Below are 56,690 nucleotides of genomic sequence, written 5' to 3' on the forward strand. Positions count from 1 at the left end.
GGGGGGGGTGTTCCGCCTCCACCCCGCGGCCGCCCCCCCCGCGGGGGGGCGGCGGCACGGGGGACCGCCTGGGTGACACCGGTGGCTATGAGTGCCCCGGCCACGGCTGTGGCCAGGGCGAGCCCCTTCCGGTTCTTGACGCGCACGAACATGTCCTGCCGTTCGGTCCAGTCGGTGAGGATGACGGCCACCGCGGTGAAGAGGATCACCCGAGTTGGCCATGTGGCTGTGAGCACGGGCGATGGCGAGGGCAGTCCGCGGTGGCCTTGGCCCTGCGGGGGTGGTGGCGGGACCCGCAGGATGACGTATCGTCAGCTCTGGCGGGTCAGCCTGCCGCGCTTGAGCTGCAACACCTCGTCCGCGGCGTCCGCGACCTCCTTGGAGTGGGTGACGACGATGACGCACTTGCCGTCGTCGTGGGCCAGTTTCCGGAACACCTCGATGATGTCGCCGGCCGTCTCCTGGTCGAGACTGCCGGTCGGCTCGTCGGCGAAGAGGATGTCGACCTCGCAGGCGAGGGCTCGGGCGATGGCCACCCGCTGCTGCTGCCCGCCGGAGAGCTGGAGGGTGCGCCGGTTGTGGTCCGCCGCCTCGATACCGAGCAGGGTGAGCAGTTCGGCGGCGCGCCGCTTTCTGCGGCTTCCCTTGACTCCGGTGATCTCCATGGCGGAGGTGATGTTCTGCGTCGGGGTCAGATAGGTGAGCAGGTTCAGGGACTGGAATACGGTCGCCGCGTGCCGGTTGCGGTAGCGGCCGAGACCGAGCTCGGCGACGTCCTGGCCCTGGAAGCGGATGGTGCCCGAGGTGGGCGAGTCCAGGCCGCTGGCCAGGGAGAGCAGGGTCGTCTTACCGGAGCCGGAGGGGCCCACGACCGCGTACATCCGGCCCGTTTCGAAGGTGTAGGAGACGGATTTGAGGACCACGCGTCGGCGGTTGCCGCTCTGGTAGGTGCGAGTGATGTCGGTCAGTTCCAGGAGGGGTGCGCTCATGTCACTCGCCCTTCGTGAGGATCTCGCGGGGGTGCAGGCGCAGCACACGGCTGCCGGGGACGAGGGTGGCCAGGGCCGCGATGCCGAGTCCGGTGGCGCCGACCTTGGCGATGTCGGAGGGGCCGAGCCGGACGGACATGGAGTCGATCGGTTCGACCTCGGACTCGGGCTCCGGTGCCATACCGCCCATGGGCAGGGTTCCGTTGTCGCCTGATGGCTGGTTCTTGGCCTCGTCCTTGGCCGAGGAGACTTCGCTGGCGAGGAGTTGGTCGCCGATGGCCTGCGACAGGAACCCGCTGCACGCGGAGGCGAGTCCCACGGCGAGGACGGCGCATGCGACGACTTCCGTGAGGTGCTGGCCGAGCAGCCGGGGCTTGCGCTCGCCGAGCGCGAGCAGGATGCCCAGTTCGGTGCGGCGTTCGCGCAGTGCGGAGGCGACGATCAGCGCGAGGATGACGGTGCCGGCGACGGCGACGAGCCATACGGTGACGGTGGCGAAGTCGGCGGTCTTGGTGATGGGTCCGACGAGGGTCCGGTACTGCTTGTCGTTGACGATCAGCGGGAAGATCTCCAGATCCGCGCCCGCGGCCTTGGCGTCCTTCTTCAAGGGCGCCAGATCGGCCGGGTTGGACAAGGTGAAGGTCGCCTCGCTGACGATGCCCTTGTTGGCCCTCTCACCGCTGACGCGGAGCTTGGTGGCACCGTCCGCGGTGACATACACACGGTTCGCGGCGTGCAGGCCCGAGGGCATGTTCGGTCCGGGGGCGGGTTCGTCGCTCTTGAAGATCCCGATGATCTTGAAGTTGTGGACCGTGTATTTGGGCTCCTCGCCGGGCAGCGGCGGTGGGCTCGCCCTCAGGCGCAGCGTGTCGCCGACCTTCACGCCGTTCAGTTTCGCCAGCCGCTGCTCGATGACGACCGCGTTGCCTTTGCTGTTGGGGCGGATACCGCTTCCGGCGGTCACCTTGGCGTCGCCGTTGCGGAATACCGAGACCCCTTCCTGGTCACGAATGCCTTCCACCGTGAAGTAATCGGAGTTTTCATCGATGGGGCCCGCGCCCGGCTGCCGGTAGTTCTTCGTAGTGCTCTCCGAGGGGAATGCGGCGGCTTCCGTCTTGTAGTTGCACCTCACCACCACGGACGACTCGCAGATCTTGTCGGCCACGGCACGGGGCAGATCGCCGGCGGGGCCGATTACTCCCGCTTGGTTGCCGTCGGGCCCGCTCCCCATTTTCCCGGAACGGGACAGGGCCTCCGGGTCCAACCGCATGGTCGCCACGGCGCCCACACGCTGCTTGGCGTCCTCGGCCGCCCGCGCCGCCGCGGACTGGATCAGGAATCCGGACAGGACCAAGGTGCAGATGACGAAGAAGACACCGACGAGCATCGCCGTCTTCCCCAGGTAGCCGGTCAGGCGCCACCACGCCCGTTTGAAGAAGTTCATGGGCGAAGACGCTAGTCAGTACGGCCTTTTGGCCGCGTTTCCCCGGCTGGGGCGAGGATCCGGTTCTCATACACGGTTCACATACGGCATCTGATATACGTGGCGGAACGAAATGACGGGAATACGGTGCAACTCCGCGAGGGCGCGCCGTGCGATGTCCGGAAATTCACAGCGGGCCGGAAAGGGCGGGTGCGCGTGCGCGTACTGGTGGTCGAGGACGAGCAGTACATGGCGCGGGTCCTGGCGATGGGCCTGCGCCGTGAGGCCATAGCGGTCGATGTCGTGCACGACGGTGAGCAGGCGCTGGAGCGGCTCGCCGTGTACGACTACGACGCGGTGGTCCTCGACCGTGACCTGCCGGGTGTGCACGGCGACGAGGTCTGCCGTCGCGTCGTCGCCGAGGGACTCGACTGCCGCATCCTGATGCTGACGGCCGCGGGCCGCCTCGGCGACAAGGTGGAGGGTCTTGGTCTGGGGGCCGACGACTATCTGGCCAAGCCCTTCGACTTCCCCGAACTGGTGGCCCGGCTGCGGGCGTTGTACCGCCGCAGTCCCATGGCCCACTCCCCGGTCCTCACCTTCGCCGACGTCACCTTCGACACCCACCGGCGACGGGTCACACGCGGCGGCGCCGAGATCCGGCTCACACCGAAGGAACTGGCGGTACTGGAGCTGCTGATGCGTGCCGACGGCGGGGTGCTCAGCGCCGAGTACCTGCTCGACAAGGCATGGGACGCCCACGCCGACCCGCTCACCAACGCCGTACGCCTCGTCGTGCACACCCTGCGCAGGAAACTCGGCGAACCGCGGCTGGTGCACACCGCGATCAGCGCGGGCTACTACCTGGGGACCGAGTGAGACTGCCCGCCCGGCGGGGGGCGCGGGCGCGGTCCCGCAGACTCAGTATCCATCTGCGCCTCTTTCTCGGCTTCGGCTCGGCGCTCGCGGTGTGCGCGGCGCTGATGGTGGCGATCATCTATGTCGGTATCCGCTACGTGCCGGAGTACGACCTCGCCACGGCCATACCGGGGCCCACCCCGAGGGATGGGGACGTGGGCGAGACGCACCCGACGTACGCCCTGGAGGATGTCCGGGGGCTCGACGAAAGCGGGTTGATCCGTACCAAGGAGGACGTCTGGTCCGCCGTGCTCGCCGTGTCCGTCACCGGGGTGCTGCTGGTGACGGCGGTCGGGCTCGCCGGAGGCTGGCTGGTCTCCCGGCGCCTGCTCGCCCCCCTGCACGCGATCAACCGGGCCGCCGCGAAGGCGGGTGAGGGAGTCCTGTCGTACCGGATCAACGCCGCGGGTCCGCAGGACGAGTTGAAGGAACTGGCCGACACCTTCGACACCACGCTGGCCCGCCTTGAGGAGTCCTTCGACGCACACCAGAGGTTCGCGGCCAACGCCTCGCACGAACTGCTCACCCCCCTGGCCACGACCCGGGCCATCCTGCAGATGGCCGCCGCCGACGCCTCGAAGGAGGAACTGGCGGAGCTGGTCCCGATGCTGGTGGAGACCAACGAGCGCAATATCCGGATCGTCGAGGAACTGCTGCGGCTGGCCGGCGTCGAGCAGGTGGAGTACGACCCCGAACCGGTGACCCTGGCCGGGCTCGTCGAGGAGGAGGCCGGGGAGCGGGAAGGGGGGAGTGTGCGCCTGGCCGCGGTGGCCGAAGGGGATGGCGAGGTCCGGGGAAACCTCGCGCTGCTGCGGCAGATGGTGCGCAACCTCCTGGACAACGCGGTACGGCACAACGTGGCGGACGGCACGGTGCGGGTGCGTGTGGCGGAAGCGGGGGAGCGGGTGGTTCTGGAGGTGGACAACACCGGGCCCGTGGTGGACCCGGATGTCGTGGACCGGCTCTTCGAACCGTTCTACCGTGCTCAGCCGCGTGTCGGCAGCGAACGCGGACACGGCCTCGGACTCGCGATCGTACGGGCGGTCGTCCGCGCACATGGGGGGACGGTCACGGCGATGGCCAAGCCCGAGGGCGGCCTCACCGTACGGGTCACGCTGCCGGCGGCGTACGGCTGTTGACGTCGCGGAGCCCGGCCGCCGCCCCGGTGTACGGGACGGCGGCCGGGCGCGCGGACGGCGGCGCGGTCGACCGTCACCGCCGGCCGGGCCACCAGGCGGACATCTCACGCAGGGTGTTCGTCCCGCAGTGCACCTCGCCGAAATTCCAGTGGTAGCTGTAGTAGTTGTCGATGTACATCGTCTTGAATCCGGCCTTGCGGTAGGCCGTGGTGACGGCGTGGGTGAAGATGTCCTTGCCGTTGATCACCGGTCCCCACTGCTTGGGTGCGAGGTAGTGCTTCGGGCTCAGCACGACACCGTTGACCGCCCCGGGGATGTAGGAGGCAGTCCAGGGGAGGTTCGGTATCGGCGGTGTCTGGCGCTGTCCCTGGGACTGCTTCTTCCCTTCGTAGCGCCGGCTGATGGGTCCTGTCATATCCGGGCCCATCCGCACGAGCCCGCGGCTGTTGGTCCTCGGTCCGCTCGGCACGTCGAGTAGGCCCAGCTTGGCGTACAGGCTGGGTACCCGGACGATCTCGGAGTCGGTGATGCCCGTCTCGCGCTTGATGATGTCCAGGTTCGCCTTGATGCGGTCGGCGGCGAGCTTGTTGTCGGCCGCGAACCTGCTGGAGGCCAGCACCTCGTCGATGGTCTCCTTCGGGGCCGGGATGTCTCCGGAGCCGCCCACGGAGAACATCTTGGTGCCGCCGTGTCCTTCGCGCTGGGCCTTGCGCAGCAGTTCCATGCCCGCCTGCGGGTCGGCCACTCCGACCCGCCAGCCGCGCGGGGTGTTCGCGGGCAGGAACTGGATGAACTCGTCGACATGGCCCACGTGCAGCCATGAGGTGTCGAGGAGCAGCGGTGACTGCATTCCCTGGGCCGAGAGGAAGTCACTCATCGCCTTCGCGGGCTTGTCGCCGATGTCCGGCTGGTGGCCCATGATGATCCGGCCCACGGGGTAGTTCTTGCCTTTGTGCGTGTGGGGAGGGATGGTCTCCAGGTTGCCCATGGAGTCCAGCGTCCCGCCCTCGATGTCGCGCACCCCGTCGACCTGCATGACGCCCACGCCGGGGCCGCGCACCTTCTCGTACAGCTCCCGGCCCGAGTCCCGTCCCGGCTGCGCCGAGCGGATCATCACCCGGATGGCCCGGGGCTTACCGTCCGGGCCCGGCATGGTCGCGTAGCCCGGCTCGAAGAAGTCCTGCACCCACACGTCGACCCCATCCTTGGTGAACTTCTTGAGGGGCTTGCCGATCCCGGCCGCCTTGACCTGCTTGGCCAGATCCTTGACGAACTTGCGCTGGACCTCGGCGTACCGGTCGGTGCCGGACAGCTCCTTGACCATCACCTGTTGTACCTGCTGGAGGTGGTGGTGGGTGAGGACGGGGGCGACGCGCATCGTCACGTCGTCGGACGCGGACGATCCGCTGTGGGAGACGGTGAAGCGGATGGTGACCCGTCCGTCCCAGGCGGCGGCGTTGCGGCGTACGTCCTTGGCCTCGATGCCCAGTTCCACACCGGCCCGCAGTTCGGACCGGGACAGCTTGTCGGTGGGCTTCAGGTGGACCCAGCGGCCGTCGCGCTTGACGAACAGCCGCGCCTTGGACGCACCCGGGCCCACGGACTTGACGGTGCCGGTGGCACCCTTCGGGGTGCCCGGGCGCGGGACGCTGCGCAGTCGGGCCAGGTCGTGGGCGTCCTGGGCGCCGTTGACGATGTCGTCCGAGGCGTCGTGGCAGGCCGCGAGCTCGGCATCCGTCAACGGCTTGCCTTTGGCGTCCGTGAAGGGACAGCGCTTGGTGTCGTCGTCGACGTTGGGCAGCAGGATCGCCCCGCGCGCCGTCGTCCAGGTGTCCTCCCCGGCCGTGTCCGAGTCGCCTCGCACGTCGACCCGGCCGTCGCGGTTGACGTCCGCCCTCAGATCGGGCCCCGAGGGTGGCGTCGCCACCGCCTGGGTGACCCCCGTGGCTATCAACGCCCCGGCCACCGCGATGGCGAGAACGCTCCCCTTCCGGTTCATGACGCCCATGAACTGTCCCTTCCTTGCTGATCGGTCGAACGCGGACGCTAGCCAACGGGGCATTTGGACAGCGTTTGATCACCGGGAACGAGAACCGGATCGCGGAGCCGCCGCCTCATACCCGGCCCTGCGACCACACGGGTACGGCGAGCACTGTGCGTCGTCCACGGATCCGGAGAGCACCGTGTGTTGTCCACGGGTACGGCGATCAGCGCCCTGTCGTCGTCGGGTACGCGGTCCACGCTTGCGCGCACCGGGACGGGGCGTCGTCTGCGTCGGTGTCGCCGGTGCCCGCACTCCGCGACCGGGTCGCGGCATCGGCGGTACGAACTCCGGTCTCAGACCGTCGGGCGGGCCCCGGTCTCAGACCGTCGGGCGGAAGGGCGCGGTGGCGTACGGCGCGGGGGAGATGATGTGGTGGTTGCCGTCCTGGACCTGGTACACGAGGTGCGCCTGCGCGATGGACGGGTCGGTCGTCTGATCCGGGTAGACCAGGTTGGTCTGGTCGCGGGAGCCGAAGTGGTAGGAGCCGTTGACCCCGCGATGGACGATGCGGCGCAGTACGCGGTTGACCTCTTCGGTGTCATGCGGTGAATCGCATTGCGACCACGCGGCGGCCAGCAGGTGGATCATGTCGTAGCGAATTCCCGCGCTGGAGAATCCGGATGTGCTCCCGAAGCGCTGAAGGAACCGTCGCTCGAATTCATGGCCGAAAGCATCGGCGTACAGCCCGCTGACGGTCGCCCAGAGCATCCCCTCGGCGCGGCCGTCGGCCTGGTCGAGGAATTGGGGAATCGAGGGCGAGTACAGGGCGTACAGCAGGGCGTCCGACGGATCGCGCCGGAATTCGCGTACGAAGGCCACCAGTTGGGCCGTGGCGAATTGGGCGATCATGACGGCGGCGGGGTCCAGATCGCGGATCTTCCCGATGGCGGTGGTCCAGTCCGGCGAGAAGGAGCTGATGTGTTCGACGGCCGGCCGCCATCCGGCTCGCTCGGCCGCCGCCATCGCGGACGGGGTGAACGTCGTCATATCGGTGTCGTCGGTGTCGAAGACCAGAAGGCGGTTCGAAGCCGGGCGCCACGCGCCGGAGTCGCGCAATGCGGTCAGCGTACGGACGAAGCCGATGCCGTACACGCTCTCCCGGCCGCACACCTGGAAGACGTTGCTGAACGTGCCGGACTCGTCGGCGATGAGATCGGCGGCGCTCGCCGACGTCGAATGGTGCAGGAGCGGCGAGCCCGCCGAGGCCGCGGGGAGGAACTGGGCACTGAGCGAATCGCGGGACCGCTGGAGCGTGTATCCGGTGGTGATCGCGTCGACGTCCTCGCCGACGAGCCGTTCGATCGCGTGCTGTATCGCCCGGCCGTCCTGGATGTCGACCCGGAGCGGAATGTGCTCGATCCGGCGGCCGGCGACACCGCCGCGTTCGTTGATCTCGTCCACGGCGAGTCTGGCGCCCTGTTCCATCTGGCGGCCGTCACCGAACCAGTCCCCGGCGGAGGGGTAGACGGCGCCGATCACCAAGGGGCGCGAGGTCGTGATTCGGCGTCGTGGAGGGGCGGGGGCGGACGGGCTCCCGGAGGCGTCGCGTACCGCCGCCTCCAGCCTCAGCGGGCCGATCGTCGGGAAGCCCGCCAGCTCGCCCCGTACCGGGAGGGTGAACAGGTCCCGGTCCAGCGCGATCGCCGTCGCCGCGGCGCGGCTGGTGACTCCCAGCTTGTGCAGAAGCCGCTCGACGTGGGTGGCGGCCGTACGCCGGGAGACCGCCAGGCGGGCGGCGATGGCGGGGTTCGTCAGTCCGCAGGCGATCAGGGTCAGGACCTGTAGTTCACGTCCGGTGAGTCCGGAACGTTCCTCCGGTGAGAACGGCCGGATCTCGACATGGCAGCCGCCGGACGGCCGCCCGGCGGGTTCGATACGGACGCGCAGGATCCGGGGACGGTCCGCATCGGGCTCTCCGGGGAGGGCCGCCGGGTCGGGACCGGTGTCCCAGGCGAAACGCACGGGTGCGGACAGTTCGATGCGTGCCGCTGTGCGCAGATAGCGGGAAAGGCCGGCGGGCACGGTGATTTCGCCGCGATGACGCTCCCGGATCTCGCCCGTGCGAGAAACCACGGCGATCACCTCGGACAAACGAGGCGGATACGTGCTCACCAGGCCATCGTAACCGCGGACCGATTTGCCGCCTTGTCGGTCATCCGACCGACGAATCCGGACGATTTCGCTGACAGCATGCGGGCACCGACCGGACTCCAAGGAGAGGCTCGATGCCCAGAATCGCCAGCTGTACTTCAGCGTTCCGTGAAGTCGCGGATTTCGAGGAATTTGCCGCACACCTTCGGGAACTGCTCGACCAGGCGGCCGGCGCCGATCTCGTCGTGCTGCCCGAACTGGTCACCTTCGAACTCATGACGGCCGTTTCCGGCTGGCGTGACGCCGTGGATCTGGAGCCCCTGGTCGAGACCGTACGGTTCGCCGACCGCTACCGCGAACTCATGGCCCGCGAGGCCGCGGAGCGCGGGCAGCACATCCTCGCCGGTTCGCACCTGGTCCGCACCGGGGACGGCGGGCTGCTCAATGTCGCCCCTCTTTTCGGGCCGGACGGAGCGCTGCTGCACGAGCACGCCAAAACCCATCTCTTCCCGCTCGAATTCTCCCTCGACATCGGCGAGGGAGACGACATGGCGGTCGTGGAACTTCCCTTCGGCGTCGTCGGCGTGAACATCTGCTACGAGTCCGAGATCCCGGAATGCTCGGCGTCACTCACCGAGCAGGGTGCGCAGATCGTCCTCGTCCCCTCGCTCACCCTCACCGAGGCCGGTTTCTGGCGCGTCCGTCACTGCGCCGCCGCCCGCGCCATCGAGAACCAGATCTACACCGTGCACTCCGGCGTCGCCGGCCCCGCACGCGGGCCCTGGCCCGGAGCCTGGGCGCGCAGCGCGGTCCTGGGCCCGTGCGACGCGGGCTGGCCCGACAACGGGGTGCTCGCCGAGACCACCGCCAACGTCGACGCGGTCGCCGTCGCCGACGTCGATCTCCAGCGGCTCGCCGAGAACCGGAAGACGGGCGCCGCGACGACCTTCGCGGACCGCCGCCGACGCGCGGAGCGCTACCGGGCCTGGCCCTCCCACTGAGCCCGCCCCGGCCACCCACCGACCATCCCGATCGACCGGCCACCCACCATCCCGATCAAGGAGACGAGCAGCCATGACCAAGCCGACCGTATGCCTGACCTTCGACTTCGACGCCATCTCCGTCTGGCTGGGCACCATGGGCCTGTCCACGCCGACGTACGTCTCACGCGGCGAGTTCGCGGCGAACGTCGCGACCCCGCGCATCCTCGATCTGCTGGAGCGCGAAGGAGTCACGTCCACCTGGTACATCCCCGGCCTGGACGTCGACACCTACCCGGACGTGTGCAAGCGCATCCGCGACGCGGGCCATGAGATCGGCCACCACGGTTACGCCCACGAAGGGCCGACCAGCCTGGACGAAGCCGCCGAGTCCGAGGTGTTGGAGCGCGGACTCGAAGCCCTCGACCGGGTGCTCGGAGTCCGCCCGTCCGGTTACCGGTCGCCCGCGTTCGATCTCTCCCCGAACTCCACACGGCTGTTGACCGACTTCGGGTTCACCTACGACAGCAGCATGATGGGACACGACTTCGAGCTGTACCGCTGCCGTACCGGCGACGTCATCCACCGTGACCGGGCCGTGGAGTTCGGACGAGAGCTGGATCTGGTCGAGGTCCCCGTCTCCTGGACCCTCGACGACTTCCCCTTCATGGAGTTCGCCCTCGCTCCGCCGATGCTGATGCCCGCGTCCACCGACGTCGAAGGGCTGACCAACCGCTGGCTGGGCGATCTGGACTTCATGGCGGAGGAGGTTCCGCACGGGGTGTACACCCACACCTTCCACCCCCAGTCCATCGGCCGCGCCGGGCGCATCCGCATCCTGGAACGGATCATCCGCCGGGCCAAGGAGCACGGTGCGCGGTTCTCCACCGTGAACCAGGCGGTCAGCGACTGGACCGGGCGGTCCGCCACCGCCCCGGCCACCGGCACTGGCACCGCCGCCGGAAGTCGCTGACCCGACCGGCACCGGAGGCGCTGACTCCACCGCGCACGCCGGCCGGCGACAGAAGGGGCAGCCGGCCGTCGGCCGTCGGCGACCGAAGGGCCCACCAGCCCTGCCGGCCGTGGAACTTCGATGGGCGCGAAGGCGTTACCACAGAGAACGTGCGGGACGCGCGCGGACGGACGAACGGGCAGCCGAGGGGCACGGATGGCGATGTGGGACCGGATCAAGGACCAGGCCAAGGGTCTGCAGCAGGCACAGGGTGCGCGGAGTTCCAGCGGCCACGGACAGCCGGGGGCCAGGACCGGCGGGGGATCGAAGGCGCAGCTCGTCGGCCTGCTCAAGTCCCAGCTCGGCTCCCTCAAGACCGAGCTGAAGAGCGGCTCGTACCGGGACGCCAGCATGGCCATGTGCGCCTTGGTGGCCGCCGCTGACGGGTCGGTCGACCCGGCCGAGCGGCAGCATGTGGAGTCACTGATCCTGCAGAACGACGTCTTGCGGAACTTCCCGCCCGAGCAGCTGCGGCAGCGGTTCAACAAGCACGTCGACCAGTTGACGTTCAACTTCCAGCAGGGCAAGGCCGAGGTGCTGCGGGAGATCGCCAAGGCGGCGAAGAAGCCGGTGGAGGCCAAGGCGGTCGTGCAGACCGGTTTCGTCGTCGCCGGAGCGGACGGCTACATCGCTCCCGCAGAGGAGCAGGTCCTGCGGGAAGCGTGCGCGGCGCTCGGCGTGTCCCCGCAGGAGTTCGGCCTCTGAATCAGGGCGCGGGCCCGGCACGACGGCCCCCGCGCCTCAGCTTCGAGGCATCGTCGCCCAGGGTTTCCGCGAACTGTTCGACGGCCGGTCCTCAGCGGCGTGGTGAGACGCGGGACTTCACTCGCCCTCGCCTATGTCTGTGCCGGAGCCCCGCCCACGTATCTGATCCTCATAGGGGATTGCGTGTGCGGGGCGCCTCCGCGGGACGCTCGTCGGCTCCCGGGTGGGGAGGTGCCTGAGCGCTGTCGTGTCGGCCCGCGCGCCTGGTCTGGCCCAGGAAGACTCCGGCCAAGACCAGGACCAGTCCGCACAGTTGCTGCACGGTCAGCGTCTCTCCGGCGGCGGCCGTGCCGAGCAGTACGCCTGTGACGGGATTGAGCAGCCCGATCAGTCCGACGGTTCCTGCCGGCAGGTGCCGCAGTCCGGTGAACCAGGCGCTGAAGGCCAGCGCGGTGGCGACAAGGGTGACGTAGCCGAACGCGAGGAGCGTCGGCGTGGAGAGCGCGGGCGGAGGGCCCTCCAGGGCTGCGGCGACCGGGAGCAGGAACAGGCCTCCGGCGGTGAGCTGCCAGGCGGTCGAGGCGAGAACGTCGGTGTCGGCGCTCCACCGTTTGGCCAGGATGTGCCCGAAGGACGACACCAGCAGGGCGGCGGCCGAGGCGAGGACTCCTGGCACGTTCACCCCCTCCGTTCCCGTGAGCAGCATGAGGCAGACCCCGGCGAGTCCGATCGCGGCGCAGGCCAGGTGGCCGGGCCGGGGCCGTTCGGACACCAGGGGCCAGGCGATGAGCATCATCGTCAGCGGGGACACCGCCATGACGGTCGAGGCGACGCTCGTCGGAAGCAGTTGGGAGGCGGTGTAGACGAGGACGAAGAACACGCTCATGTTGAGCAGCCCGAGCACCGCGGACCGCCACCACCACGCGCCGCGCGGTCGCCGTCCGCGCAGGGCGAGTAGGGCCAGACCGGCGGGCAGGGCCCGCAGGGCGGCCCCGTAGAGCGGGCGGTCGGCAGGCAGGAACTCGTGTGTGACGAAGTAGGTGGTTCCCCAGGCCACCGGCGCGACCGCGGTCAGTGCCGCCCAGTGCATATTAGCTTCCATGGAAGCTAATATAACTTCCCAGGAAGCTATTATGGGTGCATGGAGCACGGTGAACCCATGGACCGCGTCGCCCGCATCCAGGCGGAGTGGCGGCGCGAGCGCCCCGACGTCGACATCACCCCGCAAGGAGTGATCGGACGGCTGCACCGCCTGGCCGGCCGACTCGCCGGGGAACTCGGCCTCGTCTACGGCCACTACGGCCTCAGCGAGGGCGAGTTCGACGTCCTGTGCGCGCTGCGCCGCGCCGGGGATCCTCACGAGCGGGCACCCGGTGAACTCGCCGCGCACACCATGGTCACCACGGGCGCGATGACGAAGAGAATCGACCGCCTGGAGCGGGCCGGACTCGTCACCCGCCGCCGTTCCGGCGACGACCAACGCGGCCGGATCGTCGCCCTGACCGGACCTGGACGTGAACTGATCGACCGGGCGTTCACCGACCACATGCGCAATGAACGCCGCCTGCTGGATCTGCTGACGCCCGCCGAGGCCGAGTCACTCGAAACGCTGCTCACGACCTGGCTCTCCCGTATGGAGCATCCGGGTCCTTCCCGCGGCGAGTGACCCACTCCTTTGGGCCGTGACCAGTGCCTTGGGGGGCTTGGGCGGAAGTCCTCAGGAGCGGAGCGGGACCGGTTTACGCAGGAGGCCAAAGGCGGCGCGGTCGTCGATGACCTTGGTCGTTGATGTCAGGTAGATGTCAAAGGTCCCGGGCCGTGATCGGTCCGGGGTCTTTGCGTTGGTGCCCCCGGCAGGATTCGAACCTGCGACACCCGCTTTAGGGGGTTTTCGGGCGGGGCTGTGGCCTGCGGAAATACCAGCCACAGTGTGCCTGACCAGGGAAACGCTCCTCCGTGATTCTCGTGTGTTCACGGTGCTTCCCGTCCCAGTGTGGGTTGAGTACGTGCCAGTGGTTGCTGTCCGACGAGGGCCCGGGATGCTCAGGGAAGCCGGAGAGTGGTCGCAGTGAGGTACGGGCGGAGTGTCGTCAGACCTTCTCAATTCGAACGGAGTGTCCTGAGAGGAGTCGATCCATGTCGTCGGTGTCGGAGGTGAAGACGGTCGCCTGAACTCCCCGCACGGCTTCCCGCACGGCCACAGCCGCCAGAACGGCGTCGATGGCGTACTTGTGCCCGTGCAGGCCCGCTGCTTTCAGCATGTCGCGCGCCATGGTGATCACCTGGTCGTCCGTGTGCACGATGCGGATCCGGGACAGCGTCCAGTTCCACAGCGCCTGTCTCGACGTTACGCGAGGGTCCCACGCCTCCAAGGTCGTGAGCGCCGAGGTGACGATCGGGATGTCCAGCCGCGGAGCCGTCTTGACCAGCGCGGTCATCTCCCGATCGCCCTCAACCGCCTTGGAGAGCGCCTCGGAGTCGAACACGAAGACGCGCTGTCGTGGCGGGTGCAGCTTCGCTCGGGCGGTGCGGCTCACGCGACCTCGTCCAAACCCGCTCGCCGCTCGTCATGCCATCCGTCGATGGCGGCGATACGGTCCAGCACTGCTTGCTGCTCGTCGTCCGTGACGGTGCCGTGCTCTTCTTCGAGACGTTCGGCCAACTCGCGCAATCGGTCCATGGCGTCCTGATGGGCGGCGGCGGCGGCGATGTAGCCGGATACCCCGCGCGCGTCAACGCGTTCCTTGATCGATTCCACCAGCTCTTCCGGCACGGTGATGGTGATCTTCCGAGTGGCCATACTTTAAGTATGCCATGCGCTGTGCGGTGCGGCCCTGACTTCCTCCGGGCCCTCATCTGCACGGGCTGCCCTCGCGACGGACGCCGCGCGGGTCTGCGAGGGGTGTGTCTGGGGGACGCGTGGTCCCACGGGCAGAGCCGCGATTGTTGGGCAAGTGGGCGACCGCGCCAGATCCGGCACTAGCCTCCGATGAAGTACTTGATCGACGAGGAGGTTCGCGATACCGAGGAGTCTGGCCTGGAGTCCGTACCGAACAGGGCCGATCCGTCGGGTGACGTTCGGGAGATCAGCTCCCTGTCCGCTCACGCAAACGGCCTCGGACGAAAGTCCGAGGCCGAATAGGACCCCTCCCCGGGGAGAAGCTCCAGGTTGGAGTGGTGATGCGTTGTGCCCCCGGCAGGATTCGAACCTGCGACACCCGCTTTAGGAGAGCGGTGCTCTATCCCCTGAGCTACGAAGGCGGGGCCTCGCGTATGACGTTGGCGGACGCTCTGCGTGAGCATTCACCCGCGCTGCGGCAAGGGTGGGACCGCCGGTGAGGGAGGCCCCTCACAGGGTAGCGGATCAGCGTGGGGTGGTGGGGCGAGGCTGAGGTGTCGGTCCGGGTTCGTGATCGTGAGGGGTGTTATGGGTTGTTTTTGAGGGTTGTAGCTTCTGTGCCGGTGTGGGTGGCGTCTTTCTCGGTGGCAGGCTGCGCTGGTGGCGTTCTGGGCGAGGAGATAGCCGTCGGCTGCGTCGAGGATGGTGCAGGCCAGGCCGAGGGGGGTGGCGGCTTCTCCGCCGGGCGGTCGTGGGGGACGTGGCGACGAGACGTCCGTCGGCGAGGGAAGCCAGTGGGCCGACGTCGGAGAGCAGGGACGTCCCATGAGGGCGATGGGCCGTGTCCCTTGTCTGGGTGTTGCCGGTCATCCGGCGGTCGTGCTGGCGGTGTTGGGGGAGCGCGGGGGCGGCTTCGGGGCGCTCGGCGGGGGCCGTGCCCAGGCGGGAAGCCCGGTTCGGGGGCCGGGGCCTCCGGCGTTCAGGATCGGGCCACCCCGTGGTGCGCTGGGGCCATGTGGTCGGTGAACCAGTCACGGGCGAGGCTGGTGACCTGCTCCAGGGTGCCGGGTTCCTCGAAGAGGTGGGTGGCGCCTGGGACGACCGCGAGTTCGTTCTCGCACCGCAGCCGGGACTGTGCGTCGCGGTTGAGACCGAGTACGAGTCGGTCGTGGCCGCCGACGATGAGCAGGGTGGGGGCGGTCACGGCCGCCAGTCGTGGTCCGGCGAGGTCGGGCCTGCCGCCGCGGGAGACGACCGCGGCGATCCGCGTGTCAGGGTCGGCGGCTGCCCAGAGCGCGGCGGCAGCGCCGGTGCTGGCGCCGAAGTATCCGATGGCCAGACCCTGAGCCTCGGGCTGCTCACGCAGCCAGCCGGTGGCGTCCGTGAGCCGTCGGGCGAGGAGATCCGTGTCGAAGACAGCGGCCCTGTCCGTCCCCTCTTCCTCGGTGAGCAGGTCGAACAGCAGGGTGCCCAGCCCGGCCCGGTTCAGGCCGGCCGCGACGGACCGGTTGCGCGGGCTGTGCCGACTGCTGCCGCTGCCGTGCGCGAACACCACGATCCCGAGCGCGTCCTCGGGCACCGTCAGCTGTCCCCGCAGCACCAGCGGACCCGCGCGCACATCCGCCTCCCGGTCCTCGGGTGCGGCCTGCCCCGGCGGAGCCCGGCGGGCGCTCACCGGGCGAGCGAGCGCCTCCTCCAGACAGGCGACGACCTCGTCGTCGTCGGTCTGGGAGAAGTCGGCGTAGAACTGCCCGATGGCATCGAAGCTCCACGGTGTGTGCGGGCACACCAGTTCGTCGGCGTCCGCACCCAGTCGCTTGGTCCAGTCGTGCGGTGCCACGGGAGCCGCCAGTACGACCCGTGCGGCCCCGCGAGCACGGGCGATCTGACAGGCCGCACGCGCCGTCGAACCGGTGGCGACCCCGTCGTCGACGATCAGGACCGTGCGGCCCGCCAGGTCTGCCGGTTCCCGTCTGCCCCGGTAGCGCCGTGCGCGGCTTTCGAGCACCTCCAGCTCGCGTGCCTGGACCGCGGCCAGCTCGTGCGGGGTGACACGCGCGTCGCGCACCACCGCGTCGTTGATCACGCGGACGCCGCCTTCACCGATGGCCCCCATGCCCAGCTCCGGCTGGAACGGCACACCCAGTTTGCGTACCAGGCAGATGTCCAGCGGCGCGCCCAGCGCCTCGGCGACCTCCGCGGCGACCGGGACGCCTCCGCGAGGCAGCCCCAGCACCACGATGTCGGAACCCTTGAACTGCTGCAGCCGGGCCGCCAGCCGTCGGCCGGCATCTCGACGATCCAGGAAGTACACGATCCGGCCTCCTCGCCCTGGGGACATGGCTACGCCGTGTGCATGCGCTCCGTACTCCCGGTGGGGGCTGCCGGTGCAGGGGCGTACGGCAGGTCCTGCAAGCCACCCTCGTGCCCCCGCTGGCCACCCTCGTGGTCGCGCGGGTGCGGATGGAGGGTCGGAGCGTCCGCACCCGTCGTGCTTTCAGAGGTGGTGGATCAACCCTCGATCTCGATGTGATGGGGCTTGACCGCCTGAGCCTTGGGGACGGCGACGGTGAGGATGCCGTCGGCAAGGGTGGCGTGCACGTCCTCGGCCTTCACGGCGGAGGGCAGCAGCGCCCGGTACTCGAATCGCCCGGTGCGGCGCGTGGCGCGGCGCAGGACGCCTTCCGGTTCGCGTTCCTTCAGCTCTCCGGTGATGTGCAGTTCCCGTCCGCTGACCTCGACGTCGATGTCCTCGCGGTTGATGCCGGGCAGTTCGCACTCGACCTTGTACGCCGCGTCGGTCTCGCTCAGGTCGGCCAACGGCGCCCAGGCCATGGGCTCCCTCCAGGGCGGTGCGGCGGACTCCAGGAACCGGCTCATCCGATCGAAGAGTTCGTCGAACTCGGCGGCCATCGGCGGGTAGGCCCGCTCCAGCAGGCGGCCGTGCGGGTGTCGTGCGGGCAGAGTCATGAGGCTCACCTCCGCGGATGTGAACTCGAAAGGCCATGTGACTCTTTCCCTCTCCATCATGCGCCGGGGGCCGCCCGGTCTGCGACTCGCACCGGCACGGCACGGATGCCGCGGGAGGGCGTGCTTCGACGGCCGACGATCAGTGCGGCGACGCTCGGGTGGAAGGGCCGTTGACAGGGGCCGTCGCGATCGACTTCTCATCTCCTCGGGGCACCCATCAGCCAGGTCACCATACGGTTGATGTCCGACAGCGACAGGATTCCGACGATTCCGCTCTGGTCCATCACCAGGACGTGGTGTTCGGCGCCGGGCTCCACGCGGGGCAGGAGATCCGCCAGTGAGTCGTCCGGACCGGCGACGGTGGTCCGCGACAGCGGCACCATCACCTCACCCACCGTCACCGTCCCGGTCTGCGCAGGCGGCACCTGCCTGGCGCCGTCGAGCGTCACCAGCCCGACCGGTGCCCCGTCCGCGCCGGTCACCGGAAACGCGGAGTGCCGGTACCGATACCGCGGGTCGGCCAGCAGATCCGCGACCGTCAGGTCCGCGGGCACCGTCAGGGGATCCCTCGTCATGGCGTCACGCACCGGAACTCCGGCGAGCGCACCGCGCACCCGCGCCTGGCGTCCCTCAGCGGTGGCGGCCGCGATGAGGAACCAGCCGATCAGGGTCAGCCAGAGCCCGCCGAGCCCGCCGCCTCTCATGAACACCACAAGTCCCAGCGCTATGAGCAGCCAGCCGAGGACCCGTCCCGCCGCGGTGGCCCCGGCGGTCGCCCGTAGCCGGTCTCCCGTACGCCACCACAGGAAGGCGCGCAGCAGCCGCCCGCCGTCGAGCGGGGCGGCGGGAAGGGCGTTGAAAACGGCGAGCAGCAGGTTGATGCCCGCGAGCCAGGCCGCGACCGCGACCAGGAGTCCGGGCGCGGACACCAGGGCGAGCAGCCACGTTCCCAGGACGAAGAGCCCGCCCAGCAGGAGACTGACCAGTGGGCCCACACCCGCGATCCGCAGTTCCGCCGCCGGGCTCGACGCCTCCGACTTCAGCCGGGCCACACCGCCCAGCAGCCACAGCACGATGTCGTCCACGACGACCCCGTTGCGCCGCGCCACCACCGCGTGCGCCAGTTCGTGGGCGAGCAGTGACACGAAGAAGACCACGGCGGTCCCGAGGCCCGCCGCCCAGTACACCAGCGGGGCATGGCCCGGATACACACCGGGGAACTGGTCCTGTGCGAGACCGAACGCGATGATGCCGAAGATGAGCAGCACGCTCCAGTGGACCCCGATCCGGACCCCCGCGATCCGCCCCAGAGTCATGGTCGCCCGCACAGCGTCTCCCTGCTCGAACTCGCCCCAGGACCTACTGGTGGTGGCCGTTCCCGAGCCGACGCCGAGGGCGTCGGCTGCGATGCCCTGGGATTTCGTGTGAGGGGTGCGAGCCCGCGGACAAGCACCTGCCACATGGGAGAGACGGAAACGACACCCTTCGATCACCCGGCGACGTCGTCGCTTCGTCCATTCTCGTCCAAGAAAGCCTGATGTGGGTGCCGGTGTGGTGTCGGACAGGTGCCACTGGGGCCATCCGGCCCCGGCTCACCGTCCGTGTGCTGCGTCGGGGCCCCCGACTCCGCTTTTCCGCCCTGGCCCGCTCCCTGCCCCGTGGGGCGTGTTCTCAATGATCATGCGGTCGCACGGGCCGCGGGGCGAGCGTGCCGTCGGGCCCGCCGTCGACGCGGGTGCCGAAGGCTCGGCTGTGCCTGTCGAGGACGGCGCGCAGCCATTCGGCGTCCTCGGCCGAGGTGTGTTCCAGCCGCATCCTGCGCGCCTGCAGCGGCACCATCCGCGCGTCGACGAGTCGGCCGGTGTCCGCCTCCACCGAGACCAGGTACAGCACCCGCAGGTCGTCCCGGTAGCTCTCGTAGCCGCGGATGCCCTCGTAGTCGTCGACGAGGTCGCCGCAGCCGTAGAGGATGATCCTGTCCCGGTACACCTCCAGCGGGCGCGGGTGGTGCGAGGAGTGTCCGTGCACGACGTCCACGCCCGCGTCGAGGAGCGCGTGGGCGAAGCGGACCTCGGAACGGGAGACGTCGTAGCCCCAGTTGGGGCCCCAGTGGACCGAGGCGACCGTGATGTCCCCCTGCCGTCTGACCTGCCGCAGACGGTCGGCGAACGCGGACGCGGCGGCCGCCGAAGGCTCCGCGACGACGTCGACACCGGCCCGCTGCCCGGTGGAGGCCCAGTCCTTCGGGATCCCGCTGGACGGCATCCCGAAGGAGAAGACCAGCACCCGCCCGCCGGCACCCAGGGGTACGATCGCCGGCCGCCTCGCACGCACCTCGTCCCGGCCGGCCCCCGCCGTCCGCGGCCCCGCCTCCGCCAGGACGTCGAGCGTCTCGTGGAGGCCGCGCGGGCCGAAGTCGAGCACATGGTTGTTGGCCAGTGCGCAGACGTCCAGCCGGGCTGCGTCCAGGCACGGCAGATTGGCCGGGCTCATCCGGTAGTGGACGCCCTTGCCGGGCGCGAAGTCCCCGTCACCGGTGACGGAGGTCTCCAGATTGACCAGCCGCACGTCCGGCGCCGCCTCGTCCAGGACCGGCAGCGCCTCGCCCCACGGCCAGCGGAAGCCGACCGGCCGGGGGATCGGTCCGTTCGCCGCCTCGGCCAGTTCGACGTAGGTCCGGGCGTCGCGTATGTACGCCTCCCGAAGCGCCGGGTCACCGGGGTGCGGGAGGATCTGATCGACGCCCCGGCCGAGCATCACGTCCCCGCCGAGGAACAGAGTGACTATGCCCTCGTGCACCCTCCCAAGCTAGGACCTTCGCGGGCGACGATGTCGTTTCCGCAGGTCAGGGTGGTCGAGGTGTCAGAGGAGGGGCGGGTAGTCCGTGTAGCCGCGGTCGTCGCCGCCGTAGAACGTGGCGCGGTCCGGGGGGTTGAAGGGGCCGCCGGTCGCGAGGCGGTGGGGGAGGTCGGGGTTGGCGAGGAAGAGGGCGCCGAGGGAGAGGACGTCCGTCGTGCCGTCCTCGACCAGGTGGAGTTCCTCCGGGCCGGTGCAGCGGTCGGCCGGGGTGGACGGGTTGAGGATGAAGGTGCCCGGGAAGCGCTTGCGGAGGTCCAGGGTGAGGTCGCGGGCGTCCGCGGGTTCCACCAGGTGGAGGTAGGCCGGGGCGATGGGGGCGAGCGCGTCGACCAGGGCCCGGTAGGTGAGGTGGGGGGCGTCCTCGGCGATGTCGTTGAACGGGTTCGCGGGGGACAGGCGCAGGCCCGTGCGGGCGGCGCCCACCGTGGCGGCGACCGCCGTCACGACCTCGACCGCGAAGCGGATACGGGCCGTCACCGAGCCGCCCCAGGCGTCGATGCGCCGGTTGGCGTTGGTGGAGAGGAACTGGTGGATCAGATAGCCGTTGCCACCGTGGATCTCGACGCCGTCGAAGCCCGCCTCGACGGCGTTGCGGGCGGCCCGCGCGTAGTCGGCGATCGTCGCGTGGATGCCCTGCTCGTCCAGGGCGAGGGGAGTCACGAAGTCCTTGCGGCCCTCCGTGGTGAGGACCTGGCCGCTGGCGGCGACCGCCGACGGGCCGACCGGGGCCAGGCCGGGCGGCAGCATGCAGGGGTGGCCGATCCGGCCGGTGTGGGTGAGCTGGGCGAAGATCCGTCCGCCCGCCGCGTGGACCGCGTCCGTCACCGGTCGCCAGGCCGCGATCTGGGCGTCGCTGTGCAGGCCGGGCGTGTTGATGTAGCCCTGGCCCACCACCGACGGGTGACAGCCCTCCGTGATGATCAGCCCCGCCGTCGCCCGCTGTGCGTAGTACCGGGCCGTCGACGGGGTCGGCGTCGCGCCGGGGCCGTAGGCGCGGCTGCGGGTCATGGGCGCCATCGCGATGCGGTTGGACAGCCACACGCCGCACAGATCGATGGGGTCGAAGGCAGTCGTCATCACGTTCTCGCTTAGGGGAGGGAGGGCGGTCGTCATGCGTAGTAGCGGTGGACCGACTCCGCCACGCACGCGGGCTTCTCGGAGCCTTCGAGTTCGACCGTGAGGGCGTACGTCACCTGTACTCCTCCTCCGCCGACCCGTTCCGTCTCCGCGATGCGGCCCGCCAGCCGGATACGTGAACCGACGCGGACGGGCGCGGTGAAGCGGACCCTGTTCAGGCCGTAGTTGACGGCCATCGAGATGTCCCGCCGCTCCAGCAGACCGGTGAAGAGGCCGCTGATGAGGGAGAGCGTGAGATAGCCGTGTGCGATGGTCGCGCCGAAGGGGCCGGTGGCGGCGCGGGCGGGGTCGGTGTGGATCCACTGGTGGTCGCCGGTGGCCTCGGCGAAGGCGTCCACCCGGTCCTGGGTGATCTCCAGCCAGGGGGAGTGGCCGAGGTCGGCGTCCGCCGCCGCCTCCAGTTCGGTGAGTCCCGTGATCGTCAGGGGCATCGGTTCGTTCTCCGTGTGTCAGTCGGTGGGCGCGGGGCGGTACGGGTCCAGGGCCCGGCTCGCCGCGCTGTCCAGGTACTCGTCGAGCCGTACGATCCGGTCGTCCCGCACCGTTGCCACCAGGCAGGCGCGGACCTCGATCGACGAGCCGTCCGGGACCGTGCCGCGCAGGACGTGCTGCTGGACGAAGCCGTCGGCGGTCTCGTGCCGGCGCTCCTCCTCGTACCGCATGTCCGTGAGCAGGCCGGACAGCCAGCGCAGCACCCGGTAGTTGTCCTCGGGGCCGATCTCGCGGTTGGTGGTGTTGTGCCAGATGACCGTGTCGGGGGTGTAGACCGTGTTCCGTACGGTCTCGACGTCCCCCCTCTCGACCGCGCGCAGGAACCGGTCGGCCAGGGCGTCGACGGCGGTGGGCACGGAGGTCTCCCTATGCGTCGGGGTGCTCATGTGGCGGGGACCTTCCCGGTACGCGGCTTCGCCGCCCGCGTGTCGCTCCCGGAGCCGGAACCGTCGGTGGAGTGGCGCGGGCCCGCGTCCGTGGGGCCGGTGATCCGCGTCAGCAGGGAGTTCAGCCCGCCGGGCGCGAACATGATCACCAGGATCAGGAGGGCCGCGTACAGCATCGTCGCGAACACCGAGCCGTCGATCCCGCCGCCCCCGCTGGTGCCGCTCAGGAACGGCAGGCTGTCCGCGTGGCGTGAGAGCAGGAGCGGCAGCGCGGAGACGAAGGCCGCTCCGGCGACCGCGCCGCGTACGCTGCCCAGCCCGCCGATGATGACCATGGCGAGGTAGTCGACGGAGGCGAGATAACCGAAGGAGTTCGGCACGATCCACTGGGAGGCGAGGGCGAGCATCACGCCCGCCGTGCTCCCGTACACCGCGGCCAGGACGAACGAACTCGCCTTCGCGCGGGGCACCTTGATGCCCATCGCCGCCGCGCCGATCTCGCTCTCGCGCATCATGTGCAGGGCGAGGCCGGGGCGGCCGTTGACGATACGGCGGGCCGCGACGTATCCGATGGCGACGATCACGAGCCCGAGGAACCACAGCTTCTCCAGGCCCCCGAACGGCACCCCCAGCACCATCGTCTCGGAGGCGTCGGAGAACTCGAAGCCGCCGATGTTCAGCGGAGGCACGGCGCGGCCGGCCGGGCCGCCGGAGAGGGGGATGACCTTGGTCAGCAGATGCTGACCGAGGAAGACCAGACCGATCGAGGCCACCGCCAGATACAGGCCGCGCACCCGGCCGGCCATGGGACTGAACGCCGCGCCCAGCGCGCCGGAGAGGACGATCGCGCCCACGGCGGCCAGGGCGGTCGGCCAGCCGAGGCCGCCCAGCTTTCCGTCCGGGCTGCCCGCCAGGAACGCGTACAGATACGCGCCGCTGCCGAGGAAGAGCGCGTGGGCGAGCGAGAACTGTCCGGCCACCCCGACCTGGATCGTCAGACCGATCGCGCCGATCGCGGCGGCGAGCGTGAACACGCCCAGCTGCATCCAGAATTCGTCGAGGTAGAACGGCACCGCGATGAGGACCAGGACCAGGATCGCCGTGATCGCTCGGGGGCGTGAGACGAGCCGGCGGAGATCGCGCCGGTGGTGGTCGGACGTCTTGCGGTCGGACGTCTTGTGGCTGGGTGTGGTGTGGTCGGGTGTGGTGCGGTCGGGTGTGGTGCGGTCGGACGTGTTGCGGCTGGGGGTGCCGTCGGGTGTGGTGCGGTGGTCCGGACGGCGGGCGTCGGAGCGCTGGGCTCGGGAGCGGCTGGAGTCAGACACGGGCCACCGCCTTCTTGCCGAAGAAACCGTCCGGGCGGACCAGCAGTACGGCGAAGAGCACGAGGTAGGCGACGATGCCCGACAGCCCGTGGCCGAAGGAGCCGAGCCCGGATTCGTACGTCGCCGTGAGCGACTCGGCCAGCCCGAGGGCGAGCCCGCCCACCAGCGCGCCGCCGACGGAGTCGAGGCCGCCGATGACCGCGGCGGGGAAGGCCCGCATCGCGCTGTTGGAGAGTCCGGGATCCACACCGGGACTGGGGAACGACGCCAGGAAGAGACCTGCCAGCGTCGCCATCACACCGCCGATGATCCAGCTCGTCGCGGAGACGCGGGACAGCCGTACGCCCATCAGCGCGGCGGTCTCGTTGTCGGCGGCGCTGACCCTCAGCTTCAGGCCCCAGCGCGTGTAGCGGAACGCGGCCAGGAAGCCGATGATGACGACGGCCGCGAGGCCGAGGGCCACCATGCGCACCTGGGGCACCGTGATCGGGCCGATGTGCATCTCCGCCGAACCCCACGGCTCGGTCATCGGGATGGTGCGGTCGCCGATCCGCCGCGTGACCTCGGTGATGGCGAGGATGTTGATGCCCAGCGTCATCACGGTCAGGCTGATGTGGCTGCGGTCCCGCGAGAAGCGCATGAACACGCTGTGCGTCACCCAGCCCACCGCCGCGCCCGCGGCGAGACCCGCGGTCAGACCGAGCGGGAAGCCGTGTTCGGCGCCCACCTCGGCCGTCACATAGGTGCCCACCAGCAGGAACGCGCCATGGGCGAAGTTCAGTACGCCCGTCGCCCGGTAGATGATCACAAAGCCGAGTGCGATGAGCGAGTACAGCGCCCCGAGCGATACGCCATTGACTATGGCCTCAAGTAGCGTGATCACGGCTCTCTCCGAGGGGGTTCGGTGTCGGGGGCGGTGGTGGTGTCGGTGTCGGTGTTCGTGCCAGGGTCGGGATCGGGATCGGTGCCGGTGCCGGTGCCGGTGCCGGTGGCGCGTCCGGGTCCTGGTCCGGGTCCGGAACCGGGTTCGGTGGCGGGGGACGCTTCCGTGTCGGCGTCCGTCTCGTTACCGAGGTACGCGGCGATCACCAGCGGATCGTCCTGGATCTGCCGGGGCGTCCCGTCGGCGATGACCCGGCCGGACTGAAGGACCGTCACATGGTCGCTGAGGCCCATCACGAACGGCATGCTGTGCTCGACCAGCAGCACGGTCAGCCCGCGCTCCTCCCGGACCCGCAGCACCGTCTCGGCCATGGCGTCCGACTCGGCGTCGTTGATGCCCGCCACCGGCTCGTCCAGCAGCAGCAGCGTCGGCTCGGAGCAGAGCGCGCGGGCGAACTCGACCTTCTTGCGCGTGCCGTAGGGCAGATTGCCCACCTGGTGGTGGAGGAGGTGGCCGATGCCGGTGGCGTTCGCCGCCTCGCGTACGCGAAGGTCGTCCGCCCGGCGCTCGCGGCGGGCCACGGGCAGTCCGAAACCGGTCGCGAACAGCCCTGCCTTGGTGCGGTAGTGGCGGGCGACGCGCAGACAGTCGTAGACGCTCAGCTCCGGCGGCAGCACCAGATTCTGGAAGGTACGGGCCACGCCCCGGGAGGCGATGGCCGCCGGGCGGAGCGCGTCGATCCGCTCTCCGCGGTGGCGTACGGTCCCCGCGGCGGCGCGGTACACCCCCGTGATCGCGTTGAAACAGCTGGACTTTCCTGCGCCGTTGGGGCCGATGAGCGCGTGCACCGTGCCGGGGCGTACGGAGAAGGAGGCTTCGGCGACGGCGGTGACCCCGCCGAAGCGGACGGTCACCCCGTCCACTTCGATCTCCGGGGGCGTCCCCGTGGCGCCTGGCGGCACGCGTTCCGCGGTCGCCGTGCGGGTGTCAGTCATGGGTCGTCGTACCTCCTTGTGCCGACGGGGGGCGCTCTCCGACGCCGGTGGTGTGGCTGTTGGCGGCGGTTGCGGTGCTGGTGTTCGTGCTGGTGCCGCGTCCGCGTCCGCGTCCGGGTCCGGTGGCGGCGCCGACAGCCGTGCCGCCGCCCAGACTCAGCCGGCGCAGCATCTCCGAGTCCGTGAAGTCCGACGCCGGGCCCTGCGCGGCCACGAGCCCGCCGTCGACCGCGTACACCTGGTCGGCGATGCCCAGGGCGAGCCGGGTGTTCTGCTCGACCAGCAGCACCGCCACCCCGGAGTCGGCGATCGTCCTGACCGTGGCGGCGATCTCCTTGGCGACCATCGGCGCGATGCCGAGGGACGGTTCGTCCAGCAGCAGGACCTTCGGCGCGCTCATCAGGGCCCGCCCGATGGCCAGCATCTGCTGCTCGCCGCCGGAGAGCAGTCCCGCGCTCTGCGCCGACCGTTCCTTGAGGATGGGGAACATCTCCAGGACCCGGTCGAAGCTGCGCTCGGTGTCCTTGCGGGACTTCACCGAGAGCCCTCCGGCGTGCAGGTTCTCCGCCACGCTGAGCGAGGCGAAGACCCTGCGGCCCTCCGGGACTTGGGCCAGTCCGGCCCTGACGATCCGGTCGGGCGAGGTCCGCAGCAGATCGTGGTCCCCCAGCCGAGCGCCGCCGCTGACGGCCTGGCCGCCGTGCAGGGAGATCGTGCCGGACAGGGTGCGCAGCAGGGTGGTCTTGCCCGCTCCGTTGTTGCCGAGCAGGGCGGTGACCCGGCCGGGATCCACGGTCAGCGAGATCCCGTTGATGGCGTCGGCCGTTCCGTACCGGACGACCAGCGATTCGACGTTGAGCATGGGCTACGCTCCGGCGGCAGGCGATGCGGGCACAGGTGTCTCAGTGGTTTCTGTTCAGCTCGCGGGCTGGTACTTCAGCGCGAACGGGCTTGCCTTCGGCTCCTCGACGATCGACACGCCGTCCACGGCCTTGGGGTCGGGCTTGACGATGAAGGACTCGCGGGAGGCGGGCTTGCCGGGTTCGGAGAAGTCCAGGGCGACCTGCATTCCGCCGGAGTCCACGTTGGTGACCTCGGTCAGCGCCTTGGCCACACCGTCGCGGGTGAGGTCCTTGTTCTGGCAGGCCCTCTCCAGGATCGTGTGGTAGGTCAGGGCGAAGACATAGCCCGCGCCGACCGGGGCGGTGATCTCGGTGCCCGGGTACTTCTTGGCGTAGGCGTCCCGGATCTTCTTGACCATCTCGGTGTCGGCGGAGAACGGCGAGGTGTTGCTGGTGAGGACCAGCCGCTCGGTCAGCGCCTTCTGGGCCGGTCCCTTGACGGAGGCGGCCGAGATCAGGTTGCTCGCCAGCACGGTCGCGTCATAGCCGCTGGAGTGCACCAGCGAGGTGACGGCGACGGTCTGCCCGCCCGCCGTGCCCATGACGATGACCTTGGCTCCGGCCTTCTTCATCGCCGCCACCTGCGCGGTGAGGTCGGTGCTGGTCGGGTCGATCTCGACGGCGGTCAGCTTGAGTTTGAACTCGTCGGCGGCGGCCTTGACCCCGGCGAGGGTGTTGGTGCCGATGCCGCCGGGGTAGTGGATGACGCCGATGGCGTCGCCCTCGGCGAGCTTCTTCTGCTCCATCAGATAGCTGATGCCGTTGATCGCCTCGATCTCGTACGGCGATCCGACGAGCGGGGCGGTAGGGATCTTCAGCAGGGCGCCGTCGTAGGAGCTGGGCAGGACGACCATCTTGTCGGCGTTGATCTGCTGCTGTACGGCGAGTACGTCGGGGCCGCCCGCGAAGTTCGCGATGCCGACGACCTCGTTGCGCAGGGCCGCGTAGTGGACCACGGACTTCTGCACGTTGTACTGGTTGTCCTTGGCGATCGTCTGAACCTTGCGGCCGCAGACCCCGCCCTTGGCGTTCTGCTCCTCCCAGTAGAGGTCGTTGCCGGCGAGCCCCGCCTTGCCGAGTGGGCCGATGGGGCCCGAGAGGTCGGTGAGCACACCCAGTTTGATGGTGTCGTCCGTGATGCCGACACCCGTCTTGACGTCGTCCTTGCCGCTGCCGGATGAGGACGAGGAGTCGCTGCTGCCCTTGCTGGAGCAGGCGGTGGCCAGCAGTGTCAGGGACACGGCCGCGATGGCGGTACGCAGTGTTCTTTGCATGAGGGTGGTCCGTCCAGGAGAGGGAAGTCGGTGCGGCGGGCGGGCGCTGAGGCCGCCTCGGGGCATGGCGGGCCGACCCGGTGGCGGCGGGAGGCCGCTCTCCCGGTGGGGCCGGATGAGGTGCGGGTGGTGCGCGAGGTGGTCAGGGTGGTGCGGGTGCGGGTGCGGGTGCGGGTGCGGGTGCTCAGGGTGCTCAGGGTGCTGCGGGCACGGAGGGCGTCGGCCGGTCCGGACGCTGGGGCCCCAGGGCGGGGATGGTGCCGAGGGCGGATCCGGGGTCAGGGGGTCCGGGTTCCCGTGTCGGGGTGTAGGGCCCGTACCGGTGCGTCGTGCTGGTGTGCCGTACGGGCCGGGGTGCGGTTCGTGGCGCGGGGCCGGGGTGCGGCTCGCGGTACGGGTGCGGCGTGCGGGCCGGGATGCGGTGGCCGGGTGACGGCGTCGGGCGGTGTGACCTCGCGGGCCGGGCCACCGGTCGGCGTACGAGTTCGGTGTACGGGTTCGGCGTACGTTCGGGGGTGCGGCGAGCCGGGGTGCCGCGAGCCGAGGGGCCGGCCCGCGCGGGTCGCTCAGACGCGTCCGGCCGCCCGGTCGGCGAGCCAGCCGTCGTACAGGACCTGGGCCTCGTCCGCGTCCTTCTCGTTCAGCGGCCGGGTCTGGTGGGTGATCTCCAGATGCACGCCGCTGGGGTCGAAGCAGTACACGGAGTGCCAGACCCCGTCGTGGTCGACCGGTCCGCGGACCTCGACGCCGTGGTCCTTGAGCTGCTGCGTCATCGCTGTCAGCTCCTCATCCGACGACACCGACAGGGCGACGTGCTTGGCCCACCACTCCAGGCCGTCGTCCTTGGCCTCGTAGTCGCCCGACACATCGAAGAACGCGATGCACTCGCCGCTCTTCAGCTCGTAGAACACATGCAGGAACGGGTTCATCGACTCGCCGCCGCTGGTCGTGGCCCGGTCCTGGCGGACGGCTCCGACCAGCTTCGCCCCCACGGCCTCCGTCCAGAAGGCGTGGGTCGCTGCCAGGTCGGTCGTCTGGTAGGCGATGTGGTTCATCGCGAGGGGAGTCACCATGGCTTCTTCCACTTCTGTTCGTTCGTCTGTTCGTTCGTCGATCTGTGGATTGATCCTGTGTCGGTCCAGCTGGTGTACGGCTACGGCTACGGCTACGGCTGTGGCCGTGCCCGCGCCCCATGTCGTACGGCTGACGCGGTGGCGTCGGCCCGTCGCGGCGGGTCGGTCCCCGTCGCTCAGGCCCTGGCGCGGGGACGCGGGGCCAAGGCCCGCATCGCCTCGTCGTAGGGGCCGGGGGCGGCCGGGGCGACGCACCGGTTCTCCATGACGCCGAGGCCGGCGACCTCGCTGCGCACCACGTCACCGGGGGCGAGGAAGAGCTGCGGCTCCCGGAAGAAGCCGACCCCGGCAGGGGTCCCGGTGAAGACGATGTCGCCGGGCCGCAGCGGGGTGACGGTCGAGAGGAAGGCGATCAGTTCCGGGACGTCGTGGACCATCTTCGCGGTGGTCCCGTCCTGGAGGAGTTCGCCGTTGACCCAGCAGCGCAGGGCGAGGGCGTCCCGGTCGGGGAGTTCGTCCACGGTGGTGACCCACGGGCCGATGGGCGCGAAACCGCGGAACGACTTCGCCAGCGAGAGCTGGCCGCCCTGCTGGACGCCGCGCGCGGACAGATCCTGGCCGACGGTGATTCCGGCGACGTGGTCCCAGGCCCGGTCCGCGGTGACGCGGTCGGCGTGGCGGCCGATGACCAGGACCACTTCGACCTCGTAGTCGACGCCGTCCACGGGGATCTCGACATCGTCGTACGGGCCGGTCACACAGCTGGGGAACTTGGTGAAGGTGAGCGGCAGCGGACGGGTGCCCGCCTGGCCGTTCTCCTCCAGATGGTCGTGGTAGTTGAGGCCCACGCCGAAGACCTGGCCGGGCAGGGGCACCGGAGCCTGGAGTCGGCGAGGGTCGAGTTCACGCCAGTCGAGGTGATGGTCATCGGCGGCCCAGGCGAGGAAGCCGGGCCAGTCGCCGTACACCCGGTCGGGTGTGGAGAAGCGGTCTCCGGACGGTTCTGCCAGGCCGGCGTAGCGGTCACCCTCGATCAGAACCGCCTCGCCGTCGACGCATCCCAGGCGCATAGGGACCTCCAGAACCTTCGGGAAACGTGGCCGAAACAGTTGGTGCCGCTATTAGAGCCGAAAGGCCATGCGTGCGCAAGCATTTCCTTGAAGTTGCGTGCTCATGCATGTTAATCTCCGAGTGGAGGTTCACCATGACGCTGAGTGCCGCCGTGTACGACGCGGCCGTCGCCGTCCCTCCCTGGCGGGAGGGGCGCGGCGCGAGACGCATCGCCGTACACGCACATGACGAAGACAGCCTGACCCTGGCCTGGCAGGCCGGCCGGGCCCTGCTCGACCGGCAGCCGGACCGGCGCGTCGCCGCGCTGCTTCTGGCCACGACCACCCCGCCCGCCGTCGACGGGGGGAACGCGTCGGTGCTCGCCGAGGCCCTCCGCCTCGATACGGACGGGCTCCTCGTCCAGGAGTACTCGGGCGGACTCTTCGCCTCCGGAGCAGCCCTGGCCTCGGCCGCCGCACTGGTGTCCGCGGGTGTCGCGCCCGCGCTCGTCCTCTTGACCGACGCGCGGCGCGGCAGTGACGGGAAGGCGCTGGGCTCCGGCGCGGCGGCCCTCCTGGTCACGAAGGAGGGCCCGGTCCGATTCCGGATAGCCGCGGCGGGGGCGGACAGCGCCCGTGAGGTCTACTCCCTCGGCGACGGGCTCGTGGACCATGAACCGGCCTTCACCCGCTGGCTCGCGGCGCGGGAGTTGCCTGCGGTCGTGTCTGGCGGCGCGGCTCTGGGCCTGGGTGCTCCCGGCGGCGCTGTCCCGGCTGTGGGTGCTCCCGAGCGTGCCCTCCTTGACCACACCGTCACCCTTGCGGCGGGCTCCCGCGGCATCCCCGGCACCGGTCACCTCGGCTGCGCGGCGACCTGGGTAGAGGCGGTGGCCAAGGCGGAGGCGGCGGTGACGGACGCGGCGGTGGCGGAGGCGGCGGAGGCGTCCGGGGTCGATGCGTCCGGGGCCGATGCGTCGGCATCCGTACGGGCGGCTGCCGCCGACGGCGGCGGCCCGGACGACGATCCGGGCCCCGGCTCCACGCCCGCGACCGGCGAGATCCGCGCGACCCGCGTGCACGTAGACATTCGAGGCGGCGCCCGCTACCTCCTCGAACTGGACTTCACACAAGGTCGGCCGACTTCCCCCGCCCCCACCCGTGACGACGGCCCGCCACCGCCCCCGGCCCCCGACGCAGGCGGCTTCACTCCGTACACCTCGCAGGCACAGGCATGGCGGGACCGGCGCGAGGAACTGCGCCTCATCGGAATGCGCTGCGACGCGTGCGACGCCCCGCACTTCCCCGCCGCGCCCGCCTGCCCCGTACACGGCCCCGCCGCCGAGCTGCGCCCGTACGAGATGACGCTCACCGGCCGGGTGCTCACCCGCACCCGTGACCATGTCTTCCCCGTCGGCGGGCCGCTGACGGCCGCCGTCGTCGAACTGGCCGACGGAGGCCGGTTCTACGGTCAGGTCGCCGCCGGACACGACGTCGCGATCGGAGACCCGGTGGAGCTGGTCCTGCGCCGTATCGCCACCGGCGCGGACGCCGCACCCCGCTACTTCTGGAAGATCCTCCCGGCCCCCGACGGAAAGGGACGTTGACCATGCCGCTGTCCCGTGAGGTCGCCGTCATCGGCACCGGAGTGACCCGCTTCGGCGTCCTGTACGACCGCTCGTACATCAGCCTCGTCCACGAGGCCGCCACGGCGGCCATGGCGGACGCCGCCGTGGACCCCGACCGCGTCGAAGCCGCCTGGCTGGGCACCGCCGAACCGCAACTGGCCGCCCTCGTCGGCGACTCGGGCGCGGCCGTCACCGAAGCCCTCGGCTTCGCGCCCCGCCCGGTCACCCGCGTCAGCAACTTCTGCGCCACCGGCATGGAAGCCGTGCGGGGCGCGGCGCTGGCGGTCGCCTCGGGCGAGTACGAAGTGGCCCTGGCCATCGGCGCGGAGAAGATGCGCGACGTGCCGCCGCGCGGCTCGCTCGTCGCCAAGACCGTCGAGCAGTCCCACCCCGTGCTCGCCAAAGGCCGTACCGCGCCGGGCCAGTTCGCGCTGGTGGCCGCCCGCTATCTGCACGAGTACGGATACGGCCGCGAGGTGCTCGCCGAGGTCGCGGTGAAGAACCACGCCCATGCCGTGCACAACCCCAAGGCCCACTTCCGCACCGCGATCAGCGCGGACCAGGTCCTGTCCGCGCCCGAGGTCGCCGAGCCGCTCGGACTGCTGGACTGCACCCCCACCACGGACGGAGCGGCGGCCGTCGTCGTCGCCTCCCGCCGCTGGGCGGAGCGGCACGCCGACCACTACGCCCTGATCGAGGGCATCTCCGTGGCCTCGTACGCGGGCTACTACCCGGCCCTGTTCCGGGGCGACAACGACTTCCTCGGCTTCCGGGCCACCCGCGACGCGGCCGACGCCGTCTACCGGCAGGCGGGCATCACCGACCCGCGCGCCCAGCTCGACCTCGTCGAGTGCCACGACTGCTTCACCATCACCGAGATCGTCAACACCGAGGACCTGGGCCTCTTCCCGCGCGGACGAGGCGCGGCCGAGCTGATGGCGGGAACCACCCGCGCCGACGGCGAGATCCCCGTCAACGTCTCCGGCGGTCTCCAGTCCTGCGGCCACCCGGTCGGCGCCAGCGGCGTACGGATGGTCGCCGAGATCACCGACCAGATCACCGGCCGGGCCGGGGAGCGCCAGGTCTCCGGCGCCCGCCGCGGCCTCGCCCACAACCTCGGCGGCCCCGGCGCGGTCGCCGCCGTCACCGTCCTGGGAGCGCCATGAGCACCACCCCGCACCAGCGCCTGTCCCTGTACGGACACCGGCTGGCCGGCGCCGGACCGCTGCGGGCCGAGGTCCGCGCCTTCGTCGCCGACGAGATCGCCGCCGGGCACTGGGTCCCGCGCTGCGACAACTGGCTGATCGGCTGGGACCCGGCCTTCAGCGAACGGCTCGCCGCCCGTGGCTGGGTGGGCATGAGCGTTCCCGCCGCGTACGGCGGCCGGGAAGCCGGAGCGCTCGCGCGATTCGTCGTCACCGAGGAACTCCTCGCCGCCGGAGCCCCCGTCGCCGCCCACTGGATCGCCGACCGCCAGACCGCGCCCCAACTGCTGAGCTTCGGCACCGAGGAGCAGCGGCAGCGCTTCCTGCCCGCCATCGCCTCCGGGCGTACGCACTTCGCCCTCGGCATGTCCGAACCCGACTCCGGCTCTGATCTCGCCTCGGTACGGACCCGTGCCGTACGGGCCGAGGGCGGCTGGCGGGTCACCGGACGCAAGATCTGGACCAGCGGAGCACACCACGCCCACTATCTGACCGCCCTGGTACGCACCACACCGCGCGACGAGAGCACCGGCCGCCACGACGGGCTCAGCCAGCTGATCCTGGACCTCGCCGACCCCGGCATCGACGTCCGGCCCATCCGGCTGATCAACGGCGAGGCCCACTTCGCCGAGGTCGTCATCGAGGACGTGTTCGTACCGGACACGATGGTGCTCGGCCGGATCGGCGAGGGCTGGCGGCAGATCAACGCCGAACTCGCCTACGAGCGCAGCGGTCCCGAACGCGTCCTGTCCACCGCACCGCTGCTCCTCGCCCATCTGGACGAGATCGCCGCGGGAGCGGTCGGTGCGGGGGCTGTCCGTGCGGGGGCGGTCGGCGCGGACACGGGTGGCGCGGACACGGATGGCGTGGACGCGGACGGCCGCACGGGCGAGGGAACAGGAAACGGAACGGGTGAGGGAGCCGACGGCCGGGCGGCTCACGGCGGCGGCGGGGACCCCGTCGGGCTCGGCCTCGCGCTCGCCCGGCTGTCCGCGCTGCGCCGGCTGACCGCGTCCGTGGCCGTGGAACTGAGCGGCGGGCACGCCCCGGACGTGGCCGCCGCCCTCGCCAAGGACCTCGGCACCCGGTTCGAGGGCGAGGTTGTCGACGTCGTACGCCGCAGTCGGCACGGCCGCCCCGGCCCCACCGACCCCGACACCGACCGGCTGCTGCGCCAAGCCGTCCTCCAGCAGCCGGGATTCACCCTGCGCGGCGGCACCACGGAGATCCTCCGCGGTGTGGTGACCCGAGGAATGGGACTGCGATGACCACCACAGCGACCACCACCGGGAGCACCCCCACCGTGACCACCACCGTCACCGCGCCGCAGCGGGACGCCGACCACTTCGGCGCCCTGGACGACGCGGTCGCCGAGATCGTGCACCGGCACGGTGCGAAGGCCCAGGAGCCCGAGGGCCGCAGACGGCTGTGGGACGCGCTGGAACAGGGCGGGTTCACCCTGCTCTCCATTCCGGAGGACAGCGGAGGCTCGGGCGGCGGCCTCGCCGAGGCGGCGGTGGTGCTGCGGCGTTGCGCGTACGCGGGGGTCAGACTGCCCCTGGTCGGTACCTTGCTCGGCGCGTGGTCCTGCGCCTGGGCGGGGGCGGAGATCCCCGAAGGGCCGCTCGCCTTCGGCTGGATCCAGGACGGCACGGACAGCACGTACGGCACGGACAGCACGTACGGCACGGACACCGCGTACAGCACGAACAGCACGGGCGGTCCGGTCAACGTGGGCGACGCGGGCCGAACAGCCGGCCCGGACAGCGCGCACGGCACCGACGGCACGGAAGCCCCGGACCGGTCGGGCGGCCCGCGCGAGCAGGCGGTCCGGCTGCCGTGGGCCCCCTTCGCCGACCATCTCGTGCTCCTCGACCACCCCCGCCTGATCGTCGCCGACCGGCGGAGCGCCGACGTACGCGAACTAGCCAACGACGACGTCGGCGGTACGTTCACTGGCGAACCGGTGGGGGAGACCACCGCCCTGGCCGCGCTTCCCGGCGTCAGCTCGCGCTATCTGCCCACGGCGGGCCAGGCCCGCCTCAGAGCCGCCCTGCTGCGCTCCGCCGAACTGCACGGAGCCGCCGCGGCGGCGCTGGACCAGGCAGCGGGCTACTCGGGGGAGCGGGAGCAGTTCGGCCGGGCGCTCCACCGCTTCCAGGCGGTCGCCCATCTGCTGGCCCAGTGCGCGGGCGAGGTCGTCACCACCGGGGTCGCCGTGGACGCGGCCCTCGCCGCCGCGGACGACCGGTCGGCCGCGCCGGAGCGAGCCGAGGCGGCGGCGATCGTCGCCAAGATCCAGGCGTCGGCGACGGCCGGAAGGATCGCCGCCGCCGCCCATCAGATCCACGGCGCGATCGGCTTCACCGAGGAACACCCGCTCCACATCAGCACACGTGCCCTCTGGCAGTGGCGGGACGACTACGGCGACGAACACCACTGGGCGGCCCGGCTGTCCGCCCTCGCGGAGCGGCACGGGCGCGGGCTCTGGGACCTCCTCGCCGACTGAGCACTACGGACCAGCCGCCTACCACGAACCCGCCGAGCACCTCGGACCCGCCGAGCACGGCGAACCAGCCGAGCACCTCGGATCAGCCGAGCCCGACGCCTCAGCCCAAGCCCCACCACCCGTCGTTGACTCGTCGGGCCCTACCGAATCGCGGCCGCGCGGCCGCGCGGCCTTCCGGCCCCACCAGCGGATCCAGCGGATCCAGCGATCCCGGCCCCTCAGACAGTCATCGACCTTTCAGGAAACACAGGAGACAACAGATGGCGCTTGACTACGCGGTGGACGACCACGGCGTCGGGCTGATCACGCTCAACCGCCCCGACCGCCACAACGCCTTCACCTTCGACATGATCGACGCCTGGGCCGACGCCCTCACCGACGCCGCCCGCGACGACCGCGTACGGGCCGTCGTCCTCTCCGCGGCCGGCCGCTCCTTCTGCTCGGGGGTGGACCTGGACGAGCTGAACGGCGTCGACCGGACCCCGCTGGCCCGCCGCCGTATGCTCACCGACCGCGTCCACAAAGTGGCGTACGCGGTCGACGCGCTCGACAAGCCCCTCCTGGCCGCCGTCAACGGCGCCGCCGTCGGTGCGGGGATGGACATGGCCCTGATGTGCGACATCCGGTTCGCCGGACGCTCGGCCCGGTTCTCGGAGGGATACGTCAAGGTCGGCCTGGTCCCCGGTGACGGCGGCTGCCACTACCTGCCCCGCATCGTCGGCACGGCACGCGCGCTCGAACTCCTGTGGACCGGCGACTTCGTCGACGCCGACGAGGCACTGCGGCTCGGCATCGTCAGCCGGGTGTACGAGGACGGCGAACTCCTCGACCAGACACTGGCGTTCGCGCGCCGGCTCGCCTCGGGCCCGCCGGTCGCGCTCGCCGCGATCAAGCGAGCCGTGCACCAGGGGCTCCGCGCAAACGATCTGCGCACGAGCCTCGATCTGATCGCCTCGCACTTCGCCGTCGTGCAGGCCACCAACGACTCGGCCGAGGCGCTGGCCGCGGCGAAGGAAGGCCGTGCCCCCGTCTACACCGGGACCTGAGCACCGGCGACACCCGAACCGGCGACACCCGAACCGGCGGGCAGCGCCTCTGACGGCGACACCGGCGGACAGCAGCGAGGAAGGAGAGACAGGAACATGCGACGCACCCTTTTCGACGACACCCACGACGCCTTCAGGCAGACGGTACGGAAGGTCCTCGCGCACGAGGTCGAGCCGTACGCCGAGAGCTGGGAGGAGGAGGGAATCGTCCCGCGCGAGCTGTACCCCAGGCTCGGCGAGGCGGGCCTGCTGGGACTCCAGATCCCGGAGGAGTACGGAGGCGGCGGTGAGCCCGGCTTCCTCTACAACGCCGTCGTCACGGAGGAGATCGCCCGCGGCGCCACCTTCCTCGGGCAGATCAATCTCCATATGAACGTGGTCGTCCCCTACTTCCTGCACCTCGCCACCGCCGAGCAGCATGCCCGCTGGCTGCCCGGAATGGCCTCCGGCGAGACCATGGGCGCGATCGCCATGACCGAGCCGGGCACGGGCTCGGACCTCGCCGGGATGACCACCACCGCCGTACGCGACGGCGAACACTGGGTGCTCAGCGGAGCGAAGACCTTCATCACCGGTGGTGCCCACGCGGGTCTGGTCATCGTCGTGGCGCGCACCGCGAAGATCGAGACCGACCGCAGAGGCGGACTCACCCTCTTCGTGGTCGAGGACGGCATGCCCGGCTTCACTCGAGGCCGCCGACTGCGCAAGCTGGGCCTGCACGCCCAGGACACCACCGAACTGTTCTTCACCGATGTCCGCGTGCCGGTCGGCAACGTACTCGGCGAAGAGGGCGGGGCCTTCGCCCACCTCACCGCGAATCTGGCGCAGGAGCGGCTGTCGATCGCGGTCGGTTCCCAGGCGATGGGCGAGGCGATGATCGCCGAGACGGTCGAGTACGTGAACTCCCGCCGCGTGTTCGGACAGAGCCTGGCCTCCTTCCAGAACACCCGCTTCACCCTCGCCGCGCTCGCCGCCCAGGCCGAGGCCGGGCGCCACCTCGTGGACCGGGCGCTGATGGAGCTGGAGGCCGGCGAGCTGACGGCGGCGGACGCGGCGAAGGCCAAGCTCGTCACCACCGAACTCCAGGGCCGGATCGCCGACGAGTGCCTCCAACTGCACGGGGGCTACGGATACATGCGCGAGTACGCGATCGCCCGCCGTTACGCGGACGCGCGGGTCTCCCGGATCTACGGCGGGTCGAACGAGATCATGAAGTCCATCATCGCCAAGTCCATCGGCCTGTGAGGACGGAATCGCGATGACCCACGACCACGAGACGCTCCCCGGTCACCGGACCTTCCCCGCCTGGCCCCATCCGCTGCCGCCCGCCATCGAGGGCTACAACGCTCCGGTCACCGCCGTGCTCGCGGGCTCTGCCCACCGCTACGGCGACCGGATCGCGCTGCGCCACGAGGGCGAGGAGGTGTCCTTCGCCGCGCTGTACGGCAGGGCCTGCGCCATCGCCCACACGCTGCGGGAGCACGGGGTGGAGCGCGGCGACGTCGTCGCCGTCCAGCTCGGCAACGGGCCCGCGTACCCGATCGGTTACTACGGCATTCTCCTCGCCGGAGCGACCGCGACCCCGCTCTCCCCGATGCTCACGGACGACGAGGCCCGCCGTCAGCTGCTGGACTCCGGCGCGATCGCGCTGCTGACCGAGGCCGGGGCGAACGCGTCGGCGAAGCTCGCGGGGACGGCCGTCCGGCTCGTCCTCGTACGGGAAGGAGCCGACCCGGACGGCGACGGCCCGAACGGCCCGGACAGCTCGGACAGCTCGGACGGTACGGACCGCCCCGACGCCGCCCCGATCCGCGTCCCACTCCCCGAGACTCTCGCCGACGCGCCCCCGCAGACCGGGATCACCGGCGACGACGTGGCCCATCTCGTCTACACGGGCGGCACCACCGGAACCCCCAAGGGCGTACGCGTCCTGCACCGCAACCTCACCGCCCAGACCCTCCAGTACGCCTGCTGGCGCACCGGTTCGCGGCCCGCCGCCGACAGCCGGGGCGGAATCGTCCTCGAACCGCTGCCCGGAGCCGGATTCCTGCTCCGTCCGGGGGACCTCGAAGTCCTCACCGCCGCACCCCTGTTCCACTCCATGGGCCTGGTCGGCATCAGTCAGCACCTAGCCTCGGGCGCGACGCTGACCACCATGCGCCGCTTCGACGCCGCGAGATTCCTCGACCTCGTCGAGCGGCACCGCGTCCAGCACGTCCTGGGCGCGCCCGCCATGTTCGCCATGCTGCTGGACGGCCCCGCCCCCGCGACCCGCGATCTGACCTCCGTACGCGCCCTGGGATGCGGCTCGGCGCCCCTGCCCGCCACGGTCGCGGCCCGGCTGGAGAAGCTGTTCCCCGCCGCGCGGGTCTGCCAGTCGTACGGCATGACGGAGGCGACCCTCGTCGTCAGCGCCGTGCCCTACACCGCCACGACCCCGCACAAACCGGGAAGCTGCGGAATCCCCCTTCCCGGCACCCGCATCGAGATCCGCTCCCCGCAGGACGGCCGCACGGTCCTGCCCCACGGCGAGCGCGGCGAGATCTGGGTGAACGGCCCCCAGATCGCCGCCGGTTACCTCAACCGGCCCGAGGAGACGGCGGCGGCCTTCGCCGACGGCTGGCTGCGCACCGGCGACCTGGGACATCAGGACGCCGACGGGGACCTCCATGTCACCGGCCGGCTCAAGGACATGCTCATCTACAAGGGCTACAACGTGTACCCGCGCGAGCTGGAGGAAGTCCTGCTGCGCCATCCCTCGGTGGCCACCGCCGCCGTGGTCGGCCGCTCGGACGGCACCGCGGGCGAACTGCCCGTCGCCTTCGTCGTCCTGCGGGGTCCGGTCACCGCGCCGGAGCTGATGACCTGGGTCAACGAACAGGTGGCGGCCGTCAAACGGCTCCATGAGGTGCACATCGAGGACGCGCTGCCGATCTCACGCGTCGGCAAGATCCTCAAGACCGAGCTACGGGACCGGCTGTCCACGAGAGAGGCGGCAAGCTCCTCCGACAGCGCCGCCGACGCCGACACGCCGTAACGGAAGGAGCGGGCGATGCCCGGAACTGACACCGAGACCGGAACTGCAACCGGAACCGAAACCCAGAAGGACACCGGAACCCAAAAGGACACCGGAACCGACATCAGAGGCGGCGACGCGGACGGTTCGGCCCGCATCCTGGTGGACGACGAGGACGCCGTACGCGTCCTCACGCTCTCCCGCCCCGGCCGCCTCAACGCCCTCGACGACATCGGCCGCGCCCGCCTCCGGGACGCCCTGCGCCAGGCCATGGACGACCCCGGCGTCCGGGTCCTCGTCCTCACCGGCGAGGGGCGGGACTTCAGCGCCGGGGGCGACGTGGGCGCGATGACCACAGACCCGGAGATCGCCCGGCCCCGGCTCGACGTCGTCGCCCAGGTGATCCGGCTGATCGCGTCCGGTCCCAAGCCGGTGATCGCCGCCGTCGAGGGCCGGGCGTACGGCGTCGGTCTCGGCCTGGTCGCCGCGACGGACCACATCGTGGCCGCGGAGGACGCCACCCTGTGCTGCCCGTTCGGCCGGGTGGGCTTGACCGGGGACGGCGGGCTGCACGCCACGCTGGCCGCGCGGACGGGCATCGGCCGGGCCAAGGCCATGCTCCTGTTCGGCGAGGTGGTGAACGCGGACCAGGCGGCGGAGTGGGGCCTGGTGGACCGGCTCTGCGCCCCCGGTACGGCGCTCGCCGAAGCGAGGAAGGCGGCCCGGAGGCTGCTCGGGTCGGCCCCGCTGCCGCAGGCCGAGACCAAGCGCATCCTCGCGGGCGGGCCCCCGGCGCTGGAGACCGCGCTCCGGATGGAGGGCGCGGCGCAGACCCGGCTGATCGGCTCCGAGGACTTCGCCGAAGGAACGAGCGCCTTCCTCGCCAAGCGCCGCCCGGTCTTCCACGGCCGCTGACTCCCCCTCCCCGTAGCTTCTCGAGCTTCCCGAACTTCCCGCACCCCCTGGAGGTCCCCATGCCCCACGACCCAGGCCCCGCCGACCCCGGGACCGCGTACCGGGCCGGTCTCGCCGAAGGCCGGCTGCTCTACCAGCGGTGTCCCGACTGTGAGCGGGCGCAGTTCTATCCGCGTGTGCTGTGCGCGCACTGCGGCCGGTACGCCCCCGAGTGGCGCGAGAGCGCGGGAGCGGGCGTCGTCTACGCCGCCTCGGCCCTGCCGGAGCGGGATGCCGAGCCGCGCAGTGTCGTGCTGGTCGATCTGGCGGAGGGGTTCCGGATGATGAGCCGCGTCGACGGGACGCCGGCCGAGTCCGTGGCGATCGGCTCGACCGTACGCGCCCGTTTCATCGAGGAGTCGGGCGAACCCGTGGTCGTGTTCACCCTGTCCGCCGACACCGAGCCGGACACCAACACCGAGACGGACACCGACACCAACACCGACACCGACAACACGTCCGAGGGAAGTGAGACCGCATGAGCGCGGGACTGCGCGGCCGTACGGCCGTCGTCGGCGTCGCCGAGTCGGCGCTGGGGGAGGTCGGCCCCGGCCCGACCCCGCTCGATCTGATCGGGCAGGCCGCCCACGCGGCCCTCGCCGAGGCCGGGCTGACGACCCGTGACGTGGACGGTCTCTTCACGGCCTCCTCCAACTACCCGGCAGCGCCCTTGGACACCGCCGAGTACCTGGGGATCCGCCCCCGCTATCTGGACGGCTCCCTCGTCGGCGGCAGCTCGTTCGTCTCGCATCTGCTGCACGCGGCCGGCGCCATCGAGGCCGGGCTGTGCGAGGTCGCGCTGATCGCGTACGGCAGCACTCAGCGCTCGGCCGCCGGGAAGCTGGTGGTCCGCACCCGGCTGAACCCGTACGAGGAGCCGTACCGCCCCCGGTTCCCGGTGACGATGTACGCGCTGGCCGCCTCGCGTCATATGTACGAGTACGGGACGACCAGGGAGCAGCTCGCGGAGGTCGCCGTCGCCGCCCGCGAGTGGGCCCGGCTGAACCCCAAGGCGTACGCGAGGGATCCGCTGACCGTGGAGCAGGTGCTCTCCGCACGGACCGTCAGCTCGCCCCTGACCGTGCGGGACTGCTGTCTGGTCACCGACGGCGGTGGCGCGGTCGTGCTGACGAGCGCCGAGCGCGCCCGCGATCTGCCGCGCGAGCCCGCATATCTGCTGGGCGTCGGCGAGGCGACCTCGCATCAGACGATCAGCCAGATGCCGGATCTGACCACGACGGCCGCGGCCGTCTCCGGTGGGCGCGCGTTCGCCGCGGCCGGGCTCACCCCGGCGGACGTGGACGTCGTCCAGCTGTACGACGCGTTCACGATCAACACGATCCTGTTCCTGGAGGACCTGGGGTTCTGCGCCAAGGGCGAGGGCGGGGCGTTCGTCGAGAAGGGGCGGATCGCGCCCGGCGGTGTGCTCCCGGTGAACACCAACGGCGGCGGGCTCTCCTACTGCCATCCCGGTATGTACGGGATCTTCCTGATCATCGAGGCCGTCCGCCAGATCCGCGGCGAGTGCGGAGAGCGGCAGATCCCCAACGTGGACGTCGCCCTCGCGCACGGCAATGGCGGAGTGCTGTCCAGCCAGGTCACGGCCCTGTTCGGCTCCGAGGCGACCCTGTCGGCCTGAGCCGGACCGCCGAACACCTGCGCCTGACGACACCAATGACTGTGACGACAGCGACAGCAGCGGCAGCAGCGACAGCGACGGCGACGACAAGAACGACAGCGACAACAAGAACGAGAACGAGAACGAGAGAGAAGGTGGGCCTGATGGGTCTGCTCGAAGGCAGGTCGGCCGTGGTCACCGGGGCGGCCCGGGGCATCGGCGAGGCCACCGCGACGGTGTTCGCGAAGGAGGGCGCCCGAGTCGTCGTCACCGACGTCGACCTCCTCGGGGCCCAGGACGTCGCCGACCGGATCACCTCCGCGGGCGGTTCAGCCATCGCCGTACGCTGCGATGTGACCAGCGAGGACGAGGTCAGGGGCGCGGTCGCGGCCTGCGCGGCCGAGTTCGGCACGGTCGACGTGATGGTCAACAACGCGGGCATCACCCGCGATATGACGATCCGCAGGATGACCCTGGACGACTACCAGGTCGTGGTGGACGTCCATCTCAAGGGGGCTTGGCTCGGCACCCGCGAGGCGGCGGCCGTCATGCGCGGCCAGGGCAGCGGAGCCATCGTCAACATCTCCTCCCTCTCCGGGAAGGTCGGCAACCCCGGCCAGACGAACTACGCGGCGGCCAAGGCGGGCATCGTCGGCCTGAGCAAGTCGGCCGCCAAGGAGCTGGGACATCTGGGCATCCGGGTCAATGCCGTCCAGCCGGGGCTGATCCGTACCCCCATGACCGCCGCGATGCGGCAGGACATCTTCGCCGCACGGGAGAAGGACATCCCGCTCCAGCGCGCGGGCGAGCCGTCCGAGGTCGCGAACGTCGTGCTCTTCCTCGCCTCCGACCTCTCCAGCTACATCACCGGAGGGGTCCTCGAAGTGACCGGCGGGCGGTTGATGTGAGCACCGGAACGGAGAAGAGCACGGGCTCCGGAAGCAGCCCCTCCGGAATCAGCCCCGCGGCAAGCGGCCCCGCCGCAAACAGCCCCGCCGGAATCGGCCCCGCCGTAAGCGACCCCGCCGCGAACATGCTGCCGTCCGGTTCCTTCGACGGGCGGGTGGCCGTGATCACCGGAGGCGGCTCCGGGATCGGCGAGATGATCGCGTACCACCTCGCGGCCCTGGGCGCGACGACCGTGCTGATCGGCCGCCGCCCCGAGCCGGTGGAGGCGGTCGCCTCGGCCGTACGCGACCGGGGCGGCAGCGCCCACGCCTTCGCGGCCGACGTCCGGGACCGCGACCGGGTCGAGGAGGTGATGGCACAGACCGTGGAGCGGTACGGCCGGATCGACCATCTGGTCAACAACGCGGCCGGGAACTTCCGCGTCCGGCCGGAGGACATGTCGCCGAACGCGTGGAACGCGGTCGTACGGATCGTCCTGGACGGCTCCTGGCACTGCACCCAGACCGTCGGCAGACATCTCATCGAACGGGGCGGCGGCGGTTCCGTCGTCAGCATCGGCACCACACCGGCGCTCTACGGGGGCGCGGACACCGCGCATTCGGCGAGCGCCAAGGCGGGTGTGCTGGCGATGACCAAGTCGCTGGCCCTGGCGTGGGGGAGCCACGGCATCCGGCTGAACGTGGTGACCCCCGGACTGACCGACGACACGGGGGCGGTGGGCCAGTTGTTCCCCGACCCGGAGGAGTACCGGGCCAATCTGGCGAAGATCCCGGTGGGACGGCACGCCAACCGGGACGAGATCGCCTCGGCGGTGACGTACCTCCTCAGTGATCACGCGGGGTACGTCACCGGCCAGAACCTGATCGTCGACGGCGGCCGTAGCCTCGGCATCGGCTGACCGGGCCCACGGCCGGGGCGCGGGCCCATGGCCGGGGCGCGGGCCCATGGCCGGGGCGCGGGCCCTGGGACGGCTCGCGCTCCCGGACGGCAGGGGATTCCGGACTCCCGGGTCAGCGGCGGCGCTCCGTGTTGGAGAGCCGTCCCTTGCGCAGGGTGAGCGTCTCGTCGGCTTCCGCGGCCAGTTGCTGGGAGTGCGTGACGACGACGACGCATTTGTTCTGCTCATGGGCCAGTTCCTGGAAGATCTCGATGATCCCGGCGGCGGTGTCCTCGTCGAGGTTGCCGGTGGGTTCGTCGGCGAAGAGGATGTCGACGTCGCAGGCCAGTGCGCGGGCGATGGCGACGCGCTGTTGCTGCCCGCCGGAGAGCCGCAGCACGTTGCTGGTGGCCTGCTGTCTGTCCAGTCCGATCCGTTCGAGGATTTCCAGGGCGTGACCCCGTTTGCCCCGGACCTTGGAGCCGGTGATCTCCATGGCGGTGGTGACGTTCTGCACGGCCGTCATATAGGTGAGCAGGTTGTACTGCTGGAAGATGGTGGCCGCGTGCCGGTTGCGGTAGCGGCCCAGTCCGATGCCGGCGAGGTCGGTGCCGTCGAAGCTGATCTTGCCCTTCGTGGGCGCGTCCAGGCCGCTGGCCAGGGACAGCAGGGTGGTCTTGCCGCTGCCGGAGGGGCCGAGGATGGCGTAGAAGGTGCCGCGGTGGAAGTCGTGGTCGATGTCCTTGAGGACGGTGGTCCGGCGGCGCTGCCCGGTGTAGGTGTGACTGATGCCCGAGAGCCGCAGGACTGGCGCGGTGGCGGTGGTGAGGGTCTGGGAAGGCATGACGGTCACTTGCCTTTCGTCAGGATGGTCTTGGGGTTCAGGCGCAGGACGGACGAGGCGGGTATCGCGGTGGCCAGCAGGGCGATGCCCAGGCCGGTCCCGACGACGGTGGCCAGGGAGCCGTTGTCGAGGCGGACGGTGATCTTGTCGATCGGGTTCGCGTCCGGGACCGGCTCCTTGTCCCAGTCGGTGCCCTCGTCGACGCCGGTTGAGCCCGGCGGCGGCGGCTTCCAGGAGTCGATCTCCTTCTGCGCCGCCGCGGCCTCGCCGGATACCAGGGAGTTGCCCGCGCTCTGGGTGAGCGGTTCGGCGAACAGCACGCTCAGCCCGATGGCCAGGGCGGCGACCGCGACGATCTCCACGGTCTGCTGTGCGATGACCTTCGCCTTGTTCTCGCCCAGGGCGAGCAGTACGCCGTACTCCCTGGTCCGCTGCTTGACCGCGAGGGTCACCAGCAGTGACAGGACGGCGGCGCCCGAGATGCCGATGAGCCACATCGCGATGGTGGCGGTGGAGGACACCGAGTCCATCGGGCCGGTCATCTGCCGGATGGCCTTGTCGTTGATGCTGAGCTTGAAGCCTTTCAGGGCGGGTCCGGCCTCCTTCTTCGCCCAGGAGGTGAAGTCATCGAACGTCGCGGGGTCCTTGAGCTTGAAGCTGGCAGCACCGATCTGCGTCGCCCCCGACTTCTGCCCGTTGAACCGGGCGAACGCGTGCGTCGGCGTGATCAGCCGGTCCCCCGGGGAATCCCAAAACTCAGGGTCGAGTTCGTTGGAGGGGTCGCGGTAGACCCCTTGGACGGTGAACTCCGCGTTGGGATTCTTCTTCGGCTCGTTGGGGGCGAGTGTGATCTTGTCGCCCGGCTTGAGGCGGTTCTTCTTCGCCAGGCGCTCCTCGATCAGGACGACGTTGCGGTTCTTGTCGGCGGCGGTGATCGGCTTTCCGGCGAGCAGCTTCCACTTGCCGCTGGCGAAGTCGGGCATCAGCCTGGAGTCCAGGACCCCTCTGGGCAGGACGAAATCGGGACGGGACTCGTCCACGCTCTTACCCGTGATCTTGGTGCCGCCGACCAGTTGGGCGCCGTCGTGGGAGTCGTAGTTGTACGAGTCCACCAGCGGCGACTTACCGAGCTTGTCCACGACGTCGGTGCTGATCTGCGGGGCCTGCAGGCCGCCACCGCCGAGGCCCAGGGAATCCAGGGCCATGGCCAGGGAGACATCGGCGCCGATCTTCCGCTTGGCCTGCTCGCCCGCGCGGGCGGTGGCGTCGTTGATGAGGACACCGCCGAGGACCATGACCGACATGACCAGGAAGGTCGCCAGCATCACCAGGGTTCTGCCCTTGCGTGCCCACAGGCTCAGACACGCGCGTTTGAGGAAGTTCATCTCTTGCCAGGTCCTTGTCTTTCGCGATCACCGGTCGGTGGTCGCCCGTCGGGCGGTCACCGGTCCGGCGGTTGCCAGTCGGGTGGTCACCGGTGGTCAGTCGCTGTCGGTGAGGATGGTTCGGGGGTGCAGCCGGACGATGCCGATGCCCGGAATGACGGTGGCGACGAGCGCGATCCCCAGACTCGTTCCGGCGACCTTGCCGAGATCACCGGGCGTCATCCGCACCTCGGGACGGGGCAGGGACTCGGTCTGGGAGGCGGACATCGCGGTCCCGTCCGTGGCCTCCTGGTCCGGCAGCACATCTCCGATCCGGTCGCTGAAGAGCCCTGCGGCGACGGCGGCGAGCACCAGGGCCGGGGCGGCCACCGCGGCCACCTCGACCGTGTGCTGTCCGATGAGCTTCCACTTCTTCTCGCCCAGCCCGAGGAGCATGCCCAGCTCGTCCCGCCGCTCCCGGATCGTCAGGGTGACGATCAGACCCAGGATCCCCGCGCCGGCCACGGCGATCAGCCACACCACGGCGTTCGCGAAGGCGCCCACCCGTTGCAGCGGCTGGACCTGGTCGCGGTACGCCTTGTCGTTGACGTTGAAGCTGAAGTCCTTGCCCGCGCCCAGCTCCCGCTCGGCCAGGGCGTGCAGGGCCTGAGCCCGCTCCGGTGAGCGGATCTTGTAGACCGCCTCGGACGGCCGCTCGCCCAGGCCCAGGGCACGCAGCGCGCCGGTCGGCGCGTACATCTGGTTGGCGGGGATCTCCGCCGGCGGCATCCACACGCTGGGCGGCGGGCCCGCGGCCGGGTCCTCGAAGACGCCCACGACCTCGAACGACTTCCGGGTACGGCCGTCCGGCGAGGCCAGGGTGACGCGGTCGCCGACCGTCAGCCCGTTCTTGTCGGCTGCCTGCTTGTCGATCACCAGCACGTCGCGATTCGCGTCCGCTGCGGTGATCCCCCGCCCGGCCGCCACCCGGACGCGGCCGAACGCGAACTCGAGGAGCATCTCCGTCTCACGGACACCGTTGAGGCCCGGCCCGTTCCCCTCGGGCTTCGCGTCGGACGGGCGCGGCTCGGTGGACTCCACCAGCTTCAAACCGGGTGCCCGCGGGACCCCGCGCAGCATCGTGTTATACCGCTCCACCAGGGGCGAGGCCCCGAGCTTCGCGGCCTTCTGGGCGGTGAGCCCCTCGCCCCGCACGGTGACGTCGACACCGATACGGCGTTGCGCCTCCGCCTCCTGTTGGGTGGTGGCCCCCTGGAGCAGAAACCCGCCGAGCAGCAGCGAGCAGACCACGACGAAGATCCCGAGCAGGATCGACGTCTTCCCCTTGCGGGCGACGAGGCTGTACGCGGCCCTCTTGACGAAATTCATGGCCGCCAGCAGAGCAGAACGGCGTTTGCAGCCGGGTAAGGGCCGTTACAGGGAGATAAAAGTCGCTGGTGGACCGGGGTGTGACAGACGCACCGGGCACCGCGCCGACGAGCGTGCTTTACGTGCCTGCAATCGCCGGTCTGGTTCCCTGGAGGCTATGAGGGTCCTGGTAGCCGAAGACCACGAGGTGCTCGCGCGCACCATCGCGACCGGTCTGCGCCGGCAGTCGATGGCGGTGGATGTCGCCGCCGCCGGTGACGAGGCCGAGCAGATGTGCCTGCGTACCGACTACGACGTGCTGATCCTCGACCGGGACCTGCCGGTGATGACCGGCGACGAGGTGTGCCGGCGGCTGCGCGCACTCCAGAACCCCCCGCGCATCCTCATGCTCACCGCCGCCGGGGAGGTGACGGACAAGGTGTACGGCCTCCAGGAGCTGGGCGCCGACGACTATCTCGCCAAGCCCTTCGACTTCGCCGAACTGGTCGCCCGCGTGCGCGTGCTGTCCCGGCGGGCCCCCAAACCGCCACCGGCCGCGCTGTGCCACGAGGGCATCACCCTGGATCTGGCCCGGCGGGAGGTCCATGTGGACGGACGCCCGGTCAGACTCACCCCCAAGGAGTTCGCCGTACTCCAGGTCCTCCTCGAGGCCCGCGGCCGGCACGTCACCCACCAGGACCTGGTCCGCACGATCTGGGACGAGCACATGGACCCGCGCACCACCACCGTACGAGCCACCATCAGCCGACTGCGCGGCAAACTGGGCGGCCCCGACACCATCACCGCCGACACCGGCCTCGGCTATCTGCTGTACGGCACACCCGGACCGCTGCGGTGAAACGTCCCGGCATCCTCGACCCGCGCCGCGCCCTGTCCCGGCTGCCGTTCCGCACACGGCTCGCTGCCGCCTTCAGCGCGCTGTTCCTCCTGGCCGGAGCGGTTCTGCTGGCCTTCGTGGTGATCCTCGCCCGGTACGGCACGGCGCAGGAGGTCGAGAGCATCGAAATGCAGCCCTTCTACGAGCCGCTCGACGGCGTGGCCTCACCGGTGACCCGGTCTCCCGACACCTTCGGGCGGACGGAGGTAGACGGGCAGACCTCGCCGGGCGACGATGGCGTCTCCATCCGCATGGTGAAGACGACGGTGCAGGCGGTGCAGGACGCGGCCCTGGACCAGATGCTCCTGTGGTCCGGCATCGGGCTGGTCATCATGGCAATCCTCGCCGGACTGACCGGCTGGTGGCTGGCCGGCCGGGCGCTGAAGCCGGTCGCCGCCGTGACGGACACCGCCCGCCGTATCAGCGATATGAACCTGGACGAACGCCTGGCCCTCACCGGCCCGGACGACGAACTCCACCGCCTCGCCGACACCTTCGACACCATGCTCGACCGGCTCCAGCGCGCCTTCGACAGCCAGCGCCGGTTCGTCGCCAACGCCTCCCACGAACTGCGCACGCCGCTCGCCGCCCAGCGCGCCAGTATCGAGGTCGGTCTCGCCGACCCCCTGCCCGGCCATCTCGGCGAGGTCCGCGACGACTTGCTGAGCACCAACCGCGACGCCGAACGGCTCATCGCCTCCCTCCTCCTGCTGGCCCGCAGCGACCGCGGCCTGGAGGGGACCGAACCCGTCGACCTGGCCGAGATCACCGCGACCACCGCCGCCGGACTGCGCTCCGCGGCCGACGACAAGCACCTGGAACTGCGCACTTCCATCGGCGGCCCGCTCCGCCTGTCCGGCGACCCGCTACTCCTGCGCCATCTGGTCTCGAACCTGATCGACAACGCCCTGCGGTACAACCGCCCTCGGGGCCATGTCGCGGTCACCCTGGAAGGCCGAACCCTGACCGTCGCCAACACCGGCCGCCCCGTGGACCCCGACCGGATCGACGACCTCTTCGAACCCTTCCGCCGCCTGGGCCGAGACCGCGTCGGCACCGGTCACGGCCTCGGACTGTCCATCGTCCGCTCCATCGCGGAAGCCCACGGCGCGACGGCCCAAGCCCAGCCGGGCCCCGACGGCGGCCTCACCGTGACGGTCCGATTCCCCTGATCCGGCGGCGGGCCGCGAGGGGTGAGGGGTGAGGAAGCGCGGGGGCAGCGTGGCTCGGCGACCGGGTGCCCGAGCAGGGGGCGGCGGAGTCCGTCGTTCCCGGACAGACGGCGAACCGCCGGGCGGGAATCCCGCCCGGCGGCACGTGCGCCGACTCCGGCACTAGACCGGTCCGGTTCCGACTCCGGCGCGAGGCCGGTTCGGTTTCGGCCCGACGGGTCAGGCGGACCCGTGGGACCTACCGGGATCAGTCGTCGTCGTGATCGTGACCACGACCGTGGCCGTGACCGCGGTCGTCGTCATCGTCGTCATCGTCGCCGAACTTCTTGAAGTCCTTGAAGTAGTCCGGCTGCGTCTGGACGTTGAGCTCGTCCATCCACACCCGCTTGGCCGGGTCCGTACGCTTGTCGTTGATCTTCAGGACGTCGAGGCCCTTGGCGATGTCGTTGGAGTAGACGTAACCGTTGTAGTAGTACGCCGACCAGCTACCACCCAGGATCAGGGTCGACGCGGAGATCGGGCCGCGTTCGAAGTAGCCGATCTCGGTGGGCTTGGAGGAGTTGGTGAAGTCCCAGACGGAGACACCGCCCTGGTACCACGCCTGGACCATGAGGTCGCGGCCCTTGACCGGGATGATGGAGCCGTTGTGGGCGACGCAGTTCTCGGTGTCGGCCTGGTGGCGCGGGATCTTGAAGTAGCTGCGGAAGACCAGCTTGCGCTTGTCGCCCTTGCCGACCAGGTCGTAGATGCCGTTGGCGCCGCGCTTGGGGCCGGTCCGCTCGTTGCAGGTGGCCGTGCCGCCGCCGCCGAGCTCGTCGGTGAAGACGACCTTGTTGGCGCCCTGGTTGAAGGTGGCCGAGTGCCAGAACGCGAAGTTCGCGTTGTCCTGGACGACGTCGATGACCTTCGGCCGCTCCGGGTCCTTGATCGAGAACAGGATGCCGTCGCCCATGCAGGCGCCGGCGGCCAGGTCCTTGGAGGGGAGCACCGTGATGTCGTGGCAGCCGGTGGTCCTGGAGACGCCGGGGTTGGTGGGCGCGCCCGGGTTGCCGCCGCCGTTGGGGCCCTCGCCGGGGAACAGGACGGGGAAGGCGACGACCTTGGCCTGCTGGGGGGCCTTGCGCGGGACCTTGATGATGGAGATGCCGTCGTGCGGCGGCTGGCAGTCGGGGAAGGCCGCGTTGGGCGAGTACGACGAGACGTAGATGTAGACGTCACGCTTGGTGGGGACCAGGGTGTTGGTGTGCGAACCGCAGGCGGTCTCGACGGCGGCGACGTACTTCGGGTTGCGCTTGTCGCTGATGTCGAAGATCTTCATGCCCTCCCACGAGTCCTTCACCGTGGCGGACTGCGACGTGCTGGCGCACGAGTTGTCGCTGCGGGAGGAGTCCGTGGACAGGAAGAGCAGGTTCCCGGAGACCGAGATGTCGTTCTGGCTGCCGGGGCAGAGCACCTGTGCGACGGTCCGGGGCGACTTCGGGTTGCTGATGTCGAAGATCCGGAAACCGTCGTAGTTGCCCGCGTAGGCGTACTTGCCCTGGAAGGCGATGTCCGTGTTGTAGTCCCGGAGGGCGTCCTTCGGGATGTTGGTGACATGTTCGATGTTCTTGGTGCGGACGATCTCGTCCACGCCGGGTATGTCACCGCTCTGGATGGCGGAACGGGCCTCGGCCGCCTGGCCGGAGGACACCTCCTTCTTCTGCATGGGGCTGTCCCCGGGGTCGGGGATGGCGGCGGCGGGACCGGCCGTCAGCAGAGTCGCCAACAGTCCGGCCGCGGCCGCGGCCACGCCCAGGCGTCTGCGCCGGGTACGGGTGGTGTGCAACAGGGTCACTGCGTCCTCCCTAGGATCCGTTCTGGTCGAACGGCTTCACACACCACGGAAGTATCTTCGTCCTCATGCGCATTTCAATAGATGAGAACGGAATGTTCATGAAGTTACGTGGCCGAGGTGGCCGGGAATCGCCCGTCGTTGATGGGGGGATCGGCGTCAAGTGCCTTGTGACACGGCCTAGTTGAGCCATGGATGGGACCCGCCGTACCCGGAGCCGCCGTGGCGGCCGGGATGTGCGAGACCCATTACGTATCAAGGGTTCAAAAGCCCCGAATTCTGGAAGACAGGCCATATCCCAGGCGGATAAGGCGAGTTCGGGACCTTCCGGTTGGCTCCGAGTGAGCGGGGAGTCGGATGAGCCGCGTGGGCCGGGTGAGTCGAGTGGGCGGCGAGGGCGCGCCTGGCTCGCGACTTCGGGAGGTCGCTCCCGAAGTCGCGCCCGGCGGAGGCGACTTCACGCAGGCGAGACGGGGGCGGTGATCGGGGCACGGCCCCGGGGTGCGGCTGTCAACGGAGCATTCCGGCCGAGTAGCCCGGCCCGGCGGCCCGGTCGAGAAGCCCGGTCGAGCAGCCCGGCCCGGCAGTCCGGTCGAGCAGTCCGCCCGGTCGAGGGGCCCGGTCGAGGGACCCGGAGTCCGGGACCCCGCCCGCCCGTCACCGCTCCGTCGGGGCCTCCGTGCGCGAGCCGATCGCCGTGATGGCGTGGGAGTGCGCCGCCTGGCGTACCCGGTCGGCCTGGCCCGAGGCGACCGCGTCGATGATCTCGGTGTGGACGACCAGCCGGCGGCGCAGATAGTCCCGCAGCCCGTCGGTGGGCACGACGGCGTCCACATGGTGTTCGAGCGTGAGCAGCAGGCTCTCGTAGATCTGGCCGAGGAGCTTGTTGCGGCAGATGGCGGCGAGACGGCGGTGGAGCGACCAGTCGGCCATGTAGAACGCCTTGCCGTCGCCGAGGAGTCCGGCCATCCGGGCGAGGATCGCCTCGCAGTCGAGGATGTCCTGCTCGGTGCGGTACTGCGCGGCTTCGAGGAGCATGAGCGGTTCGAGGGCGTCGCGTACGTGGATGGCGTCGGCGACCGTGATGGCGCCCGAGCCGAGGGAGAGCAGGGACTCGCCGAACTGGAGCAGTCCGCCGAGCGAGCCGGCGTCCACCGAGTTCTCGTTGCCGCCGCTGAGCGCCTGGCCCTTCTCCGCAGCCGCCGCAGTCGCCGCAGCCGCTGCAGTCGCCGCAGCCGCTGCCGCCGGGGCGAGGGCGGGCAGGGTCAGCAGATCGCCGGTGAGCGCGGTCAGCTCCTCGCGGACGCGCTGCTCGTACGCGTTGCGGTGCTTGGAGACGAGCGCGCGCCCGGCGTCGGTGATCTTGAGCAGGGAGGCCCTGGCGTCGGTCTCGGAGGTGGTGCGGCGCAGCAGGCCGCCGCGTTCGAGCCGGGTGACCAGCCTGCTGGAGCCGGACTGGCTGAGCCCGACGGCCTCCTGCACCTTGCGCTGGGGCAGTTCCCCCTGTGGGGAGCGGGTGAGGAGTTCCAGCACCTCGAAGTCGGCCGCGCTGCCGATTCCGACGCTCCGCAGTACGGGTTCGAGGGTTTCGTTGGCGACGCGCAGCCGGCGGCTCAACTCCCGCCAGGTGTGCATCGCGTCGATGCCGGTCATGGTGGCCTCTCGTGGGCTGGTGTGTGGGGGCTGCCTGGAGTGGTTCGACGGCCAGTCTAATTCATGCTTGCGTAGGCATCTACCTCTATGATTTCATGCATGCTCAAGCAAGTAATAATGTTTCGGGTCGTATCCACACGGATCGGCCCACATATCCCCGAGGGGGTGACGTGAGCGCCAACGACTCCCGCCCGGTGTCTGTCTGCCTCACCTTCGACCACATGGGAGGGGGGCAGGAGGTCGGTCAGGGCCGCCGCAGCCGCCCCGACGCCCACCGCCGGGACCTGGAGGCCGCGTTCCCGCGCATCCTCGAACTGCTCGACAGCCAGGGGGTGCCCGCCACCTTCTACGTCGAGGGCTGGAGCGCCCTGCACCACCCGGCCGCCGTGAACGCGCTGCTCTCCCGCGGCCATGACGTCGGCCTGCACGGCTGGGTCCACGAACGCTGGACGAGCCTCGACGCCGAGCAGCGCCGGCTGATCCTGCACGACGGGACCGCCGCCCTGCGCCTCGCCGGCTGCGCCCGCCCCGGCTTCCGCGCCCCCGGAGGCATCCTCGCCCCCGGTGACCTCGCGCTTCTCGCCGAGGTCGGGATCTTCGAGGACAGCTCGATCCTGCCCGGCGAGGGCGACCGGGACGCGCCGACCGTCCACGCGGACGGGGTGGTGAACGTCCCCTTCGTCTGGCCCTCCGTGGACTACTGGCAGTACGTGCTCAACGAGGAGTCGCCCGCCGACCCCGACACGCTCGTCCAGCGCTGGCTCGACCTCGTCGACCAGGCCCGCGAGCGGCCCGACCGGCTCACCGTGCTGATCGCCCATCCCGGCGCCAGCGGTCTGGAGGACGACCGGTTCGACGCCCTCCGCCGGGTCGTGGACACCCTCGCCGAGACGCCCGATGTGGAATTCGTCACGGTGGCCACCGTCGCCGCACGGGCGAGAGCGGCGGCCGGAGTGCCCGAACCGGGCCTGTGGCGTCCTCCCGCCGGACCCTCCTGGTTCGCCGACCCCGATCTGCCCGCGCCCCCGCCCCGCCCCGAATCCGCCGGCGACGCGGAGGAATGGGGGCGCTACCTCCGTACGCGCGGACTCATCCCGCGGGGGGACGAGCGCGAGACGCTGCCCGGCGGGGTCTCCGCCGACGTCGTCCGGATCGGCGATCTGATCGTCAAACGGCCCAAGCGCAAGCTCGACGTCCCCTTCGACTGGCAGGCCGGCACCGGCCGGGTCCTCGCCGAGGCGGCCGCCCTGCGGATGGCCGGACCGCTGGCCCCCGCGCCCGTCCATGTCGACGAGCGCCACCACGTACTCGTCCAGCCCTTCGTCCACGGCCACTCCTGGAAGCGCGAACTCCTCGACGGAACGGTCGACTTCCTCGTGGTGGACCGGGTCGCGGACGCCCTGCGGACCGTACGGGAGATGCCCGTCGACGGCATGGACGGGCATGGGCGGTTCCACCGGCTGCGGCTCGTCCCGTACTTCCTGTCCGCCGCCCACGCCGAACCGTCCCTGCGTACGGCGATGCACGACGTCGTGGACCGGCTCTCCGCCACCCGCACCCACCTCGTCCACGGCGATCTGTCGCCCAAGAACATCCTGGTGGAGCGGACGGGCGGCGCCCCGACCGTCACGGTCCTGGACTGGGAGGTCGTGCACGCGGGAGACCCCGCGTTCGACCCCGCCTTCCTGATGACCCATCTGCTGGCCAAGGCCGCCCATCTGCCCGAGCGGAGCGCCGACTTCCACAGCGCCGCGGCGACCGTGCGCCACGCGTGCCCGGAACTCGACGACGACTGGCTCTCCCGGCTGCTCGGCGCGCTGCTGCTGGCCCGCGTACACGGCCAGTCGCGACTGGAATACCTGGACCCCGCGTCCCGCGCGCTCATCGACGCGCGGGGCCGCGCACTGCTCTTCGAAGGTGAGGGACAGCCGTGGTGAACCCCGTGGCGAACACCGCCGTGAACCCGTCCGTGAACCCGTCCGCGAACAACGGACCCGCCGTGACCGCCGTACGCGCCTGGGAGGCCCTGGACTCCCGCGCCCATCCCACGGTGGGCTGCGTGGTCACCCTGGAGAGCGGCCACGAGGGCCGCGCGCTCGTCCCCACCGGGGCGTCCGTCGGCCGTTTCGAGGTGGCCGATCTGCGCGACGGCGGCCCCCGGTACGGCGGGCTCGGCGTCCGTGACGCCGTCGACCGCATCCGTACGAACGTGGCCGCCGAACTCGTCTCGATGCCCGTCGGCGAGGTGGACGCCCACCTCGACGGGCCCGGCCACCTCGACGGGCCGTCGAACGTCACCCTCGCCGTCTCCCTGGCCGCCGCCCGTGCCGCCGCCGCGGCGGCCGGGCAGCCCCTGTGGCGCCACCTCGCCGGCGACGGCGAGTACAGCGTGCCGTGCCCGATGGTCAATATCTTCTCCGGCGGCCGGCACGCCGAGGGCGGGGTACGCGTCCAGGACTTCCTGGCGGTTCCCCTCGCGGCCACCACCTTCGCCGCCGCCATGGAGGTCGTCTGGCGGGTCCGCCGCCAGGCCGCCCGGCTCACCGAGGAACGGCACGGCACCCTGATGTCCCGGCTGGTCGCCGACGAAGGCGGCCTCGCCGTCCTCGCGGGCGACGACGCCGAACCCCTCGACCTCCTCGCCCGCGCCATCGAGGACGTCGGCGAACCCGTCGGCATCGCCATCGACGTCGCCGCCACCCAGATCGAACGGCCCGAGGAGTTCCTGGCCACCCTCGAAGGCTGGTGCTCCCGCTATCCGATCGTCTCCGTCGAGGACCCCCTCGGCGACGACGACTGGGACGGCTGGGCGGACGTCACCAAGAGACTGGGCCATCTCCAGCTCGTCGGCGACGACCTGTTCGCCACCTCGGCCCAGCGGCTGGAGAAGGCCGCCGGACTCGGCGTGGCCAACACCGTCCTCGTCAAGCCCAACCAGATCGGCACCCTCGGCCGCGCCGCCACCACCGTCGCCACCGCCCGGCGGCTCGGATACGCCACCGTCGTCTCCGCCCGCTCGGGAGACACCGAGGACGATGTGATCGCCGACCTCGCCGTCGGCTGGAACGCCGAACAGATCAAGATAGGCTCGATCATGCGTTCCGAACGACTCGCGAAGTACAACCGACTGCTGGAGATCGAGGCCCTCGACGGCGTCCGTTACGCCGGATGGCCCCGATGAACGCCGGCGCACCGGCCCGCCGACGGGTCCTGATCACCGACATCGCCTGGCCCGACGACTCCGTTGAGCGCGCGGTGCTGGAGGCCGCCGGATGCACGGTGGAACTCGCACCGGCCGCCGACGAGGAGACCCTCACGGCGGCGGCCCGCGGCGCGGACGCCATCCTGACCTGCTTCGCCTCCGTCACCGAACGCGTCATCCGCAGCTCCCCGGAGCTGCGGATCGTGGCCCGGCTCGGCGCGGGGCTCGACAACATCGACACCGCCGTCTGCGCCGGACTCGGCATCGAGGTCACACGCGTCCCCGACTACTGCGTGGACGAGGTCGCCACCCACTCGCTCGCGATGGCCCTCGCCCTGTGGCGGCGGCTGCCCCAGTACGACGCCCTCCTGCGCTCCGGCTCCTGGGGCACCCGACCGGCCACGCTTCCCGTGCGCCGTCTCGCCGGTTCACGGGTGGCCGTACTCGGCCGCGGCCGCATCGGCCGCGAGGTCGGCCGCCGCTGGGCCGCGCTCGGGCTGGAGGTGACCGACAGCGTCAGCGGGGCCGACATCGTCTCCGTACACCTGCCGCTCACCGACGAGACCCGCCGCTGCGTCGACGCGGAAGCCCTCGCCTCGCTGCGCCCCGGCGCGATCCTCGTCAACACCGGCCGGGGACAGGTCATCGATCCCGACGCGGTCATCGCCGCCCTGGACAGCGGGCAGCTCGCGGGGGCCGCGATGGACGTCTTCGACGCCGAGCCCCTCGCGGCGGACAGCGCGCTGCGCGGCCGGGACGATGTGATCCTCACCCCGCATGTCGCGTTCTACTCCGAAGAGGCCCTGACCGAACTCCGCCGCAGGGCCGCGGAGAGCGTGGTCGCGCACTTCGCGCGGGACGCTTCGGCGGAGGCTGGTCACGCGCCGGGGGAGGGGGACCGGTGACGGACCGCGAAACACCCGCGCCGGCCGCCCGCCCCGGCCCGGCGCAGGCGGCGGACCCCGAAGACCGGGCGGCCGTGGATTCGGCGCCGGACGGTCCCGCCGCCCCTCGGTCGGAAGCCGCACCCATCCGGGTGCCCGACGCGCTCGCGCCGCTGTTCGCCCACCACCCCGAAGCGCTGCCGCTCCTGCGGCAGGCCAGGGTCGGGCTC

At 70.7% G+C, this 56,690-nt stretch carries 51 protein-coding genes and 1 tRNA gene (1 of these 52 running past the window's edge); 24 read left to right on the plus strand and 28 right to left on the minus strand.

Translation table 11 applies throughout. The features are described 5' to 3' along the window. The 3 genes from ACWEFL_RS25640 to ACWEFL_RS25650 all read right to left on the minus strand — a co-directional run. On the minus strand, positions 1-236 hold a 236-nt coding region (locus ACWEFL_RS25640; RefSeq protein WP_451716758.1), incomplete at its 3' end, for a hypothetical protein. Between the two features lie 75 nt (positions 237-311). Then, on the minus strand, positions 312-989 hold the full coding sequence (locus ACWEFL_RS25645) for an ABC transporter ATP-binding protein (protein ID WP_451716760.1): 678 nt from the start codon (positions 987-989) through the stop codon (positions 312-314). Between the two features lies 1 nt (position 990). Further along, positions 991-2,433, minus strand: a complete 1,443-nt coding sequence (locus tag ACWEFL_RS25650) for an ABC transporter permease (protein ID WP_451716762.1) — start codon at positions 2,431-2,433, stop codon at positions 991-993. 195 nt (positions 2,434-2,628) lie between these two features. On the opposite strand from ACWEFL_RS25650, the gene ACWEFL_RS25655 reads away from it, so the two are divergent. Then, entirely contained in the window at positions 2,629-3,291 is a 663-nt protein-coding gene (locus ACWEFL_RS25655; protein WP_451716763.1) for a response regulator transcription factor, read from the plus strand. Next, entirely contained in the window at positions 3,288-4,469 is a 1,182-nt protein-coding gene (locus tag ACWEFL_RS25660) for a sensor histidine kinase (RefSeq protein WP_451716765.1), read from the plus strand. The genes ACWEFL_RS25655 and ACWEFL_RS25660 overlap by 4 nt, the downstream gene beginning before the upstream one ends. Positions 4,470-4,542: 73 nt before the next feature. Here ACWEFL_RS25660 and ACWEFL_RS25665 read toward each other — a convergent pair whose 3' ends face one another. Together ACWEFL_RS25665 and ACWEFL_RS25670 are read right to left on the minus strand one after the other, a co-directional pair. Next, positions 4,543-6,477 carry a protein-arginine deiminase domain-containing protein gene (locus ACWEFL_RS25665; RefSeq protein ID WP_451716767.1) on the minus strand — a complete coding sequence of 645 codons (1,935 nt, stop codon included), beginning with the start codon at positions 6,475-6,477 and terminating at the stop codon, positions 4,543-4,545. A 354-nt stretch (positions 6,478-6,831) separates the two neighbouring features. Then, on the minus strand, positions 6,832-8,625 hold the full coding sequence (locus tag ACWEFL_RS25670; RefSeq protein ID WP_451716768.1) for an ABC transporter substrate-binding protein: 1,794 nt from the start codon (positions 8,623-8,625) through the stop codon (positions 6,832-6,834). A 113-nt stretch (positions 8,626-8,738) separates the two neighbouring features. On the opposite strand from ACWEFL_RS25670, the gene ACWEFL_RS25675 reads away from it, so the two are divergent. The 3 genes from ACWEFL_RS25675 to ACWEFL_RS25685 all read left to right on the plus strand — a co-directional run bounded on the left by ACWEFL_RS25675 (position 8,739) and on the right by ACWEFL_RS25685 (position 11,301). After that, positions 8,739-9,605, plus strand: coding sequence for a nitrilase-related carbon-nitrogen hydrolase (locus ACWEFL_RS25675; protein ID WP_451716770.1), 867 nt, complete (start codon positions 8,739-8,741; stop codon positions 9,603-9,605). Between the two features lie 73 nt (positions 9,606-9,678). Further along, positions 9,679-10,557, plus strand: a complete 879-nt coding sequence (locus tag ACWEFL_RS25680) for a polysaccharide deacetylase family protein (RefSeq protein ID WP_451716772.1) — start codon at positions 9,679-9,681, stop codon at positions 10,555-10,557. A gap of 195 nt (positions 10,558-10,752) precedes the next feature. After that, positions 10,753-11,301: a tellurite resistance TerB family protein gene (locus ACWEFL_RS25685; RefSeq protein WP_451716774.1), complete on the plus strand. Its 549-nt coding sequence runs from the start codon at positions 10,753-10,755 to the stop codon at positions 11,299-11,301. Between the two features lie 169 nt (positions 11,302-11,470). Here ACWEFL_RS25685 and ACWEFL_RS25690 read toward each other — a convergent pair whose 3' ends face one another. Beyond that, complete coding sequence (locus tag ACWEFL_RS25690) at positions 11,471-12,391, minus strand: EamA family transporter (RefSeq protein WP_451716962.1); 921 nt, start codon at positions 12,389-12,391, stop codon at positions 11,471-11,473. A 51-nt stretch (positions 12,392-12,442) separates the two neighbouring features. On the opposite strand from ACWEFL_RS25690, the gene ACWEFL_RS25695 reads away from it, so the two are divergent. Continuing rightward, entirely contained in the window at positions 12,443-12,967 is a 525-nt protein-coding gene (locus tag ACWEFL_RS25695; protein ID WP_451716776.1) for a MarR family winged helix-turn-helix transcriptional regulator, read from the plus strand. A 424-nt stretch (positions 12,968-13,391) separates the two neighbouring features. Here ACWEFL_RS25695 and ACWEFL_RS25700 read toward each other — a convergent pair whose 3' ends face one another. The 17 genes from ACWEFL_RS25700 to ACWEFL_RS25780 form a co-directional block, all read right to left on the minus strand. Next, positions 13,392-13,838 carry a hypothetical protein gene (locus ACWEFL_RS25700; protein ID WP_451716778.1) on the minus strand — a complete coding sequence of 149 codons (447 nt, stop codon included), beginning with the start codon at positions 13,836-13,838 and terminating at the stop codon, positions 13,392-13,394. Next, positions 13,835-14,101, minus strand: coding sequence for a hypothetical protein (locus tag ACWEFL_RS25705; protein ID WP_451716780.1), 267 nt, complete (start codon positions 14,099-14,101; stop codon positions 13,835-13,837). The genes ACWEFL_RS25700 and ACWEFL_RS25705 overlap by 4 nt, the downstream gene beginning before the upstream one ends. A gap of 388 nt (positions 14,102-14,489) precedes the next feature. Beyond that, positions 14,490-14,562, minus strand: a tRNA-Arg gene (locus ACWEFL_RS25710). 557 nt (positions 14,563-15,119) lie between these two features. After that, entirely contained in the window at positions 15,120-16,454 is a 1,335-nt protein-coding gene (locus tag ACWEFL_RS25715) for a phosphoribosyltransferase family protein (RefSeq protein WP_451716782.1), read from the minus strand. Positions 16,455-16,651: 197 nt separating this feature from the next. Next, positions 16,652-17,110 (minus strand): Hsp20/alpha crystallin family protein, encoded by a 459-nt coding sequence (locus ACWEFL_RS25720; RefSeq protein WP_451716783.1) that lies wholly within the window; start codon positions 17,108-17,110, stop codon positions 16,652-16,654. Between the two features lie 197 nt (positions 17,111-17,307). Beyond that, entirely contained in the window at positions 17,308-18,438 is a 1,131-nt protein-coding gene (locus ACWEFL_RS25725; protein WP_451716785.1) for a site-2 protease family protein, read from the minus strand. A gap of 343 nt (positions 18,439-18,781) precedes the next feature. After that, positions 18,782-19,909, minus strand: coding sequence for a CapA family protein (locus tag ACWEFL_RS25730; protein ID WP_451716787.1), 1,128 nt, complete (start codon positions 19,907-19,909; stop codon positions 18,782-18,784). A gap of 63 nt (positions 19,910-19,972) precedes the next feature. After that, positions 19,973-21,046 carry an alkene reductase gene (locus tag ACWEFL_RS25735; protein ID WP_451716789.1) on the minus strand — a complete coding sequence of 358 codons (1,074 nt, stop codon included), beginning with the start codon at positions 21,044-21,046 and terminating at the stop codon, positions 19,973-19,975. Between the two features lie 32 nt (positions 21,047-21,078). Further along, positions 21,079-21,537, minus strand: a complete 459-nt coding sequence (locus tag ACWEFL_RS25740) for a MaoC family dehydratase (RefSeq protein ID WP_451716790.1) — start codon at positions 21,535-21,537, stop codon at positions 21,079-21,081. An 18-nt stretch (positions 21,538-21,555) separates the two neighbouring features. After that, positions 21,556-21,984, minus strand: coding sequence for a nuclear transport factor 2 family protein (locus tag ACWEFL_RS25745; protein WP_451716792.1), 429 nt, complete (start codon positions 21,982-21,984; stop codon positions 21,556-21,558). Beyond that, the gene (locus ACWEFL_RS25750) at positions 21,981-23,309 is read right to left on the minus strand and encodes a branched-chain amino acid ABC transporter permease (RefSeq protein ID WP_451716794.1); all 1,329 of its coding nucleotides are present in this window, start codon (positions 23,307-23,309) and stop codon (positions 21,981-21,983) included. Before ACWEFL_RS25750 ends, ACWEFL_RS25745 begins: the two co-directional genes overlap by 4 nt. Beyond that, entirely contained in the window at positions 23,302-24,192 is an 891-nt protein-coding gene (locus tag ACWEFL_RS25755; RefSeq protein ID WP_451716796.1) for a branched-chain amino acid ABC transporter permease, read from the minus strand. Before ACWEFL_RS25755 ends, ACWEFL_RS25750 begins: the two co-directional genes overlap by 8 nt. Then, complete coding sequence (locus tag ACWEFL_RS25760; RefSeq protein WP_451716798.1) at positions 24,189-25,187, minus strand: ABC transporter ATP-binding protein; 999 nt, start codon at positions 25,185-25,187, stop codon at positions 24,189-24,191. The genes ACWEFL_RS25755 and ACWEFL_RS25760 overlap by 4 nt, the downstream gene beginning before the upstream one ends. Continuing rightward, positions 25,180-26,049, minus strand: a complete 870-nt coding sequence (locus tag ACWEFL_RS25765) for an ABC transporter ATP-binding protein (RefSeq protein ID WP_451716800.1) — start codon at positions 26,047-26,049, stop codon at positions 25,180-25,182. The genes ACWEFL_RS25760 and ACWEFL_RS25765 overlap by 8 nt, the downstream gene beginning before the upstream one ends. Before the next feature lie 54 nt (positions 26,050-26,103). Then, complete coding sequence (locus ACWEFL_RS25770) at positions 26,104-27,363, minus strand: ABC transporter substrate-binding protein (protein ID WP_451716802.1); 1,260 nt, start codon at positions 27,361-27,363, stop codon at positions 26,104-26,106. Positions 27,364-27,929: 566 nt separating this feature from the next. Next, the gene (locus ACWEFL_RS25775; protein WP_451716804.1) at positions 27,930-28,436 is read right to left on the minus strand and encodes a VOC family protein; all 507 of its coding nucleotides are present in this window, start codon (positions 28,434-28,436) and stop codon (positions 27,930-27,932) included. Positions 28,437-28,612: 176 nt separating this feature from the next. Beyond that, on the minus strand, positions 28,613-29,506 hold the full coding sequence (locus tag ACWEFL_RS25780) for a fumarylacetoacetate hydrolase family protein (RefSeq protein WP_451716806.1): 894 nt from the start codon (positions 29,504-29,506) through the stop codon (positions 28,613-28,615). A 134-nt stretch (positions 29,507-29,640) separates the two neighbouring features. Here ACWEFL_RS25780 and ACWEFL_RS25785 point away from each other — a divergent pair, with 134 nt between their 5' ends. From ACWEFL_RS25785 to ACWEFL_RS25840, 12 genes are all read left to right on the plus strand, one after another. After that, entirely contained in the window at positions 29,641-31,089 is a 1,449-nt protein-coding gene (locus ACWEFL_RS25785; protein WP_451716807.1) for a zinc ribbon domain-containing protein, read from the plus strand. A gap of 2 nt (positions 31,090-31,091) precedes the next feature. Beyond that, the gene (locus ACWEFL_RS25790; protein ID WP_451716809.1) at positions 31,092-32,276 is read left to right on the plus strand and encodes an acetyl-CoA acetyltransferase; all 1,185 of its coding nucleotides are present in this window, start codon (positions 31,092-31,094) and stop codon (positions 32,274-32,276) included. Then, entirely contained in the window at positions 32,273-33,583 is a 1,311-nt protein-coding gene (locus tag ACWEFL_RS25795; RefSeq protein WP_451716811.1) for an acyl-CoA dehydrogenase family protein, read from the plus strand. The genes ACWEFL_RS25790 and ACWEFL_RS25795 overlap by 4 nt, the downstream gene beginning before the upstream one ends. Beyond that, positions 33,580-34,824 (plus strand): acyl-CoA dehydrogenase family protein, encoded by a 1,245-nt coding sequence (locus ACWEFL_RS25800; RefSeq protein WP_451716812.1) that lies wholly within the window; start codon positions 33,580-33,582, stop codon positions 34,822-34,824. The genes ACWEFL_RS25795 and ACWEFL_RS25800 overlap by 4 nt, the downstream gene beginning before the upstream one ends. Positions 34,825-35,084: 260 nt before the next feature. Continuing rightward, complete coding sequence (locus ACWEFL_RS25805) at positions 35,085-35,870, plus strand: enoyl-CoA hydratase/isomerase family protein (RefSeq protein WP_451716814.1); 786 nt, start codon at positions 35,085-35,087, stop codon at positions 35,868-35,870. 96 nt (positions 35,871-35,966) lie between these two features. Beyond that, the gene (locus tag ACWEFL_RS25810; protein ID WP_451716816.1) at positions 35,967-37,115 is read left to right on the plus strand and encodes an acyl-CoA dehydrogenase family protein; all 1,149 of its coding nucleotides are present in this window, start codon (positions 35,967-35,969) and stop codon (positions 37,113-37,115) included. 13 nt (positions 37,116-37,128) lie between these two features. Further along, complete coding sequence (locus tag ACWEFL_RS25815) at positions 37,129-38,907, plus strand: class I adenylate-forming enzyme family protein (protein ID WP_451716818.1); 1,779 nt, start codon at positions 37,129-37,131, stop codon at positions 38,905-38,907. A 15-nt stretch (positions 38,908-38,922) separates the two neighbouring features. Beyond that, positions 38,923-39,801, plus strand: a complete 879-nt coding sequence (locus ACWEFL_RS25820) for an enoyl-CoA hydratase/isomerase family protein (protein WP_451716819.1) — start codon at positions 38,923-38,925, stop codon at positions 39,799-39,801. 59 nt (positions 39,802-39,860) lie between these two features. Then, positions 39,861-40,322 (plus strand): Zn-ribbon domain-containing OB-fold protein, encoded by a 462-nt coding sequence (locus ACWEFL_RS25825; RefSeq protein WP_451716821.1) that lies wholly within the window; start codon positions 39,861-39,863, stop codon positions 40,320-40,322. Continuing rightward, entirely contained in the window at positions 40,319-41,479 is a 1,161-nt protein-coding gene (locus ACWEFL_RS25830; RefSeq protein ID WP_451716823.1) for a thiolase, read from the plus strand. The genes ACWEFL_RS25825 and ACWEFL_RS25830 overlap by 4 nt, the downstream gene beginning before the upstream one ends. A 143-nt stretch (positions 41,480-41,622) precedes the next feature. Continuing rightward, positions 41,623-42,366 carry a 3-oxoacyl-ACP reductase FabG gene (gene fabG, locus ACWEFL_RS25835; protein ID WP_451716825.1) on the plus strand — a complete coding sequence of 248 codons (744 nt, stop codon included), beginning with the start codon at positions 41,623-41,625 and terminating at the stop codon, positions 42,364-42,366. Then, entirely contained in the window at positions 42,363-43,265 is a 903-nt protein-coding gene (locus tag ACWEFL_RS25840) for an SDR family oxidoreductase (RefSeq protein ID WP_451716826.1), read from the plus strand. The genes fabG and ACWEFL_RS25840 overlap by 4 nt, the downstream gene beginning before the upstream one ends. Positions 43,266-43,377: 112 nt before the next feature. Here the strand turns inward: ACWEFL_RS25840 and ACWEFL_RS25845 are convergent, their stop codons facing one another. From ACWEFL_RS25845 to ACWEFL_RS25855, 3 genes are all read right to left on the minus strand, one after another. Beyond that, positions 43,378-44,088 carry an ABC transporter ATP-binding protein gene (locus tag ACWEFL_RS25845; RefSeq protein WP_451716828.1) on the minus strand — a complete coding sequence of 237 codons (711 nt, stop codon included), beginning with the start codon at positions 44,086-44,088 and terminating at the stop codon, positions 43,378-43,380. Positions 44,089-44,093: 5 nt separating this feature from the next. Further along, positions 44,094-45,473 (minus strand): ABC transporter permease, encoded by a 1,380-nt coding sequence (locus ACWEFL_RS25850; protein WP_451716830.1) that lies wholly within the window; start codon positions 45,471-45,473, stop codon positions 44,094-44,096. A 96-nt stretch (positions 45,474-45,569) separates the two neighbouring features. Beyond that, positions 45,570-46,841 (minus strand): ABC transporter permease, encoded by a 1,272-nt coding sequence (locus ACWEFL_RS25855; protein WP_451716832.1) that lies wholly within the window; start codon positions 46,839-46,841, stop codon positions 45,570-45,572. Positions 46,842-46,998: 157 nt separating this feature from the next. Between ACWEFL_RS25855 and ACWEFL_RS25860 the strand changes: the two genes are divergently transcribed. After that, positions 46,999-47,679, plus strand: coding sequence for a response regulator transcription factor (locus ACWEFL_RS25860; RefSeq protein ID WP_451716833.1), 681 nt, complete (start codon positions 46,999-47,001; stop codon positions 47,677-47,679). Continuing rightward, positions 47,676-48,890, plus strand: coding sequence for a sensor histidine kinase (locus ACWEFL_RS25865; protein WP_451716835.1), 1,215 nt, complete (start codon positions 47,676-47,678; stop codon positions 48,888-48,890). Before ACWEFL_RS25860 ends, ACWEFL_RS25865 begins: the two co-directional genes overlap by 4 nt. Positions 48,891-49,137: 247 nt before the next feature. On the opposite strand, the gene ACWEFL_RS25870 is transcribed toward ACWEFL_RS25865, so the two are convergent. Together ACWEFL_RS25870 and ACWEFL_RS25875 are read right to left on the minus strand one after the other, a co-directional pair. Beyond that, positions 49,138-50,724 carry an LVIVD repeat-containing protein gene (locus ACWEFL_RS25870; RefSeq protein WP_451716837.1) on the minus strand — a complete coding sequence of 529 codons (1,587 nt, stop codon included), beginning with the start codon at positions 50,722-50,724 and terminating at the stop codon, positions 49,138-49,140. A 654-nt stretch (positions 50,725-51,378) separates the two neighbouring features. After that, positions 51,379-52,374, minus strand: a complete 996-nt coding sequence (locus ACWEFL_RS25875; protein ID WP_451716839.1) for an FCD domain-containing protein — start codon at positions 52,372-52,374, stop codon at positions 51,379-51,381. 170 nt (positions 52,375-52,544) lie between these two features. Here ACWEFL_RS25875 and ACWEFL_RS25880 point away from each other — a divergent pair, with 170 nt between their 5' ends. The 4 genes in view from ACWEFL_RS25880 to ACWEFL_RS25895 are tightly spaced (each overlapping or abutting the next) and all read left to right on the plus strand, a layout consistent with a single transcriptional unit that may run on beyond the window. Beyond that, entirely contained in the window at positions 52,545-54,311 is a 1,767-nt protein-coding gene (locus tag ACWEFL_RS25880; RefSeq protein ID WP_451716841.1) for a phosphotransferase, read from the plus strand. Beyond that, complete coding sequence (eno, locus tag ACWEFL_RS25885; protein ID WP_451716842.1) at positions 54,305-55,555, plus strand: phosphopyruvate hydratase; 1,251 nt, start codon at positions 54,305-54,307, stop codon at positions 55,553-55,555. Before ACWEFL_RS25880 ends, eno begins: the two co-directional genes overlap by 7 nt. Further along, a complete protein-coding gene (locus ACWEFL_RS25890) occupies positions 55,543-56,481 on the plus strand; it encodes a C-terminal binding protein (protein WP_451716843.1) in 939 nt (312 codons plus the stop codon). Before eno ends, ACWEFL_RS25890 begins: the two co-directional genes overlap by 13 nt. Continuing rightward, positions 56,478-56,690, plus strand: the 5' end (the start) of a protein-coding gene (locus ACWEFL_RS25895; protein WP_451716845.1) for a carboxymuconolactone decarboxylase family protein. The gene runs 372 nt beyond the window's last position; the window shows 213 of its 585 coding nt (coding positions 1-213); it begins with the start codon at positions 56,478-56,480; its stop codon lies beyond the right edge, outside the window. The genes ACWEFL_RS25890 and ACWEFL_RS25895 overlap by 4 nt, the downstream gene beginning before the upstream one ends.

The organism is Streptomyces sp. NPDC004838, from assembly GCF_053600955.1.

What these genes read in the sequence shown, in the direction of transcription:
- ACWEFL_RS25645 (WP_451716760.1), bottom strand. Translation starts at nt 989, where the DNA reads ATGAGCGCACCCCTCCTGGAACTGACCGACATCACTCGCACCTACCAG.
- ACWEFL_RS25650 (WP_451716762.1), bottom strand. Translation starts at nt 2,433, where the DNA reads ATGAACTTCTTCAAACGGGCGTGGTGGCGCCTGACCGGCTACCTGGGG.
- ACWEFL_RS25665 (WP_451716767.1), bottom strand. Translation starts at nt 6,477, where the DNA reads ATGGGCGTCATGAACCGGAAGGGGAGCGTTCTCGCCATCGCGGTGGCC.
- ACWEFL_RS25675 (WP_451716770.1), top strand. Translation starts at nt 8,739, where the DNA reads ATGCCCAGAATCGCCAGCTGTACTTCAGCGTTCCGTGAAGTCGCGGAT.
- ACWEFL_RS25680 (WP_451716772.1), top strand. Translation starts at nt 9,679, where the DNA reads ATGACCAAGCCGACCGTATGCCTGACCTTCGACTTCGACGCCATCTCC.
- ACWEFL_RS25685 (WP_451716774.1), top strand. Translation starts at nt 10,753, where the DNA reads ATGGCGATGTGGGACCGGATCAAGGACCAGGCCAAGGGTCTGCAGCAG.
- ACWEFL_RS25690 (WP_451716962.1), bottom strand. Translation starts at nt 12,391, where the DNA reads ATGCACTGGGCGGCACTGACCGCGGTCGCGCCGGTGGCCTGGGGAACC.
- ACWEFL_RS25695 (WP_451716776.1), top strand. Translation starts at nt 12,443, where the DNA reads ATGGAGCACGGTGAACCCATGGACCGCGTCGCCCGCATCCAGGCGGAG.
- ACWEFL_RS25705 (WP_451716780.1), bottom strand. Translation starts at nt 14,101, where the DNA reads ATGGCCACTCGGAAGATCACCATCACCGTGCCGGAAGAGCTGGTGGAA.
- ACWEFL_RS25720 (WP_451716783.1), bottom strand. Translation starts at nt 17,110, where the DNA reads ATGACTCTGCCCGCACGACACCCGCACGGCCGCCTGCTGGAGCGGGCC.
- ACWEFL_RS25735 (WP_451716789.1), bottom strand. Translation starts at nt 21,046, where the DNA reads ATGACGACTGCCTTCGACCCCATCGATCTGTGCGGCGTGTGGCTGTCC.
- ACWEFL_RS25740 (WP_451716790.1), bottom strand. Translation starts at nt 21,537, where the DNA reads ATGCCCCTGACGATCACGGGACTCACCGAACTGGAGGCGGCGGCGGAC.
- ACWEFL_RS25745 (WP_451716792.1), bottom strand. Translation starts at nt 21,984, where the DNA reads ATGAGCACCCCGACGCATAGGGAGACCTCCGTGCCCACCGCCGTCGAC.
- ACWEFL_RS25760 (WP_451716798.1), bottom strand. Translation starts at nt 25,187, where the DNA reads ATGACTGACACCCGCACGGCGACCGCGGAACGCGTGCCGCCAGGCGCC.
- ACWEFL_RS25765 (WP_451716800.1), bottom strand. Translation starts at nt 26,049, where the DNA reads ATGCTCAACGTCGAATCGCTGGTCGTCCGGTACGGAACGGCCGACGCC.
- ACWEFL_RS25770 (WP_451716802.1), bottom strand. Translation starts at nt 27,363, where the DNA reads ATGCAAAGAACACTGCGTACCGCCATCGCGGCCGTGTCCCTGACACTG.
- ACWEFL_RS25775 (WP_451716804.1), bottom strand. Translation starts at nt 28,436, where the DNA reads ATGGTGACTCCCCTCGCGATGAACCACATCGCCTACCAGACGACCGAC.
- ACWEFL_RS25780 (WP_451716806.1), bottom strand. Translation starts at nt 29,506, where the DNA reads ATGCGCCTGGGATGCGTCGACGGCGAGGCGGTTCTGATCGAGGGTGAC.
- ACWEFL_RS25785 (WP_451716807.1), top strand. Translation starts at nt 29,641, where the DNA reads ATGACGCTGAGTGCCGCCGTGTACGACGCGGCCGTCGCCGTCCCTCCC.
- ACWEFL_RS25790 (WP_451716809.1), top strand. Translation starts at nt 31,092, where the DNA reads ATGCCGCTGTCCCGTGAGGTCGCCGTCATCGGCACCGGAGTGACCCGC.
- ACWEFL_RS25795 (WP_451716811.1), top strand. Translation starts at nt 32,273, where the DNA reads ATGAGCACCACCCCGCACCAGCGCCTGTCCCTGTACGGACACCGGCTG.
- ACWEFL_RS25800 (WP_451716812.1), top strand. Translation starts at nt 33,580, where the DNA reads ATGACCACCACAGCGACCACCACCGGGAGCACCCCCACCGTGACCACC.
- ACWEFL_RS25805 (WP_451716814.1), top strand. Translation starts at nt 35,085, where the DNA reads ATGGCGCTTGACTACGCGGTGGACGACCACGGCGTCGGGCTGATCACG.
- ACWEFL_RS25810 (WP_451716816.1), top strand. Translation starts at nt 35,967, where the DNA reads ATGCGACGCACCCTTTTCGACGACACCCACGACGCCTTCAGGCAGACG.
- ACWEFL_RS25815 (WP_451716818.1), top strand. Translation starts at nt 37,129, where the DNA reads ATGACCCACGACCACGAGACGCTCCCCGGTCACCGGACCTTCCCCGCC.
- ACWEFL_RS25820 (WP_451716819.1), top strand. Translation starts at nt 38,923, where the DNA reads ATGCCCGGAACTGACACCGAGACCGGAACTGCAACCGGAACCGAAACC.
- ACWEFL_RS25825 (WP_451716821.1), top strand. Translation starts at nt 39,861, where the DNA reads ATGCCCCACGACCCAGGCCCCGCCGACCCCGGGACCGCGTACCGGGCC.
- ACWEFL_RS25830 (WP_451716823.1), top strand. Translation starts at nt 40,319, where the DNA reads ATGAGCGCGGGACTGCGCGGCCGTACGGCCGTCGTCGGCGTCGCCGAG.
- fabG (WP_451716825.1), top strand. Translation starts at nt 41,623, where the DNA reads ATGGGTCTGCTCGAAGGCAGGTCGGCCGTGGTCACCGGGGCGGCCCGG.
- ACWEFL_RS25845 (WP_451716828.1), bottom strand. Translation starts at nt 44,088, where the DNA reads ATGCCTTCCCAGACCCTCACCACCGCCACCGCGCCAGTCCTGCGGCTC.
- ACWEFL_RS25850 (WP_451716830.1), bottom strand. Translation starts at nt 45,473, where the DNA reads ATGAACTTCCTCAAACGCGCGTGTCTGAGCCTGTGGGCACGCAAGGGC.
- ACWEFL_RS25855 (WP_451716832.1), bottom strand. Translation starts at nt 46,841, where the DNA reads ATGAATTTCGTCAAGAGGGCCGCGTACAGCCTCGTCGCCCGCAAGGGG.
- ACWEFL_RS25860 (WP_451716833.1), top strand. Translation starts at nt 46,999, where the DNA reads ATGAGGGTCCTGGTAGCCGAAGACCACGAGGTGCTCGCGCGCACCATC.
- ACWEFL_RS25875 (WP_451716839.1), bottom strand. Translation starts at nt 52,374, where the DNA reads ATGACCGGCATCGACGCGATGCACACCTGGCGGGAGTTGAGCCGCCGG.
- ACWEFL_RS25890 (WP_451716843.1), top strand. Translation starts at nt 55,543, where the DNA reads ATGGCCCCGATGAACGCCGGCGCACCGGCCCGCCGACGGGTCCTGATC.